Origin of the sequence: Novosphingobium chloroacetimidivorans, assembly GCF_014204535.1 — a bacterium.
Taxonomy (GTDB): Bacteria; Pseudomonadota; Alphaproteobacteria; order Sphingomonadales; family Sphingomonadaceae; genus Novosphingobium; species Novosphingobium chloroacetimidivorans.
Map to the genome: position 1 here is coordinate 114,775 of NZ_JACHLR010000010.1, position 55,822 is coordinate 170,596.

At 64.7% G+C, this 55,822-nt stretch carries 60 protein-coding genes and 1 pseudogene (2 of these 61 running past the window's edge); 35 read left to right on the top strand and 26 right to left on the bottom strand.

What is annotated here, in order from left to right; all coding sequences use genetic code 11:
- Positions 1-234: pseudogene (locus HNO88_RS12705) on the top strand (IS110 family RNA-guided transposase); it begins 785 nt to the left of the window's first position.
- 277 nt (positions 235-511) lie between these two features.
- On the opposite strand, the gene HNO88_RS12710 reads toward HNO88_RS12705, so the two are convergent.
- Positions 512-841 carry a hypothetical protein gene (locus HNO88_RS12710; RefSeq protein ID WP_184245772.1) on the bottom strand — a complete coding sequence of 110 codons (330 nt, stop codon included), beginning with the start codon at positions 839-841 and terminating at the stop codon, positions 512-514.
- 71 nt (positions 842-912) lie between these two features.
- Positions 913-1,854, bottom strand: coding sequence for a hypothetical protein (locus HNO88_RS12715; RefSeq protein WP_184245775.1), 942 nt, complete (start codon positions 1,852-1,854; stop codon positions 913-915).
- 469 nt (positions 1,855-2,323) lie between these two features.
- Between HNO88_RS12715 and HNO88_RS22330 the strand changes: the two genes are divergently transcribed.
- Together HNO88_RS22330 and HNO88_RS22335 are read left to right on the top strand one after the other, a co-directional pair.
- Complete coding sequence (locus HNO88_RS22330) at positions 2,324-2,527, top strand: site-specific integrase (RefSeq protein ID WP_246381692.1); 204 nt, start codon at positions 2,324-2,326, stop codon at positions 2,525-2,527.
- 64 nt (positions 2,528-2,591) lie between these two features.
- A complete protein-coding gene (locus tag HNO88_RS22335) occupies positions 2,592-2,816 on the top strand; it encodes a site-specific integrase (protein WP_246381695.1) in 225 nt (74 codons plus the stop codon).
- 4 nt (positions 2,817-2,820) lie between these two features.
- Here HNO88_RS22335 and HNO88_RS12725 read toward each other — a convergent pair whose 3' ends face one another.
- Positions 2,821-3,276, bottom strand: a complete 456-nt coding sequence (locus tag HNO88_RS12725) for a carboxymuconolactone decarboxylase family protein (protein WP_184245778.1) — start codon at positions 3,274-3,276, stop codon at positions 2,821-2,823.
- A gap of 208 nt (positions 3,277-3,484) precedes the next feature.
- Here HNO88_RS12725 and HNO88_RS12730 point away from each other — a divergent pair, with 208 nt between their 5' ends.
- Entirely contained in the window at positions 3,485-4,438 is a 954-nt protein-coding gene (locus tag HNO88_RS12730) for a sigma-70 family RNA polymerase sigma factor (protein ID WP_246381697.1), read from the top strand.
- Between the two features lie 229 nt (positions 4,439-4,667).
- Positions 4,668-5,111: a GNAT family N-acetyltransferase gene (locus tag HNO88_RS12735; protein WP_221419997.1), complete on the top strand. Its 444-nt coding sequence runs from the start codon at positions 4,668-4,670 to the stop codon at positions 5,109-5,111.
- Between the two features lie 287 nt (positions 5,112-5,398).
- Here HNO88_RS12735 and HNO88_RS12740 read toward each other — a convergent pair whose 3' ends face one another.
- Positions 5,399-5,827, bottom strand: coding sequence for a DoxX family protein (locus HNO88_RS12740; protein ID WP_184245784.1), 429 nt, complete (start codon positions 5,825-5,827; stop codon positions 5,399-5,401).
- A 205-nt stretch (positions 5,828-6,032) separates the two neighbouring features.
- On the opposite strand from HNO88_RS12740, the gene HNO88_RS12745 reads away from it, so the two are divergent.
- On the top strand, positions 6,033-6,665 hold the full coding sequence (locus tag HNO88_RS12745; protein WP_184245787.1) for a response regulator transcription factor: 633 nt from the start codon (positions 6,033-6,035) through the stop codon (positions 6,663-6,665).
- On the opposite strand, the gene HNO88_RS12750 is transcribed toward HNO88_RS12745, so the two are convergent.
- Positions 6,662-9,754: a sensor histidine kinase gene (locus HNO88_RS12750; protein WP_221419998.1), complete on the bottom strand. Its 3,093-nt coding sequence runs from the start codon at positions 9,752-9,754 to the stop codon at positions 6,662-6,664. The genes HNO88_RS12745 and HNO88_RS12750 overlap by 4 nt on opposite strands.
- Positions 9,755-10,161: 407 nt before the next feature.
- Here HNO88_RS12750 and HNO88_RS12755 point away from each other — a divergent pair, with 407 nt between their 5' ends.
- Complete coding sequence (locus HNO88_RS12755) at positions 10,162-10,614, top strand: hypothetical protein (protein ID WP_221419999.1); 453 nt, start codon at positions 10,162-10,164, stop codon at positions 10,612-10,614.
- Between the two features lie 17 nt (positions 10,615-10,631).
- Here HNO88_RS12755 and HNO88_RS12760 read toward each other — a convergent pair whose 3' ends face one another.
- The gene (locus tag HNO88_RS12760) at positions 10,632-11,027 is read right to left on the bottom strand and encodes a RidA family protein (protein WP_184245793.1); all 396 of its coding nucleotides are present in this window, start codon (positions 11,025-11,027) and stop codon (positions 10,632-10,634) included.
- Between the two features lie 327 nt (positions 11,028-11,354).
- On the opposite strand from HNO88_RS12760, the gene HNO88_RS12765 reads away from it, so the two are divergent.
- Positions 11,355-12,560, top strand: a complete 1,206-nt coding sequence (locus HNO88_RS12765) for a carboxylesterase family protein (protein ID WP_184245796.1) — start codon at positions 11,355-11,357, stop codon at positions 12,558-12,560.
- 71 nt (positions 12,561-12,631) lie between these two features.
- Here the strand turns inward: HNO88_RS12765 and HNO88_RS12770 are convergent, their stop codons facing one another.
- Positions 12,632-14,371, bottom strand: coding sequence for a winged helix-turn-helix domain-containing protein (locus HNO88_RS12770; RefSeq protein ID WP_184245799.1), 1,740 nt, complete (start codon positions 14,369-14,371; stop codon positions 12,632-12,634).
- Between the two features lie 206 nt (positions 14,372-14,577).
- Between HNO88_RS12770 and HNO88_RS12775 the strand changes: the two genes are divergently transcribed.
- The 3 genes from HNO88_RS12775 to HNO88_RS12785 all read left to right on the top strand — a co-directional run bounded on the left by HNO88_RS12775 (position 14,578) and on the right by HNO88_RS12785 (position 18,207).
- Positions 14,578-16,128, top strand: a complete 1,551-nt coding sequence (locus tag HNO88_RS12775) for a PAS domain-containing sensor histidine kinase (RefSeq protein ID WP_184245802.1) — start codon at positions 14,578-14,580, stop codon at positions 16,126-16,128.
- A gap of 117 nt (positions 16,129-16,245) precedes the next feature.
- Positions 16,246-17,520, top strand: coding sequence for an 8-oxoguanine DNA glycosylase OGG fold protein (locus tag HNO88_RS12780; RefSeq protein ID WP_184245805.1), 1,275 nt, complete (start codon positions 16,246-16,248; stop codon positions 17,518-17,520).
- 177 nt (positions 17,521-17,697) lie between these two features.
- Entirely contained in the window at positions 17,698-18,207 is a 510-nt protein-coding gene (locus HNO88_RS12785) for a hypothetical protein (RefSeq protein ID WP_184245808.1), read from the top strand.
- Positions 18,208-18,313: 106 nt separating this feature from the next.
- On the opposite strand, the gene HNO88_RS12790 is transcribed toward HNO88_RS12785, so the two are convergent.
- Positions 18,314-19,276 carry an oxidoreductase gene (locus HNO88_RS12790; RefSeq protein ID WP_184245811.1) on the bottom strand — a complete coding sequence of 321 codons (963 nt, stop codon included), beginning with the start codon at positions 19,274-19,276 and terminating at the stop codon, positions 18,314-18,316.
- A gap of 59 nt (positions 19,277-19,335) precedes the next feature.
- On the opposite strand from HNO88_RS12790, the gene HNO88_RS12795 reads away from it, so the two are divergent.
- Entirely contained in the window at positions 19,336-20,307 is a 972-nt protein-coding gene (locus HNO88_RS12795) for an AraC family transcriptional regulator (RefSeq protein ID WP_312857072.1), read from the top strand.
- On the opposite strand, the gene HNO88_RS12800 is transcribed toward HNO88_RS12795, so the two are convergent.
- The 6 genes from HNO88_RS12800 to HNO88_RS12825 form a co-directional block, all read right to left on the bottom strand.
- Entirely contained in the window at positions 20,201-21,361 is a 1,161-nt protein-coding gene (locus HNO88_RS12800; RefSeq protein ID WP_246381700.1) for an alpha/beta fold hydrolase, read from the bottom strand. The two genes, HNO88_RS12795 and HNO88_RS12800, sit on opposite strands and share 107 nt — an antisense overlap.
- Complete coding sequence (locus HNO88_RS12805) at positions 21,361-22,203, bottom strand: SDR family oxidoreductase (protein ID WP_221420000.1); 843 nt, start codon at positions 22,201-22,203, stop codon at positions 21,361-21,363. Before HNO88_RS12805 ends, HNO88_RS12800 begins: the two co-directional genes overlap by 1 nt.
- A 22-nt stretch (positions 22,204-22,225) precedes the next feature.
- Positions 22,226-22,648: an organic hydroperoxide resistance protein gene (locus HNO88_RS12810; RefSeq protein WP_184245820.1), complete on the bottom strand. Its 423-nt coding sequence runs from the start codon at positions 22,646-22,648 to the stop codon at positions 22,226-22,228.
- A gap of 148 nt (positions 22,649-22,796) precedes the next feature.
- Positions 22,797-24,890 (bottom strand): TonB-dependent receptor, encoded by a 2,094-nt coding sequence (locus HNO88_RS12815; protein WP_312857073.1) that lies wholly within the window; start codon positions 24,888-24,890, stop codon positions 22,797-22,799.
- A 162-nt stretch (positions 24,891-25,052) separates the two neighbouring features.
- On the bottom strand, positions 25,053-25,199 hold the full coding sequence (locus HNO88_RS12820) for a hypothetical protein (protein ID WP_246381703.1): 147 nt from the start codon (positions 25,197-25,199) through the stop codon (positions 25,053-25,055).
- Between the two features lie 41 nt (positions 25,200-25,240).
- Positions 25,241-26,443 (bottom strand): PepSY-associated TM helix domain-containing protein, encoded by a 1,203-nt coding sequence (locus HNO88_RS12825; protein ID WP_246381705.1) that lies wholly within the window; start codon positions 26,441-26,443, stop codon positions 25,241-25,243.
- 295 nt (positions 26,444-26,738) lie between these two features.
- Here HNO88_RS12825 and HNO88_RS12830 point away from each other — a divergent pair, with 295 nt between their 5' ends.
- The 6 genes from HNO88_RS12830 to HNO88_RS12855 all read left to right on the top strand — a co-directional run bounded on the left by HNO88_RS12830 (position 26,739) and on the right by HNO88_RS12855 (position 31,152).
- Positions 26,739-27,500, top strand: a complete 762-nt coding sequence (locus HNO88_RS12830; RefSeq protein WP_184245829.1) for an SDR family oxidoreductase — start codon at positions 26,739-26,741, stop codon at positions 27,498-27,500.
- A 46-nt stretch (positions 27,501-27,546) separates the two neighbouring features.
- Positions 27,547-27,975 carry a cupin domain-containing protein gene (locus HNO88_RS12835; protein ID WP_184245832.1) on the top strand — a complete coding sequence of 143 codons (429 nt, stop codon included), beginning with the start codon at positions 27,547-27,549 and terminating at the stop codon, positions 27,973-27,975.
- Positions 27,976-28,045: 70 nt separating this feature from the next.
- Positions 28,046-28,717: a sensor histidine kinase gene (locus HNO88_RS12840; protein WP_184245835.1), complete on the top strand. Its 672-nt coding sequence runs from the start codon at positions 28,046-28,048 to the stop codon at positions 28,715-28,717.
- Positions 28,718-28,882: 165 nt separating this feature from the next.
- The gene (locus tag HNO88_RS12845; protein WP_184245838.1) at positions 28,883-29,788 is read left to right on the top strand and encodes a sensor histidine kinase; all 906 of its coding nucleotides are present in this window, start codon (positions 28,883-28,885) and stop codon (positions 29,786-29,788) included.
- Positions 29,772-30,224 carry a DUF6438 domain-containing protein gene (locus HNO88_RS12850; protein WP_184245841.1) on the top strand — a complete coding sequence of 151 codons (453 nt, stop codon included), beginning with the start codon at positions 29,772-29,774 and terminating at the stop codon, positions 30,222-30,224. The genes HNO88_RS12845 and HNO88_RS12850 overlap by 17 nt, the downstream gene beginning before the upstream one ends.
- 4 nt (positions 30,225-30,228) lie before the next feature.
- Positions 30,229-31,152, top strand: a complete 924-nt coding sequence (locus tag HNO88_RS12855) for a LysR family transcriptional regulator (protein WP_184245880.1) — start codon at positions 30,229-30,231, stop codon at positions 31,150-31,152.
- 9 nt (positions 31,153-31,161) lie between these two features.
- On the opposite strand, the gene HNO88_RS12860 is transcribed toward HNO88_RS12855, so the two are convergent.
- From HNO88_RS12860 to HNO88_RS12875, 4 genes are all read right to left on the bottom strand, one after another.
- The gene (locus tag HNO88_RS12860) at positions 31,162-31,581 is read right to left on the bottom strand and encodes an Ohr family peroxiredoxin (RefSeq protein WP_184245883.1); all 420 of its coding nucleotides are present in this window, start codon (positions 31,579-31,581) and stop codon (positions 31,162-31,164) included.
- Between the two features lie 140 nt (positions 31,582-31,721).
- A complete protein-coding gene (locus tag HNO88_RS12865; protein ID WP_184245886.1) occupies positions 31,722-33,125 on the bottom strand; it encodes an efflux transporter outer membrane subunit in 1,404 nt (467 codons plus the stop codon).
- Positions 33,122-34,300 carry an HlyD family secretion protein gene (locus tag HNO88_RS12870; protein WP_184245889.1) on the bottom strand — a complete coding sequence of 393 codons (1,179 nt, stop codon included), beginning with the start codon at positions 34,298-34,300 and terminating at the stop codon, positions 33,122-33,124. Before HNO88_RS12870 ends, HNO88_RS12865 begins: the two co-directional genes overlap by 4 nt.
- Positions 34,297-35,928: an MFS transporter gene (locus HNO88_RS12875; protein WP_184245892.1), complete on the bottom strand. Its 1,632-nt coding sequence runs from the start codon at positions 35,926-35,928 to the stop codon at positions 34,297-34,299. The genes HNO88_RS12870 and HNO88_RS12875 overlap by 4 nt, the downstream gene beginning before the upstream one ends.
- Before the next feature lie 201 nt (positions 35,929-36,129).
- On the opposite strand from HNO88_RS12875, the gene HNO88_RS12880 reads away from it, so the two are divergent.
- Positions 36,130-36,753 carry a response regulator transcription factor gene (locus tag HNO88_RS12880; RefSeq protein WP_312857074.1) on the top strand — a complete coding sequence of 208 codons (624 nt, stop codon included), beginning with the start codon at positions 36,130-36,132 and terminating at the stop codon, positions 36,751-36,753.
- On the opposite strand, the gene HNO88_RS12885 is transcribed toward HNO88_RS12880, so the two are convergent.
- Both HNO88_RS12885 and HNO88_RS12890 read right to left on the bottom strand, forming a co-directional pair.
- Positions 36,750-37,166: a response regulator gene (locus tag HNO88_RS12885; RefSeq protein ID WP_221420002.1), complete on the bottom strand. Its 417-nt coding sequence runs from the start codon at positions 37,164-37,166 to the stop codon at positions 36,750-36,752. The genes HNO88_RS12880 and HNO88_RS12885 overlap by 4 nt on opposite strands.
- A gap of 45 nt (positions 37,167-37,211) precedes the next feature.
- A complete protein-coding gene (locus tag HNO88_RS12890) occupies positions 37,212-37,898 on the bottom strand; it encodes a response regulator transcription factor (RefSeq protein WP_246381707.1) in 687 nt (228 codons plus the stop codon).
- Between the two features lie 163 nt (positions 37,899-38,061).
- Between HNO88_RS12890 and HNO88_RS12895 the strand changes: the two genes are divergently transcribed.
- The 4 genes from HNO88_RS12895 to HNO88_RS12910 all read left to right on the top strand — a co-directional run bounded on the left by HNO88_RS12895 (position 38,062) and on the right by HNO88_RS12910 (position 41,518).
- Positions 38,062-38,874 carry an alpha/beta hydrolase family protein gene (locus HNO88_RS12895; RefSeq protein WP_184245904.1) on the top strand — a complete coding sequence of 271 codons (813 nt, stop codon included), beginning with the start codon at positions 38,062-38,064 and terminating at the stop codon, positions 38,872-38,874.
- Positions 38,875-38,961: 87 nt separating this feature from the next.
- Complete coding sequence (locus tag HNO88_RS12900) at positions 38,962-39,312, top strand: hypothetical protein (protein ID WP_184245906.1); 351 nt, start codon at positions 38,962-38,964, stop codon at positions 39,310-39,312.
- Positions 39,313-39,472: 160 nt separating this feature from the next.
- Positions 39,473-40,033 (top strand): hypothetical protein, encoded by a 561-nt coding sequence (locus HNO88_RS12905; RefSeq protein ID WP_184245909.1) that lies wholly within the window; start codon positions 39,473-39,475, stop codon positions 40,031-40,033.
- A gap of 3 nt (positions 40,034-40,036) precedes the next feature.
- Positions 40,037-41,518 carry a mechanosensitive ion channel family protein gene (locus HNO88_RS12910; protein WP_184245912.1) on the top strand — a complete coding sequence of 494 codons (1,482 nt, stop codon included), beginning with the start codon at positions 40,037-40,039 and terminating at the stop codon, positions 41,516-41,518.
- Between the two features lie 247 nt (positions 41,519-41,765).
- Here the strand turns inward: HNO88_RS12910 and hmpA are convergent, their stop codons facing one another.
- Positions 41,766-42,980 (bottom strand): NO-inducible flavohemoprotein, encoded by a 1,215-nt coding sequence (hmpA, locus tag HNO88_RS12915; RefSeq protein WP_184245915.1) that lies wholly within the window; start codon positions 42,978-42,980, stop codon positions 41,766-41,768.
- Between the two features lie 84 nt (positions 42,981-43,064).
- Positions 43,065-43,508 carry a group III truncated hemoglobin gene (locus tag HNO88_RS12920; protein WP_184245918.1) on the bottom strand — a complete coding sequence of 148 codons (444 nt, stop codon included), beginning with the start codon at positions 43,506-43,508 and terminating at the stop codon, positions 43,065-43,067.
- Positions 43,509-43,676: 168 nt separating this feature from the next.
- Between HNO88_RS12920 and HNO88_RS12925 the strand changes: the two genes are divergently transcribed.
- Together HNO88_RS12925 and HNO88_RS12930 are read left to right on the top strand one after the other, a co-directional pair.
- The gene (locus tag HNO88_RS12925) at positions 43,677-44,357 is read left to right on the top strand and encodes an alternative oxidase (protein WP_184245921.1); all 681 of its coding nucleotides are present in this window, start codon (positions 43,677-43,679) and stop codon (positions 44,355-44,357) included.
- Between the two features lie 99 nt (positions 44,358-44,456).
- A complete protein-coding gene (locus tag HNO88_RS12930) occupies positions 44,457-44,975 on the top strand; it encodes an Rrf2 family transcriptional regulator (RefSeq protein ID WP_184245924.1) in 519 nt (172 codons plus the stop codon).
- 36 nt (positions 44,976-45,011) lie between these two features.
- On the opposite strand, the gene HNO88_RS12935 is transcribed toward HNO88_RS12930, so the two are convergent.
- Both HNO88_RS12935 and HNO88_RS12940 read right to left on the bottom strand, forming a co-directional pair.
- The gene (locus HNO88_RS12935; RefSeq protein WP_246381709.1) at positions 45,012-45,332 is read right to left on the bottom strand and encodes a c-type cytochrome; all 321 of its coding nucleotides are present in this window, start codon (positions 45,330-45,332) and stop codon (positions 45,012-45,014) included.
- A 222-nt stretch (positions 45,333-45,554) separates the two neighbouring features.
- A complete protein-coding gene (locus tag HNO88_RS12940) occupies positions 45,555-45,884 on the bottom strand; it encodes a hypothetical protein (protein ID WP_184245930.1) in 330 nt (109 codons plus the stop codon).
- A 288-nt stretch (positions 45,885-46,172) separates the two neighbouring features.
- On the opposite strand from HNO88_RS12940, the gene HNO88_RS12945 reads away from it, so the two are divergent.
- From HNO88_RS12945 to HNO88_RS12970, 6 genes are all read left to right on the top strand, one after another.
- Positions 46,173-46,652, top strand: a complete 480-nt coding sequence (locus HNO88_RS12945) for a carboxymuconolactone decarboxylase family protein (protein ID WP_184245933.1) — start codon at positions 46,173-46,175, stop codon at positions 46,650-46,652.
- 99 nt (positions 46,653-46,751) lie between these two features.
- Positions 46,752-47,381, top strand: coding sequence for an FMN-dependent NADH-azoreductase (locus tag HNO88_RS12950; protein ID WP_184245936.1), 630 nt, complete (start codon positions 46,752-46,754; stop codon positions 47,379-47,381).
- 300 nt (positions 47,382-47,681) lie between these two features.
- Entirely contained in the window at positions 47,682-48,674 is a 993-nt protein-coding gene (locus HNO88_RS12955; protein ID WP_184246024.1) for a threonine ammonia-lyase, read from the top strand.
- 446 nt (positions 48,675-49,120) lie between these two features.
- On the top strand, positions 49,121-49,948 hold the full coding sequence (locus HNO88_RS12960) for an alpha/beta fold hydrolase (protein ID WP_221420003.1): 828 nt from the start codon (positions 49,121-49,123) through the stop codon (positions 49,946-49,948).
- Between the two features lie 439 nt (positions 49,949-50,387).
- On the top strand, positions 50,388-51,002 hold the full coding sequence (locus HNO88_RS12965) for an outer membrane protein (RefSeq protein WP_184245939.1): 615 nt from the start codon (positions 50,388-50,390) through the stop codon (positions 51,000-51,002).
- A gap of 183 nt (positions 51,003-51,185) precedes the next feature.
- Positions 51,186-51,638, top strand: a complete 453-nt coding sequence (locus HNO88_RS12970) for a hypothetical protein (protein WP_184245942.1) — start codon at positions 51,186-51,188, stop codon at positions 51,636-51,638.
- On the opposite strand, the gene HNO88_RS12975 is transcribed toward HNO88_RS12970, so the two are convergent.
- Positions 51,635-52,072 carry a GNAT family N-acetyltransferase gene (locus HNO88_RS12975; protein WP_184245945.1) on the bottom strand — a complete coding sequence of 146 codons (438 nt, stop codon included), beginning with the start codon at positions 52,070-52,072 and terminating at the stop codon, positions 51,635-51,637. The genes HNO88_RS12970 and HNO88_RS12975 overlap by 4 nt on opposite strands.
- 311 nt (positions 52,073-52,383) lie before the next feature.
- Here HNO88_RS12975 and HNO88_RS12980 point away from each other — a divergent pair, with 311 nt between their 5' ends.
- The 4 genes from HNO88_RS12980 to HNO88_RS12995 all read left to right on the top strand — a co-directional run bounded on the left by HNO88_RS12980 (position 52,384) and on the right by HNO88_RS12995 (position 55,009).
- On the top strand, positions 52,384-52,839 hold the full coding sequence (locus tag HNO88_RS12980; RefSeq protein WP_184245948.1) for a hypothetical protein: 456 nt from the start codon (positions 52,384-52,386) through the stop codon (positions 52,837-52,839).
- Positions 52,840-52,863: 24 nt separating this feature from the next.
- Positions 52,864-53,442 carry a hypothetical protein gene (locus tag HNO88_RS12985; RefSeq protein WP_184245951.1) on the top strand — a complete coding sequence of 193 codons (579 nt, stop codon included), beginning with the start codon at positions 52,864-52,866 and terminating at the stop codon, positions 53,440-53,442.
- Positions 53,443-53,823: 381 nt separating this feature from the next.
- The gene (locus HNO88_RS12990) at positions 53,824-54,267 is read left to right on the top strand and encodes a carboxymuconolactone decarboxylase family protein (protein WP_184245954.1); all 444 of its coding nucleotides are present in this window, start codon (positions 53,824-53,826) and stop codon (positions 54,265-54,267) included.
- A gap of 109 nt (positions 54,268-54,376) precedes the next feature.
- Positions 54,377-55,009, top strand: a complete 633-nt coding sequence (locus HNO88_RS12995; RefSeq protein WP_184245957.1) for a hypothetical protein — start codon at positions 54,377-54,379, stop codon at positions 55,007-55,009.
- Positions 55,010-55,015: 6 nt separating this feature from the next.
- Here HNO88_RS12995 and HNO88_RS13000 read toward each other — a convergent pair whose 3' ends face one another.
- Positions 55,016-55,822, bottom strand: partial view of an SDR family oxidoreductase gene (locus HNO88_RS13000; RefSeq protein WP_184245960.1) — the 3' portion only. 63 nt of this gene lie beyond the right edge of the window; only the last 807 of its 870 coding nucleotides appear in the window; its start codon lies beyond the right edge, outside the window — the gene reads right to left on this strand; the stop codon is at positions 55,016-55,018.

Sequence of the window (55,822 nt, forward strand, 5' to 3'; positions counted from 1 at the left end):
CGGCTTGGCGGCATCAGCAAGCAGGGTGACGAATACCTTCGCAAACTGCTGGTCGTCGGTGCGACTGCGGTGATGCGCATGGCGCGCAAGGATGCCGCCCGCCAGCCTTGGCTAGCACAGCTGCTCGAGCGCAAGCCGGTGAAGATCGCAACCATGGGGCTTGCGAACAAGACAGCGCGGATCGCCTGGGCAGTGATGGCGCGCAAAGAGGTCTACGCGGCCGCCGCCGCGTGACTGCTGTCCTCGTCGCGCGCTGACGCGGTCGACGGGATGGTGTAAGGGCAGCTGAGTGGTGATGACAAACCGGTCAGACCGGGGATCGAACAAACCTAGCGGAGCAAAGCGCTTCGAGCGCGATGACGTGATTAGGGATCCGATCCGCGGACTTCATCAGGGCCAGCAGCTATGTGGTGCTGCGCAAGTAGGCCGAACACATGGATGCACCCGACCGGTGCTCATCGCTATACGAAAGCTCTTGCGCCGCAGGGGTCGTCCACACATCACGACGTCTTTATTCCTCCTCTTCGTCCGTGCCCGGATCCACGCGCGTGCGTAGTTCGTCAACATCCAGCGTGCGCCAGTCAGGGATGACCTCGCCAATCTTGGCGGCCGCGATGCCCTCCAGACTTTCCTGGGAGATCACGACATAGCCGCCGCGATTGAGGGGGAGGATGACCGCTACGCCCTCCATCCATTCGGCGATGTTGCGGATCAATGCCGCCTTGATGACGTCGCGGCCGGAAATGAGCTGCAGCGACTTCCGGCTCAGGCGAAACCGCGCCTTGCCGCCTTCCTTCAGCATCGCCATCAGCAGGTAGGCAACGTGCTCATAACTTTTCATTTGGTATCCCATATCCTGTTATGGGATACCAAATACCTAGACATAGAATTCTGTCCAGCGGTTTCTGCGGCTCAGCGTTCGCGGACGGGCCGGCTTTTCCGCGCCCGCTCCTGTCGTCGTTGCTGACGCTCGAGATGTCCCTTGTAGCCCGTCGCAAGTCGCATCACCTCCTCAACGCCGAACCCTAGGTCTCGGCCAATCAGGAAGCTCTTGGCATATTCTGCGATGATGGCCTGGGTCGGGCGAAGCGTCCGCTTCACGACCTGACGAGTGTAGCCGAGTTGCGCTGCGGTCGGCTGGGAAATTCCGTGTGCGGCGAGTGCGAGGGAGACATTGCGCTCACGCCATCGCTTTAGTCCCTTGCCCATCGCAAAGGTCGCCCAAAACTGCGCCAGACTCTGCACCACGAGCGCTTTGCAATTATAGAGGGTGAGATGTGGCCGCAAATGCGTTTCGAACGCATTGGTGATGTGTTGCGTTTTGAAAAGCGCCGCATAGAAGTCTGGCAAGTAGCGCTCTAGGACGCCGACCTCAATCTTCCGCTCGGGTGCAATCGTCAGAAAATAGGGCGAGGGCTTTTTCAGATCGAGGGTCAACGACAGATGAAGTCCGAAACAGACCCCGAAGATGCAGCAGAGATTGTTTCCGGTCGCAACATTGATTGCGCGGAGCGCGTCGGCGAGATCCTCCCAGCCGACATTTTCCGCGCTCGGCGCCAGCCGCAGGCCTTCAGCCTCCGAACCATGACAATCGAAATGCAGTATCGGGCGAAGTCCCGTTGCGCAGCGTTCGGCGATGGTCGTGAGGGTGCCAAGCATTTCCGCGCGGTCTGAAACGACAATTTCTTCGAAGGCGAAGGGATTGCCGATTGTGGCGATTGCCAGGTCGTGGACCATCCGCTCCGAGGGTCCAAGTTCGTTTTCCGGTACCGAACGCAGCCAGATCACCGTGTTCACCTGGATCGGGTCGATGATCTCCAAGCCGTGCGAGCGGCCGCCGTTTGTCGTCGTCATCCGCGCACCGAAGCGAAAATGATGTGGGAGATCATTTGGCGACTATCCTCCTTGCATCGCAGACGTCTATTGGCGCGAACTTCACTGCGAACATAGCAGCTGGATACCGTGTTCCCGAAGAGCATTCCAGTCGGATGCCGATCCGCGCTAACGCAGTTCGCCGTCAGGCGAGCCGGACGGTCGCCTCGCCTTCGCTGATGCGCTACATCTGCGGCTCTCACCGTTGGAAATGGCTGGTTCCGGCGTGCGCGGATATTCCCGCTACCTCATCGGGATGGCGCATGTTGGTCGACAGCTGCTGCTCCCAATCCCAGGGCCGTCGCCTTTCCCGGTCCCCTCACCTGTCCGATCTTTGAGGATCTCGTCCGGATTCTAGGGCAGCGGAATACAACGCCCGTTCTGTCCGGTCATCAGGAGAACCGACAGCAGCGTTACCGGCGAGGACCTGCACGCGCACCGCGACCGCGCGATGCGCGCGATCGGGATGGCCGGCGCGTTCAGGCGCTCGGAATTGGCGGCGATCACGGTCGGCCGCGTTTCCAAGGACAGCCGCGGGCTACTGGTGCCGATCGGGTCATCGAAGACCGACCAGGAAGGCAAGGCCCATACCGTCGCGATGCTCGACGGCCGTCGCCTTGAGCCAGTGCGCCACTACCAAGCTGGCTTGAGTTAGCGGGGATCAGCGAGGGGCCGGTGTTCCGCAAGCTGACCCCGCAGGCGGGCTCACCGACAAGGCGATGAGCCCGCAGGGTGTAGCGCTGGTAGCGGAGGCGGCGGCGCTGGCGGCAGGCTACTCGCCAGAGCTGTTCTCCGGCGACAGCCTGCGCGCCGAGTTCCTTACCGAAGCTGAGCGCCAGAACGCAAACCTGTTCAAGATGGAAGAGCATAGCCATCACCCGTCGCTCGCTTTCGCGAGCACGCCGGCAAGGCCTTTCTATGACTTACGGCGATTCCGCTTCTAAACTCCTACGGCTTCGCCTTGACCGGCAGACGGAACGGCGCGCCCAAGCGGTTGAACGCGTTCATCGCAGCGATCGCGATCGTGAGGTCGACGAGGTCCTTTGGCTCGAACGCTGCGGCGGCAGCGGCGTAGGCTTCGTCCGAAGCGTGAGTCTCACTGAGGAGCGTGACCTCCTCAGCCCAAGCAAGCGCAACGCGATACTGCTCGGGGAACAGGTGCGGCACCTCGGCCCAGACCGGGAGCAGCGCAACCTTGTCGGCCGCCATCGTCATGAGCAAGTCCCGTGTGTGAAGGTCGATGCAGTGCGCACAGCCGTTGATCTGCGACACACGGAGGAAGACGAGGTGGATCAGTTCGGCCGGCAGGTTCGTGCCCGTGGTCACATAGTGGTGGACGCCGAAGAGCGCCTTGGCGCCCTGCGGCGCCACTTCATGCCAGGCCAGTCGTGCATTCGCGGTCATAAATCGAGGTCCTTCGTCAGCAGCGTCTTTGATCGACGCCTGACGAATTGACGAGACAGAGGGGGCAAGTGTGACACGGGAGCAGAAGAATGTTCGGCGCGCTCGTTCGATCTGAAGGCCGCAACGACTATCTCGTCGCACGAGATCAGATGAAGGGAGTATTCGGGTGCCGGTTGGCCCGCGCGACGGCGTCGAAGAGAAGAGGATGATGAGGGACGATCAACGCGCTGCCGCGTTCGAGGCCGAGCGCGCTCGGATGCTGCGTTTCGCATACCGTATGCTCGGCTCGGTCAGCGACGCCGAGGATATCGTGCAGGACGCCTGGCTGAGGTGGGACGGTGCCGAAGGCTCGGTCGATTTTCCGGTGACCTACCTGACCCGCATCGTGGCCCGCCTTTGCATCGATCGGCAGAAATCGGCGCGTGCGCGTCGGGAAACCTATGTCGGGCCATGGCTACCCGATCCGCTGTTGGGCTCCGTCGAACCGGACGAGATGATCGCCGACGACGTGACGGTCGCCCTGATGCTGGCCATGGAACGGCTCACCCCGCTGGAGCGGGCGGCGTTCCTCCTCCATGACGTGTTCGAGGTGGCGCTGCCGGACGTGGCCGCCGCGCTTGATCGGGAGCCAGCGACGGTCCGCCAGCTCGCATCCCGCGCGAGAAAGCACGTGCATTCGGCGAATAAGCGCTTCATCGTCGAGAAGGCGGAGGCCGACCGGCTCGCCCGAGCCTTTTTCAAGGCCGCGAACGACGGCGACATAGACCAGCTCTCGCTCATGCTCGCCCAGGACGTCGAGATACATTCGGACGGAGGGGGCAAGGTGATCGCCTTCCTCCATGTGGTACGAGGCCTCGAGCGGGTCCTGCGGCTCTTTGCCGGACTGCGCCTAAAGGGCGAAGCGCCACCGACGCTGATCAGAACCGCGCTGATAAATGGTCTGCCCGGCTTCGTAAGCGTGGATCGCGCCAGCTTGGTGCAGACAACGGCTCTCGACGTGCGCGACGGAAAGATCATTGCCATCTACATCGTCCGAAATCCTGACAAACTCGGCCACGTCTCGAAGGCGTGCCTTACGTCTAACCTATCTGCTGGAACGGAAGGAAGGATCGATCCTTCGACAATCACCCAATCGACCACCGCTGAGGGAACCTGTGATTAGCTACCGGAGACGGAGCCGAACAGCACCGCTCCCGTCCAGGAGGTTCGCGAGCCGGTCGACTCACGGGAGGCGCGGAACGCTAATCGACGGAACTCGCTACTGTAGCCTTCTCCCGAAAGGGATCGTTGCCCACGACAGCTGGCGTTCAATCGCCGAATCTGATTATCGGCGACCAGCTGTTATCGTTCCTCTTGCCGCCACCGGTGAAGCACCTTAGGAGTTACTGTCGTTGATCATTCGCCAAGCTACTGTCGCTGATCTGAACACACTAGTGCCGCTGTTCGACGCCTACCGCCAATTCTACGGGCGACCGTCCGATCAGAGGGGTGCTCGATCGTTCCTCAGTGATCGCTTCGAACATCGGCAGTCGATTATCCTTGTTGCTTGCGATGGCTGCGAAGTCGTTGGGTTCACGCAGCTATTTCCGTCGTTCTCGTCGGTAAGACTGGCTCGCACTTTCGTCCTGAACGATCTCTATGTCCTTCCTAGCGCTCGCGGCACTGGAGCCGGTCGAGCTTTGCTGGATGGAGCATGTGAGTATGGCCGGAGCGCGGGGGCGGCGCGGCTCTCACTTTCGACTTCTGTATCCAACACGACTGCTCAATCTCTTTACGAGCAAGCCGGATGGACTCGAGAAATCGACTTCTACACCTATGGCATTCCGTTAACCTGACACAGACGCGCTTTCCCCATTCGAGTTTGGAACCGCGACGATAGCGGAAGCGTGGCTCTAGCGTGTGTCTTGCCGCGTTCGGTCCGCAACGATCGCGCCATTTTCGTCAGACACCACCTTTTCGATGGTGTTGCCGACCGCGCCAAACGCGACAGCATGGATTGGTCCGCTTGGATGTCAGAATTTTATACGTCAGCCAACCGTCCACCTCATGGGTCTACGGCCTGGCTGACGCCGAAGATCGGACGATTATCTCGAACGGCATCGTTGTCGAAGCGCGACGCTCCCTAGCTGCGATCAATGCTCCAGCGCCCTCCGCCTAATGCCACGACCTGCAGCAGTCCACCTGTGATCGCCACGTTCTTGAAGAAGAACAGGAACTGGGTCTGGTCCTGGAGGTCGCGATGGAAGACGATGGCGGTCACCAACGTGAATGCAGCGATCACGGCGGCGACCACCCTCGTCTTGTAGCCGACAACGAGCAGCGCCCCGCCTATCAGCTCGACGAGTATAGCTAGCCCAAGAGCCGCCGCCGGGAACGGCAGGCCGACGGACCCGATGTAGCGGAGGAACGTCGTCGGATCGGTCAGCTTGGCTATCCCGCTAAGCAGGAACAGCGGCGCGATCGCGATGCGGCCAAGGACGGCACACACATCCGCCAGCGCGGCCCCTCGAGGGTCGATGCGTCTCGCGCGTTCGGTGAGACTTGGGTTCATCGGGCTCCTTTCCAGCCAGCGGCGGCAGGCGTTGCTTTCGTCAGCGCCTAGAGCTTGATCCTGTCGCGGCGACCCTCTGGTTCAGTCCCCGACTACGGCATGGAAATACCCAAGTGGGTGGTTCACGGAAATATAATCCGGTCGCCTTGCGAGCACTTAGCCGTTAAACGGTCCATAGCCCAAGAGAGGAGATCAGACGGGTTAAATGGTTGCGGTGACTCCCAAGATACGTGTTCTCGTCGTCGATGATCATCCGCTGCTTCGGGACGGCATATCCGCGCTCGTTAACGGTCGGGATGACGTCGAACTGTGTGGTGAAGCGTCGAGCGGCACCGAGGCGCTGGATCGCCAGCGCGAACTTCGACCAGACGTCACGCTGATGGATTTACAGATGCCCGGCATGAACGGGTTCGACGCCGTCGTTGCAATTCGAGCCGAGTTCCCGGAAGCGCGTGTGATCGTGCTCACGAACTACCAAGGGGACGTGCCGGCGCGCGCGCTGCTGAAAGCCGGCGCCAGCGGCTATCTTCTCAAAAGCGGCGCCAGGACCCAGCTCCTCGACGCTATCAGGCGCGTCCACTCCGGAGCTACGTACGTCCAGAGCGAGATTCTCAAGGACTTCGAGCAACATCCGGTGAGCGAGCATCTGAGCGGTCGCGAGATCGCCATCATGCGGATGGTTTCGCAGGGGCTCACCAACAAGGAGATCGCGAAGGGGATCGGCGTCTCCACGGAGACCGTGAAGCTCGCGCTCAAGAACGTGTTCTTCAAGCTGGACGCGACCGACCGGACCCAGGCGGCGATCACGGCGACCCGCCGCGGCTTCCTCGACCTCTAGTTCTCGCTGCGAGGCCAGACTCCGGAAAGCCAGGAATGGCGTCGGACGAGCCGGTCGTAGGCCACCCCGCTCGGCACATCTAGGACGACCTCGGTGCCTCCGCCCTCCGGACTGCGAACGTCCAGCCTTCCGCCGATCACGCGGGCCCGCTCGCGCATCCCGACGAGGCCGAAGTGGCCTTCCCTGCCCCCAATGCCGAGCATCTCGTGGGGAATGCCCCGGCCATTGTCCTGCACGCGCAGCCGGAAGGTCCGACGGCCGTAGCTGGCCACCAGCTCGACCTCCTTCGCACCGGCGTGGCGGCCGATGTTGAAGAGCGCTTCTCCCACGATCGCCGTGATCTCCTTTAGGGCGAGGGGGTGCATCGTCTCGGGCGTGCCAAGCTCGATGATCTGGACATCGATCGCATCGTCGAGGAGCGCCTCGTCGACTACGTCGAGCAGCGTCCGACGCAACTCAATTGGGCCATCGCCCACCCTGAGGTCGCGCACGCTCTCACGGCCTTTCGACACGAGCTCGTCCGCCCGGTCGAGCGTCTGCTCGAGCGCCTTGCGCTCCTCGCTGCCCGCCGCCAACCGATTGGCCACCGCCTGGACGCGGAACGCGAACCCCTGAACGCCCTGCAGAAGCGTGTCGTGCAGATCCCGTGCTATGGTCTCCCGCTCCAGAAGGCGCTGCTCCAGCCTCGCACGCATCTGCGATGCGACTTGCGCGGCGCGAAGCCGCAGCAGGAGCCAGACGATTAGGACGGCGGCGATCGCGAGAAGCACGAAGAACCAGATGGACTGCACGAACGTGGGGACCACCTTGATGGTGACCGAGGCGCCATCGGCACTCTCGACGCCATCCTCGTTCGCTGCAACGACCCTGAAGACGTAAGTGCCGGGCCTCAGGTTGGTGTAGAACGCCTCGCGACGATGACCGCTGGGCGTCCAGCGCTCGTCCTGACCCTCCATGCGATATCGTGCGGCGGTCCTGTCGGGGTTGGACAGGCTGAGCACAGCGAAGTCGATCTCGATGTCGGACTGTCCGGGCTCGAGGCGAATGTGCCTGGGATTATGGTAGATTTTCTGACCAGCGCGAACCGCGCGGATCGACAGCTTGGGCGGAAACGGGTTCCGGGTAAGCCTGGCCGGATCGATCCAGGCGGAGCCAGCCTGCGTCGCGATCCAGATGCGGCCGTCCCCGCCCTGGACGATCGCATGGCGGCTGTGATCGTGCGGCATGCTGCCGAGACCGGAATCCTCATTGAGCAGCTCCACCGCGGGCCTGCGCCCGGGCGTCTGAAAGGCGGCGTTGGCTTCCGACGCGCCGATTCTGACGATGCCCTCACTGCCGGCGAACCAGTGATCGCCGTCCTTCGTCACTACGATCCCGTTGACGTTCACCAGACCCGGCACGCGATCCTTGCCGAGCCACTGCCACTTGCCGCCGACCAGGCGCGCGACGCCCAGCAGTCCGCCGACATACAGGCCTGCCTCGGACACGCCTGAGGGCGGAACGTAGAGCGTGACCGGCTCCGGATCGTGGATGCCAAATGGGATCGGCAGCTCGCCAAGATTGGGAGGAGACGCGTAGCGCAGCGTCCGGTAGCTCCACTGAGCCAGCACACGACCTGTTACATCGGCGACCATCGACCGCGGTCGAAAGTCGGGTCCCGTGTTGCCGAACATGCGTTCCCACCGGTTACGGCGAAGACGGAAGAGGCCGCCCCGCGCGGCACTGATCCAGTAGTTACCATTCGCGTCGAAGGCGCAGTCGTATAGCGTGATGTGGGTCGGCACTTCGGGCTTTCGGCCGACGACCCTTCCGCCGCGCCAGACCACCACCTCGTTGTTCAGCGTGATCCAGATGCCGCCGCCGGGCGCTTCGCACATCGTGCTCGGCAGGATCCCCGCGTTCAAAATCGGCTCGGGTCGCCGGCCTGGCGCGACGCGGTAGATGATCTTCGCCTGGGCTATGAACACGCTGCCGTCTCGCGCAGCGAGAAGCAAATCGCCGAACACGTGCGTGTCGTCCAATCGAGGCTCTGTCACCACCGACGCTGCGCGAAACCGGTCCACCCCCTTTTCGGTCCCTACCCAGATGTTGCCCTCAAGGTCCTGAAAAGCCTTCTGAGTGATGTTCGACGTCAGGCCGTTCTGCGTCGTGAACCGCTCTATTGCGGCTCGCGCACCAGCCTGCGACGCCGCACCGCGCGGATCCGGATGCGCAATGCGCTGAACGCCGCGATACTCCGTCGTCATCCAGAAGTTGCCGGCTCTGTCGAACATTGTGAAGCCCCGGATCTGGGGCTTGTCGGTCGCATAGGGGACGCGCAGGCGCGGTGGCCGCCCGTTTCCGTCCGGGCCCGTGATAGGATGCGTCCCGAGTTGATCGCTGAGCCAGATCCGCCCGGCCGGATCGATGGAGAGGCGCGAGATCGTCGCATTCCGGCTTGCGAATCGAACGAAGCGATCATGCGCCTTGTCGAGCCGAAGGATCATCTCGGCATGGGTAAGCCAGACGACACCATTCGCCGAAACGACCATGTCGAAGGGGTTGCCCGTCGGAATGCCGTGAAAGCGGCCATACACCTGCCACCGACCGGCCTTGAACCGGAGCAGCGGCTCGTCCTCAGCGTCGCTCAGAGCCCAGATGGAGCCGTCCGGACCCTCCCGCATGATCGACACGCGATGCGTCGCCGGCGACGGCGGGAGCAGCTCGAGACGGCCCCCGCGGTAAACCGCAAATCGGTGAGAATCCGAAAAGTTTGTCCATATGTCGCCAGCGCGCGTTACCAGGACGACCGTCGGCGCCCCGTGCGCCGCCCCGCCCGGCACCGCGACCCGCTCGAAGCGGACGCCGTCGAAGCGGTAGAGTCCCTGCCCGGTCGCCAGCCAGAGGAAGCCGTCGCGGCCCTGCGTCACCGAGAAGATCTGCTTCGGCGCGTCCCGCTCCCGACCCCATTTCTGGTGGGTGTAGGCCGCGAAGGCGTAGGAGGTCGGCTCGATCTCCGTCGCCACCTGCGCGAAAGTCGCAGGCGCGAACGAAAGCAGCAGCGGCGCAAACCGCCTCAGCAGCCTCCCGAAGGTCACCGATCCGAACAAACGCCCACCCTTTCGCGGCGTCGCCGTTCCGGCGACTCTTCCAACCAATCCGTATGTCCCGAGCCTACGGCCCGCCCCAGTTGATGTAGGTCGATAGCGTCCAGCCGCCAAACGCCCTCGAGCGAGGCGACATGCGCACATTTGAACACGCGATCCCACACCTTCATCGCGCCGTGGGATCAGCGTTCAGATACGGTCCGCCGCCGCCAACCCTTCCGGCGATCCTAACCCAACGGTGATCTCGCGATAGCCATTCCGACGGCTAGGCTGTGCCCCGTCTGCCGGCGAAGCTACCGCCGAGGCACGCCTACCGTGCGCCTCGAGCATCACCTAGCGGTTCGTATGATCGACCCGAGGCATTGGATCGCTCAACCCCGAGGTATACGCTTCCGAATGGGCATGGAAAGATGGTTGAACTCGCTGGGAAGACACCTGCCAGAGGGAGCGGTGGCTCGCACAGGACAATCCCGATCCTGGCGTCGATCCTCGGCCTCGGCGCGATCGCCAACGGCCTCTTCATGCTCGTCGATCCCGTGAACTGGTATTTCGCCGTCCCCGGCGTCACGAACACCGGCCCCTTCAACCAGCACTTCATACGCGACATCGGCATGATCTACGCCTTTGTGGGGCTCTGCTACATCGCTGGCGCAAGGGTGAAGAGTAATCGCACGTTACTCTGGAGCGTCGGCACTGTGTGGTTGGCCGGGCACGCCCTATTCCACATTTGGGAGGTCTCGGTCGGCATCTGCGGGCCACGCCAGCTCCTGATCGACTTCCCCGACGTCCTCCTGCCGCCCTTCATCGGCGCGGCGATGAGCGCTTGGGCGCACGCGATCCGGCACCGCCCCGCGACGATGTGACCGGACGCTGGCGGAGCTCAGCTTGCGCCGCGCACGCCGATCGCATCGATCTCGACGAGATATCCATGGTGCAGTTCCGGAACCGGCACGACGGTGCGGGCGGGCTTAACGCCATCGAACATCGACGCGTAGATCTGGTTGAACTCGGGCCACTTGTCGGCACCCACGATGTAGGCGGTGACGCGAAGGATGCCCTCTGGGCCGCAGCCAGCTGCGCGCAGAACGGCAAGAACGTTCTCGATCGCCTGCCGCGCCTGCTCCTCGAACGACGCATCGAAGGAGTGGGTGCCGTCTGGGCGAACGCCGAGCTGACCGGAGGCGAAGACGAGGCCGTTCCATGCCGTCGCCTGCGAATAGTGGCCCGCGGGCGAAGGTGCGGCCTCGGTCGTAATGCGAGTAATCGGATCAGACATTCGCTAGACTTCCTTCCAAGTAGCCGTCGCCATCAACAGGACGCTTATCTGCCAGTCTCGGCTCCCGACAGCATTCGGAAGTCCAGGTGGCGCCGCGGATGGCGCAGCGTCAGCCGACGACCAATGGCGGCATCCGACAGGACCCCGAAGCCACAGGATCGATCCGTTCCCCTCGACTACCGTATGATCGGCCCTCGCGGATGAACTCGTTGTAGGCGGAACCGGCGCACCTAAGATCGCGGCAGAAGAACCCTCGGCCAAGGTATGGATCGCTCGTCGATTGAGCCTTGGCGCTCCAGGCCACGCACTTCGCAGAGAATGGAAACGATGAGCTCCGAACCGACAGTCTACCGCGGCATCCGCTATGCTCGCAGCGTCCGCTTCGAAGCGCCTGAGCCAGTGCGCTATGTGGAGGTCGCGCCTGGCGGTCCACGCGGCCCGATCTGTCCGCAGCTTCCTTCGCGACTCGCGCGGATCAATGGTGATCAGGCATCATTGAAGCAGGATGAAAGCTGTCAGGTTCTCACGGTCTTCACGACCGGATTGAATGGTCGGCGGCCGGTTATCGTCTGGCTGCATGGCGGCGCATACGTGACTGGCGGCGGCGAGCTGCCTTGGTATGACGGTTGCGCGCTCGTCGCCGAACACGACATCGTCTTCGTATCCGTAACCTATCGTCTCGGAGCATTCGGCTACCTGCGGCTGCCCGGCGCAATCGGACCGAGCAACGGCCTGGCGGATCAGATCGAGGCGCTGAGATGGGTGCGGGCGAACATAGATCGGTTCGGTGGGGATCCTGACAGCGTCACCGTCGCCGGCCAGTCGGCCGGTGCGCACTCGGTGCAGGCCATGATCAACTGGGGACACGGTGGGACAGACTTCCATCGAGCGATCGCCCACAGCTGTCCCGCTTCGCCCCTGCGCGATCCCAGCGATGCGGAGTCGACCTACGACAATTTCGTCGCGGCGCTCGCCGACGACCCGCGGACAGCCTCGGTTGACCGTATGCTCGCTGCCCAGGCGTCGGTCCTCATGCGGGCAGGTGGCGGCCTTCCCTTCGCGCCCGTCGCGCCGGAACGATTTTTGGCGGGAGGCCGCTTCGATATCCTGACGTCCTGGACGGCCCAAGACGGCGGCGTCTTCATCCTCGGGGATCGGTCGCCGGATTGGCTCGACACCGACGAAGGCCGACTGGCAAGCGAAGCAGCGACCAAGGAAATCTTTCAGGCGGGAAGCGCCGGGCTGGCCAAAGCCGCCGAAGCCTCCGGCGGAGATGCCGAACTCGTTCGCATCGAATGGGGCTCCGGCCGACCTCCCTGGCGCTCATGCCACTGCGTCGAACTGCCTCTACTGTTGGGGACGAGCGACGCGTGGTCTTCCGCTCCGGACATCAGGGACGTCTCACCGGATGAGCTAAAGCATGAGGGGGCCAGGATGCGACGCCTCTGGGCTGCCGTCGCTAAGCGTCAAAAGGGCCCGACCTGGCTCAGCGGCGAGGCGGCCTCGTCGGTTACTTCCGTGGAGCGGTCATAGCGCGCGAGATTTGAGCGCACTGGTATTCGCTCGGGCTTAGCTAACCGGCTTCTCAGGTGTTAGCGGACGAGTCATGGCGGAAGACCAGCGCTTCTTAGACCGTCGACGAACACCTCCAGGTCCGCGCGATGACGGAGGTGGACCCACGACTTGACCCCGTCGGCTCGGAGTTCCGGGCTATGCCGCCGGAGCAGGTGCATCGCGCGGGCAGCCTCCGTGAGGCGACCGCCCTGCGCATGGCTCGCCGCCAGCAGACCGAATGTGCGGGGGTTGCGCGGAGCGAGCGCAAAGGCAGCCTCAGCGTGAGATAGCGCGGCATCCGCTCGCCCGTCCAAGAGATTGGCGAGCGTCGTGAGGATCTCGATATCGGCGCGCTCGCGCTCGTCGGGGCTCGACCGGGCAGCGTGACCGATGCGTCTCATGGCCTCTTCGCGCCGACCGGCCGAGAGCAACTGGCCACCGCTGAGATACCAGCCAAAGGCCGACTGAGGGTCTGCCCTGAGCGCCTTGTCCATGTAAGCGGTGCAGATATGAAGGTCCTCGCCGAAATGACCGAGAGCGTAGCTCCCACGGATCATGGCGATGGGATCGTCGTCGCTCATGCGAACCGCAATATCGGCGATGCGCGCGCCTTCCGCGCTCTCGCGCTCAACGTCTTCCATCCATAGACCGTGCTTCCTCAACACGTAGGACCAAGCCAGGGCGCCGTAAGACGGGCCGAACTCGGGATCGAGCGCTATTCCTTCGTGGAAGTGCGACACCGCCCGTTCTACATCAGCCCGCCCTCCCCGGCTCATCAGGGCCTGACCGAGAAGAAAATGGTCATAGGCGCCGAGTGCAGCATCCGCCTTGCGCCGCACTCTCTCCGTTTCCGCCCGCTCCAGCTCCCTGCCTATCGCGATGCGCACGCGCGACGAGACGGTTTCCTCGATGCCAAGCGGATCGTCCCGAAACGACATGAAGCTGTCCGCCCAGACATGCCGGCCGGTTGCCGCTTCGAGCAGCCGAACCGAGATGCGAAACCTGTCCCCCGAACTGCGGAGGCTGGCGGCGAGAACGTAGTGCACTCCGGCAGCGCGATCCCCAGGGTCGTCGCCAAAGCCCAGCGCCGCGACGTCGAGCATCGGCATCCGCGTGAGTGCGACAAGCAGTTCCTCGCGGATACCTTCTGCTACCTGTCTCTGAAACCAGTCGGACGTGTCAGTCGCGAACGGCAGGACGCCAATCGACGGTAGCTCGCTAAGCATTGCCATCCGCGTCAGCATAGCTGAAGAGCGCGGTAGCTCGATCAGTTCACGAGCCTCGCCCGCAGTGACGTCCGCGACGAACCGGAACCCCTTCCGCGCGATCGTGCGCACGACGCGCTGTTGGACGCCGTCGTCGCCGAGCACCCGGCGAACAGCGTTGATATGGCTTCCGAGCGTCGATTCGGAGACGAACCGGCCCTCCCAAACTGTGGCGAGCAGGTCGTCCTTCGTGACGACACGATCGCGATGCTGTACGAGGTGGCACAGCAGATCGAAGACCTTCGGCGGCAGCGCCACCTCGGCACCCAGGCGCCGCAGCTCCCGCAGCGAGGTGTCCAAGGTGAAGTCCTCAAACCGCAACTGCATTCGGGTGGTTTCTCCGGGGCCTAACCGGCCGCAATGCTGGGTTGTCGTGTCGATGGGACAAGGCGCGACCAAGCACCATAACCCATTCCTACCTCCGTTCCCTATACCCGTTTGGGTATTCCCATCGGGATGTTCCGCGACAATGGAAACACAAGGGGGAGACAAGGACTTGAGGTCCGACGGCAGGTAGAACTGCACAGCACATCCTAGTCGGCCGCCGAGGGGTTCCAGACATGTCTAACCGGCGCGCGATACCTGAAGGCGGACCGATCACTCTGCCAAGCCTCCCCGCACATCCTCCACCGGCGGCCGCGACGGCAGATCCCTACCTCGATCTCATCGAGGACCTCACCCCATCGCTCCTCATCAGGGGCATCAGGGGCACGGGCCCCGACCACTCCTGGATGATCGAGCACGCCAACGCTCGAGCGCTCGAGCTGTTCGGCGTCTTCGACCCGAGCGATCTCTCGGAAGAGTCGTTGAGCCAGATCGTTTCCGGCGAGGACTTCCATGCCCTCTGGGCGCTCCTCGCTGCCGCAGCGACCGGCGCCCGCCCGCAGCTAATCAACATCTCCGCCCGGACGCTTTCCGGCGACCACGTCCCGGTGAGGGTCGGAGCACGCCTGGTCGCGCCCGGATCGATCCGGCTCGTCTTCGCCGCGATCGAGGCGTTCGACCAGACCGCCTCCCGCCTGCGCGCGAGCGAGCGGCGCTACCGCCAGCTCTTCCATGCAATGCCAATCGCGCTCCTACGCATCGACTCTCGGGGCAGCCTGGCGATGTTCGAGGAGCCGCGCCGCCAAGGCTTCGAGGACCTCGACGCATATCTGCGGGCGAACCCGGCTGCCTTCGAGCGCGCACTCGACACCATATGCGTCGCGGAGGCCAACGAGCATGCCGAGACGATGTTCGGCGACGGGACGCCGCGCTCGATGCTGAGGTCGGTGCGGGTGTTCTGGCAGGCCCGCCCGGACACCTTCCGGCGGATCCTCCGGGCGCGATACGCCGGCCATCGAAACGTGATCGAGGAGACGGTCGTGTGCGGCGTCGCCGGCCAGCGGGTGCCAGTGCTGTTCTCCATGGCCTTCCCCACCGACGACGCGCGGGTGGGGAACAGCCTCATCGGCATGATCGACATGAGCGGCCAGATGCGGGCCGAGGCGGAGCTGCGGCGCACGCAGGCCCGGTTCGCGAACGCCGCGCGCACGTCCGTCACGAACGAGCTCGCCGCCTCGATCGCACACGAGGTCAGCCAGCCGCTGTCGTCAATCGCCACCAACGGCGGGACGGCGCTACGCTGGCTATCAAAGTCGCCACCGGACCTGACGCGGGCCGTCAGCCGTCTCCAGCGCATCCTCGACGATGCGGAGCGGGCGAACGGCGTCATCAGCCGCATGCGCGACATGTCGTCGGGCGTCATGGTCGAACGGTCAAACGTGGACCTCAACGCCGTCGTGCGGGAGGCCCTTCTCATCCTCAACGACGAGATACACTCCAAGGCGGTGGAAGTGCGTCTGCACCTGGACGAGGGGCTGCCCACGCTGTCGGGCGACCATGTCCAGCTCACGCAGGTGATGGTGAACCTCGTCATCAACGCGATGCAAGCGATGGAGAAGTCCGGCTCCGTCAGGCCCACGATCGATATCATCACGCGCCTCCTCGACGACGGATGGTTGGCGCTCGAGGTGAAGGACAGCGGTCCGGGCATCGGCGCGGCCCACCTGACGCGCATCTTCGACAGCTTCTTCACGACCAAGAGCGCCGGGCTCGGGATTGGTCTGGCCGTGTCGCGCTCCATCGTCGAGGCCCACGACGGCTCGCTCTTGGCATCAAATGGCGGCCTCGGCGGAGCGGTCTTCACCGTCCGCCTGCCCACGATCGTCCTTGCCGCCGAGAAGATCGCGGCGCTGCCGGGAGACGTTGGTCAGGTCTTCCTCGCCCAGACACGCGGCTGAGCAGCCGCCGCCTGCTCGCAGTTGGACGGTCCTCAGCCAACTGTTAAGCGCGTCCGGTCAACAGGACGGGACTGATCACTGGTCAGTAGAAAGATGCCGGATTCAACGAAGTCGAAGATGCAGGACCATACCGAAGAGCGGGTAGCGTCCGCGGACAGTGCGGCGCCGCGCCTCGTTCGGAATGAGAACGAGCGTGACCACCTCGCAGCCATCGAGGATATCATGCACGGTGCGACAAGGATTTCCTTCGCCGTAGCCTTCCTGAAATCGAAGGGTCTCGGCCGGGTCATCGGCACACTCACGGCTCGCCTCGAGAACGCAGCGGACGTCGAGGCGTTCGTTGGAAGCGACTTCTGCCTGACTGAGCCAGGTGCGCTGAAGGACTTACTCGATCTTTCGAGGCGATACCCGCAATTGGAGGTGTTCGTCGCCAAGGCCGATGCGCGCTCCACGTTCCATCCAAAGATCTTTCTCGGTGTCGGCGCGACGGGCGCACAACTCATGGTGGGATCCGCCAATCTCACTGGCGGAGCCGTAACCCAAAACGAAGAGGTGTCAGTCATCTTGGGGCTGGAGGAAAAGTCTCCGCTCTTGGCCGAGATGCGGAGCGTGTTCTCCGAATATCGCACGAATCCCAGGTTCGAAGAGCTCGACGAAGTCGTGCTCGAGATCTATCGCGCCCGGTTCAAGGTGGCGGAGGAAGCGAAACGGCGGCTCGAGACGGAACTTGCCGCAGGCGACGCCTCGGCGTTCGATCTCGACAAGCTGTCATTGTTACACGCCGAATTCCGCCGCGACAAAGCCGAGATGAAGGCGTTGAGGAAACGCCGCCGCGACAGGAAGCTGGCGATGACGGTGCAGCGTCAGATCGCCGGCATGTCCCGAACCAAAAGCCTGGCTCGTCGCGATCGCGACGAGTTTGCAAACCTGTTCCGCGACCTCATCACGTCAGGCGACGGGCACCGGCACCTCTGGCATTCCGGCGACATCCACCGCCGCGGCCAGGAAGCGATCACCCAACCGCGCGAGACCATCGCCTTGTTCGCGGCGGCCGAGGCAGCCTCTCAGAAACCGCCGGAGGAAGGATACGCCGAAATCCGCCGTCTCGGCGGGGAGATCAGCGGCGTGGGCATCAACATGGTGTCGGAAATACTCTGCACCTTCGCGCCGAAGAGATACGCCGTCTACAACGGCAACACCGCCGCCGCCCTTCGCGCGCTCGGCGCATCTCCTCCTAAATCGGTCACACTGTTCTCAGCGGAGTCCTACGCCCGCGTGTGCGGTGTCATAGAGGCGGTTCGCCGACGCATCGGCGGGGAGGATCTCTCGGATGCCGACGCATTCCTCAACTGGATCTACCAGACGAAGGTGAAACCCGACACCAAGAGATAGCATGCGCGCCGCGCCACCGGGGGGGCCATCTCGATATATCGGCAGCGGCCGATGGCGGGTCACACGCTTCGCCGATGTCGGCGGGACGCCTTGCCCGACGTGATTGCCCACCTATCTCCTCAGTGCGGCTTCGAGCCGTGTCCGACTTCATAGGCCTTGAGCCAAGGAGCGAAACTAGTGAGCATATTCGGTTTTGGTGCCAGCTACGGCGGCACCGAGGACGTCACGTCCTATTTTCTCAATCTCGGCGTCGCCTGCAGCGGCTGGCAGCCAAGTACCTCCCCGAGCGCTTCCGCGTCCCCGTATGATGGGGACGCACCCTTCATCGAGGCGACGCTCCGGTCCGTCCAGATCGGCGACATCGCGTTCATCAAGTCGTTCTCGCCGGGAGCCGGCCTGCGCATCAAGGGCGTCGGCCTCGTCACCGATGCCCGACTTCATGAGATCGACAACGCCGCGGGCTATCCGATCAGCTCGATCTGGCCGGGCCAGACCAGGCTCGGCACCGGTGTGAAGGTCCGTTGGACCTGGCCAGACGTTCAGGACGGAACGCTGTTCTGGCACCTGCCGCAGCTGAGCGACCGGGGCACCAACATGCGAACAGGCACAATCTACGAAGAGCGGGGCCCCGAGGTCGCGTCCGTCGTTCTCGACCTTCTGCTGGATCCTCAGAAGCGCCAACGCTGACCTTGGCGACCGCCAGCGTCCGCACGTCGGACGCGGCGCTGGCGGTCGCTTAAATAGGCTCGCTCGGGCCGGGATCTGACCCGGCCCTACGACGAGGATCTGCTTCTCAGATGGTGATGCCGGTCCATTTCTCGGAAAGCGACCACAGCCGCTCGGCCGCTTCATCATCAGCGGCCCAGGGCGCCACACCCTTGCGGCCCACCTCACTTTCGTTGATGCCGGCGATGTCGCAATCCTCGCAGTAGACGCCGCCTAAACCAGCGAGCGCCGGGTTGGTGGCGCACCACAGACTAGTCGCCGCACCCTGTTCAACGTTCTTCATACCCGCTTCCGGATCGATCTTCGGCCTGCCTTCGGCATCGAAGGCGTCGAAACCTTCCAGTTCCTCCTCCGAGAGGTGGCGCGCTAGGTCGGTGATGATCTGTCCCGGATGAAGAGAGAAGGCCCGCACGCCGTGCCCCGCCCCGCGACGGTCGAGGCCGCGCGCGAATAGCGCGTTGGCGGTCTTCGACTGCCCATAAGCCTGCCACTTGTCGTATTCGCGATCCCGGAAGTCGATGTCCTCGAAGTGCACCGGAGAGATCTGATGCCCGCGGGACGACACGGCCACGACGCGCGCGCCCTCCGCGCGCAGGGCCGGCCACAAGGCGCAGACCAGGCGATAGTGGCCGAGATGGTTGGTCGCGAACTGCCCCTCGTGACCGTCGGCATCCCGGAACAGCGAAGTGGCCATGACGCCCGCGCTGTTGATCAGGATCGGAAGCGGACGCCCGCTGTCAAGGAACCGCCGTGCGAAGTCGGCCACCGAGCGCGAGTCGGTGAGATCCATCGCGGCGAGCTCGACGCCGGAGCGGCCATCGATGGCAGTCGCGGCCTTGTCCATGTCACGCGCCGGCACGACGACGGCAGCACCGGCATCCGCCAGCGCGAACGCCGTGACAAGGCCGATGCCGGAATATCCGCCCGTGACGATGGCGGTAGTGCCGGTGAGATCGATGCCCTTCATGACATCGGCTGCGGTCGAAGCGGGCCCGAAGCCCGAGCGGATTGGAGTCTGAGGAGTTGTCATGCCGCTATTCTCCGCCATACCGTTCGGACGGAACATCATCCATAGTCGGAAATTCTGTCGTGATAATCCAGAATGCACCTGTCGATCCGCTTTCGGACCTCCTTGCCATGGTGCACGCGAAGCCGGCCTGCTCCGTCAGGCTCGAGGCCGGCGGCGCGTGGTCGCTGCGGTTCAGGCCGCAGAGCTGTAAGTTCAACGTGGTACGCAAGGGCGAGTGCTGGCTTGTGGTCGGCGACGACCGGCGGAGTCTACGTGCCGGTGACTGCGTCGTTATCAAGGACTGTGCGGAGTTCGTCCTGACCAGCGATCCCACGCTCAAGCCGGTCGACGCGGCGCTGGCGTTCGGCGACGACGCGCTGGCCGGAAGGTATGGCGTGGGGCGCGACGTCGAGCTGCTGGGCGGAAGCGTGACCTTCGGTCCGGAAGGTGCAACGCAGGTCCTCGACCTTCTGCCGTCGACCCTGGTAATAGAAGGCGCAGCGACGGCGGCGGCACCCCTGGGCTGGCTGCTCGGGCAGCTCGACAGCGAATGGAAGGGCGGCAAGGCCGGATCCCGCGCAGCCTGCGATGACATCCTCCGCCTGATGTTTGTCCATGCGCTTCGCGCCCACTTAGAGACTTTAGGTGAGAACGCCCCCGGCTGGATCGGCGGCCTCTCCGATCCGCCACTCGCTGCAGCGATCCGGGCGATCCACGCCGACCCCGTCCGCATTTGGCGGCTCAAAGATCTGGCCGACATCGCTGGGCAGTCGCGCTCGACCTTCGCAGCCCGGTTCCGCGAACGGGTAGCCGCGACGCCGATCGAATACGCCACGGGCTGGCGGCTCACCATTGCCGCCTCGCGGCTCAGGGCGGGGCGCGAGTCCGCCTCATCGATCGCAGGCTCGCTCGGCTTTTTGTCGGACAGCGCATTCGGAGCGGCGTTCAAACGAAAGTTCGGCCTCTCCCCGGGACAATACAGGGCCGCGGCCGGGCCCCGCGCGACGTCGGAAGCCGTTTCGCCCGCAGCCCCCGAGATGGTTCCGGCCTGATGCATCTCAGGCTCCTGAAGCGACCGACCGGATAGCCTCGGCGAACTCCCTCGGCGCCTCCTGCGGGAGATTGTGCCCGATCCCCCCCGCGGATCAGCCGATGCTCGTATCGCGAGGTGAACCTGGCGCGATATGATGCTGGCTCCGGATGCGGCGCGCCGTTAGCATCCCCTTCCATCGTGATGGTCGGCACGGCTATTGGCGGCGACGCGGCAAGTCGATCCTCGATCGCCTGCAGCTTCGGCTCGCCGTCCACGATTCCGAGCCGCCAACGGTAGTTGTGGATCACGATGGCGGTGTGATCCGGGTTGTCGAACGAGGTCGCCGACCGCGCGAAGGTGTTCTCGTCGAACGACCAGCGCGGCGACGCCAAGCGCCAAATTTGCTTGTTGAACGCTCTGCAGTTTGCGGCGTAGCCGGCACGACCGCGCTCAGTCGCAAAGTAGAATTGATACCACCATGCCAGTTCCGCCTTTGGCGGTAGTGGCGCCTGCCCCGCCTGCTGGCTGCCGATCAGATAGCCGCTCACGGATACGAGGCCCACACATCGCTCAGGCCAAAGCGCCGCGACTATGCAAGCCGAACGAGCACCCCAGTCGAACCCACTGATCGTGGCCCGCTCGATCTTGAGGACGTCCATCAGAGCGATGACGTCCGTCGCGAGTATCGCCTGCTGGGCGTTGCGAGCGGTCTCTGCGGATAAGAAGCGGGTCGTGCCGAAGCCGCGGACGTGAGGGACGATGACCCTCAACCCTTGGGCGGCCAGTATCGGCGCAACCTCCGCGAAGCTGTGGATGTCGTATGGCCAGCCATGGATCAGAAGCACCGGTCTCCCGTTCGCCGGCCCGTATTCGACATAGCCGATCGAAAGCGTCCCTGCGTGGACCTGCCTGACGGGCGGGAGCGGCGTGTGAGACGCCGCCACGGTGGCGGCGCGAGCGGCAACCGGCAGCGATGCCAGAGTGATCCCCGCTCCTATGATCACATCGCGACGCACCAATTCACGAGTGTTGGCGCCTTTGCCGTTTGAAACATCTTCAACGGTCCGCGACATCAAACCAGATCCGGCAACTTGGAGAGCGCGTCGAACTCGGCTCGCATGAATATCTCGTACCTCTCGTCGTCGAACGTATGCCGAGCCGAGACCATGTGGGCCACGCCTGGCCCTGCGAAGTAACGGAGGCGAGACGTCCCGTCGGTGGCCGCGTCGAAGACGATGTCGGCTATCTCGATCGGGGTCGAGCGCGGCCAGGCGAGTTGCGACATGACGTGGTCGTTGTGCGCGACGAAGGCGGCATAGTCATCGTGCGCCGGGTTCGCCCGTCGCGTATCCATGATCTTGCCGAGGAAGGGCGTCTCCACGCCCCCCGGTTCAACCAGCTTCACCGCCACTCCCTGGGAGGCGAGCTCGAACCAGACAGATTCGCTGAAACCCTCCAGCGCGAACTTGGTCGTGAGATAGACGGACATGGCCGGCATACCGACGATACCACCCGCCGAACTGATGTTCACGAACACGCCCGACTGCCGCTCGCGGAAGTGGGGGAGCATTGCGCGCATCACGTTCATCACGCCTAAGACGTTGACCTCGAAGCTGGCGCGGATCTTCTCGGTCGATACTGCCTCGAAGACGCCAAACTCGCCGAAGCCGGCATTGTTGACGACGACGTCGATGCCACCGAACTCTTCGATCGCCGCCTCGATCGCGCTCGCGATCTGGTCTGGCTGGGTGACGTCCATCGCGACGCCCTGCACCCCCGGCATCAGATCCTCTGGCGGAATGGAATCCGGCCTGCGCGTCGTCGCGACCACGTTCCAGCCCGCGCCGGCGAACCGAAGCACGGTCTCCCGGCCAATGCCGGTCGCAGCTCCGGTGATCAGGACCGTCCGGGACAATGTCTTCTCCGATGGCATGCGTTCAGGCGACCTCGATCGCCACTTCGATGTTCCCGCGCGTCGCGTGCGAGTAGGGACAGACCTTGTCTGCAGCCGCCACCAGAGCCTCGGCGGCATCCTTTCCGATGCCGGGCAATGAGATGGCCAGCTTGACGCGAAGTCCGAAGCCCTCGTGTTCGCGTGGACCTATCCCGACCGTAGCGGTCACGGATGCGTCCGCCGGAACCTTCGACAGACCATCGCGCGTCGAGACCAAGCGCATTGCGCCGAGGAAGCAGGCCGAATAGCCGGAGGCGAAGAGCTGCTCCGGGTTGTTCCCGTCACCATTCCCGCCGAGTTCCCTGGGCGTCGCGAGCTTCACCTCGAAGCTACCATCGGAAGTCCGCGCGCGCCCATCCCGCCCTCCGGTGGCAGTCGCGGTCGCTTCGTAGAGGATCTTGGTCATGGGGCGCTCCGGCGATGTGACATCGGATGGATACCCGAAGCGACATCGCCGGCTCACCACGCATATGGCGCGGTGCGATCATCCGTAGGTCTAGGTCGCCTAGCGGAATTCGGGTCGGAAGGAGCCAAGCGCCCTTCGAGCCTGAACGTTACAGATCGATGGATGCCGAGAGCTTGTAGGTGCGCGGAGCGCCCTGCAGGAGGTCCGGACGAGAGCTGTCGAACGCCGTCGCCCAATAGCGCTTGTTGGCGACGTTATCGACGCTGAAGCGAAGCGTCAGCGGGTTGTCGCCGATCAGCGCGACATAGCGCGCACCAAGGTCTAACCGGGTCCAGCTCGGCAAATGGAGGGTATTCGCATTGTTCGCCTGCTGCTCACCGGTATGAACGACACGTCCGGTCAGCGTCAGCGCGGGGATGAAGGGCAGATCCCATTCGACGTTGCCGTTCACCAGATAGTCGGGAACGCCGGCGACCTTGTTGCCCTCGTTCAAGCCATTCGTCTGGCGGCGCAGCTCGGAGTCGATGACGGAGCCGCCGGTGATGATGCGGAGACCTTCGATCGGCTCAGCCTGGATGCTCAGCTCGATGCCACGATTGCGCTGCAGGCCGGACGCCACGAAGCGCGCGGAGTTGGCCGGCGGTGCCGGCACCAGCTCCAGGATCTGAGTTGCGCGGTCGGTCGTGAAGAACGAAAGACTCGCCGTCACCTTGCTGAGCGTCAGCTTTCCACCAACTTCATACTGGGTCGACTTGTAGGGCGGCAGGACCTCGCCGACGTTGATGATGTTGAAGCCGCCGCTCACGGCAGGTGCCTGCGCGCCCTGCACCAGCGCCTCGATGCGGTTTGCGTAGAGCGACACGCCGTCAACGGGCTTCACGACGAGACCGACCACCGGCGTGATCGCATCCTTGCGATACTCCGCCGAGAGCCCGCCCGCAGGAATGTTGCGAGCGGGGATGGCGGAGGCGGCGTATGTCTTGACATGGATCTGCTGGAGCCTGAGACCGGCAGTCAGCAGGATGCGATCGTCCAGGATGCCAATGGTGTCGGACGCGAACGTGCTCAGCAACCGGGTGCGGGAGATCGGAAACGGATCGGCCATATTGCCGCCCCGCGAGGTAATTGTGCTGGGCCGGGGCACGACGACGGGATTGTAGATTTTGTTGGTGCCCGACGAGATCGCGTAGAACTCGAAGGCGTTGCGGTTCACGAGCCAGTTCATGGACCCGCCGAAGTTGAATTCGTGGGTGATCCCGCCCGACGCCAGCTTCACGCGGATGCCGGCCTGCGCGGCCTCGTTGTTGTCGGTCCGTGGGATGCGCGATCCGGAGACCGACGCCGCACCGGTGGTCGCGTTGAGAAGCGAGAGGGTGCTGTAAAACCCATCCTCCGAGCCGTCGCGCGCACCCAAGGCCGCATAGACCATCGCATTGTCGGACAGGTCGTGTTCGGCGCGGAACTGGCCGTAGATGTCGCGCAGGTTGGTGAAGTAGTAGGGCTGGCCGTAGTTGGTCTTCGCGTCGGGCACGCGCGGGATGACGGTGATCGCCGCCGGCAGGGTCAGCTTCGGGCGGAGCTGGTTCACCCGGACCTTCTGATAGGCGAGATCGAGCGACAGGCGCAGCGGGCCACTATCATAGTCGATCGCCCCGCCCAGCAGATAGGCGCTTCGGAACTCGTCATCGATGCCGACGTCACCGCGACGGGCCGCGCCGTTGATCCGCACGCCCCACTCCCCACCGGAGCCGAAGCGCCGGGCGAAGTCGAAGCTGCCTCCGAAATGTTCGCTCGAGGTGTAGTTCGCAGTGAGGCGGGTCAGGGGCTTGGCGCCCGCGCGCTTCGGAATGAGATTGACGCTGCCGCCTATGCCCGTGCCGCCCGGTGCGGCGCCGTTGAGGAACGCGCTCGAGCCGTTGAGCACCTGGACGCTCTCATAGAGCTCCGGCGCGATCAGTTGACGCGGCGTGATGCCATAGAGCCCGTCGAAGCCGATGTCGTCGCCGGCGAGCGCGAAGCCGCGGATCACGAACTGCTCGGCGGCGTTGCCGAAGCCATAGCTGGTGCGGACCGAGGGGTCATTCTCCAACACCTGCCCCAGCGTCTGCGGCTGCTGGTTGAGGATGAGCGCGGAGTTGTAGCTCTTCACGGCAAAGGGCACGTCCTCGGCGGGCTTATCGCCGAGGACGCCGATCCGGCCCTCGTGCGAGACGCCCGTCTGGTTCGCTTTCTGCGCGGTCACGATGATGTCTTCGCCGCTCTCCTTGGCGGCTGTCTCCTGAGCATGCGCCGGAGATACCGCAACAAGCGCAAGGGCGCTGATCGCCAGACATGAGGCCACACTCGATCGAAGGTTGGTCACGGCTATCCCTATTCAATTCGCGGTCTTCCCGCGCAGGTTCGGTCAGGAGCGGCGGGCTCTCATGGCCCAGGCCACGGTCGAGACCGGCACCGCCAGTCCGACCCACGAGAGTGCGTCTCGCCAGCCATCGCCGGCGAGGGCGACTACCAGTGCGACAGAGCTCAGCACCCCGATGAAAAGCGGCACCATGAAGATCGCCGTCACGCTCTGGCTTGTAGCTTTCCGGCGCTTCATCCCCCTGGAACCGCGACGCCGCCCGTCTCCACCTCACGCACATGCGCCGCCGGAGATGCCCGCCGCTTTCCGAGCCAGAGGTAGAGACCGCTCACCAGGATCACGATCGTGAAGAGGTCGAGCACCGCCCAGAGTATCTTGAGCGGAACACCGCCATAGTCCCCGAAGTGGAGGGGCCGGGAGAGCGAGAGTGACTTGTTATACCACGGCATCGTGCGCGCCGTCGTGAACGCGCCCGTCTCCGCGTCGATCAGCGCCGGCGTCAGCAGGCGCTCCGTCAGCGGCGTGTCACCCTGGAAGAACACGGCATAGTGCTGCTTCGAGCTGAAGTTGCCCCCCGGGAAGCCGATGAACTGCGGGTTGTTTCCCGGAATGGCCTTGCGCGCTTCGGCCAGGGCCTTGTCGAGGGAGACGTAGCGCAACGGCGGCACCGCCGCCTTCCCCGCATATTCGCGCGTCATCGAGGTCAGCTCGTTGCGCTGCCACAGCTTGTTGATCGGCTTCTCCAGCGTGTTGATGATGCCCGTCACGCTGACGACCGTCATCCAGGCCAACGCCACGACCCCGAGCAGGTTGTGGTAGTCGAGCCACTTCAGCCGGGTGCTCCGGGAGGTCCGGAGCGTGCCGAACGGCAGCTTGCGCATGAACGGGGCGTAGAGCACCACACCGGACACCAGCGCGGCGGTGAAAAGCGCCCCCATCGCTCCGAGGAAAAGCATCCCCGGCAGCCCGAGAAACATGTCCGTATGGAGCTTGAGCAGAAAGGCCATCACACCCCGCCCCTCCTCCTTGCCAAGCAGCCTGCCGGTAGACCTGTCGAACACCTGGATCGTCATTTCCGAGCCCGGCGAGTTCGGTCGGGGTCCCGTAGTGATCGTCATCGACGGCTGGTCGTTGTCGAAGGCCATGAACAGCGGGACCTCTCCGGGCCTGGCCGCGAGCGCCTTCGCCATCATCTGATCCAGCGGCACCAGACCCGGCGCATCGCTGGAGGACCCCACACCCGGCATGCCGAAGTGCACGGTTCCCACGCCGAGGCGATCGATCTCATCGTGGAAGATCAGCGGCAGCCCGGTGACGCACAGCATCAGCAGGAACACCGTGCAGACTAGGCCGGTCCACTTGTGGACCAGATACCAGACCCGGATCGAAGAACTTGTCATGAGAAGGAGATGCCATAGGTTGCAAATGCGTCGCATTCTCACGCTAGTATCTTGATGCGGAATGTCAACGTGATCGACGGGAGGTCAATGGACTGAAATACCCAGTTGGGTATTCAAAGCGGTGACCCCGAGCGGCCGCACTAGTGCGGGCTGTGTGGTGGCATATCGCCGAGCCAGCCCGGTCAGCTGAGAGCATCGACGAGGCGGTAGCGCAAGACGCGGGCTGCGGCCTCGACCTTCGTATGGTCGGAACGGGACCTAGCTATAATCCAAGCGGCCCGGCCCGGCCGTTACTGAGAACGCCACGCAGTCAGAAACTGAGAGGCACGTCATGCGGGTAGTCGTCATCGGAGGCACGGGCCAGATCGGTTCGAAGGTCGTCGCCAAGCTGAAGGATCTGGGCCACAACGCCGTCGCCGCGGCACCGGACACAGGCGTCGACATCATCTCCGGCAACGGGCTTGACGACACCCTGCAGGGTGCCGACGTCGTCGTCGACGTCACCAACAAGATCACCATGGATCGCGAGGCATCCATCGGCTTCTTCGAGACCGCGGCGCGCAACATAATGGCTGCGGAGATCGCCGCGGGGGTCCGCCACCACGTCGCATTGTCGGTCCTTCGCAGCGACCGTCTCATCGACAGCGGCTACATCGCCGGCAAGGTCGCTCAGGAGGTGCACATCCTCCAAGGTCCTATCCCATTCACCCTCGTGAGGGCGGCGCAGTTCTTCGAACTCATCCCGATGATGGTGGAGATGGGCGCCGTCGACGGCGTGGCCCGTCTGGCCGACGTGCAGTTCCAACCGATCGCGGCCGAGGACGTCGCCGAGACGCTAGTCGAGCGCGTCCTCGCCGAACCGACGAACGGCCCATACGAGATCGCAGGGCCCCAGGTCTTCCGCATCAACGAACTCGCCGAAAGCTACGTCCGGGAAACCGGCGGCACCGTGAAGATCGAGGCCGATCCGAACGGCACCTACTTCGGCGCCCCGTTGGCCGACGACACCCTGCTTCCGGGTCCGGACGTCCACATCCAGGCAATCACCTTCGAGGACTGGCTGGCAGGCAAGCGGATGCCCGCCGCCGCCTGAGCGCGTCCGGCTCCCCCACCCTTCGTTCAAAAGAGAGGAAACATAGATGCGCTTCACCCTCGCGGCACTGCTCGCGGCCGCACTCATCGCCCCGAACGCGGCGAACGCACAGACCGCCAAGGCGGCCCCTGTGCTCACCTCGATCAAGCCCGAGTTCGCCCACCAGATCACCAACATCCCCGGCAAGTCGGTGAAGACGGTGCTCGTTACCTACGCCCCGGGCGACAAGTCGCCCGCGCACACTCATGCGAAGTCGGCCTTCATCGTCGCCTACGTCCTCGAGGGCGCGATCATCAGCGGCGTGAACGGCGGCGCACCGCAGACCTTCAAGGCCGGCGAATACTGGACGGAGAGCCCCGGCGACAAGCACGGCGTCAGCGCGAACGCAAGCAAGACCAAGCCCGCGAAGCTGCTCGCCATCTTCGTCGTGGACGACAATGACGGGCCGCTGACCGTGCCCGACGAGCACCACTGAGACCCACACCGCCGGCCACCATCCAAGCGCGGCCCCGGGCAAACATTCAACACCTCGGGGAGACGACGTGATGACCGGGACCACGATGGCGTTCGCGACATCGCCGCACGAGGCGGCGGAGATGAACCACCGGATCGCGAACAACCTCGCACTGCTGGCCTCGCTCATCGAGATCGACAGCCGCGAGATCGCCGATCCGGGCGCCATCGTCGTTCTCGAGGCCGCACGGCGCCGCATCCATGCTATCGCGAACGTGCACCGCCGCCTCTACAAGGTCGAGGCGATCGACCGCCTCGACCTCTGCGACTTCATCGAGGATCTCTCGCGCGATCTCAGGAGCGTCTGCGAGAACGCCGGGCGGGAGCGCCGCCTCTACTTCGAGGGCACCAGCGTCTTCGTCGCGCCTGAGGAGGCGGTCGCGATCGGCATCCTCGTCGCCGAACTCGTCAGCAACGCCTGCAAGCACGCCTATCCGGCGTCGGACGCAGGCGACGTCCGCATCCGCCTCGACGGATCTGGCGAGGGTGGCTGGTGCCTCACGGTCGAGGACGAGGGTCGCGGCTATTCGCCCGGACCATCGGGTCCGGGTTCGGGGCTCGGCTCGCGCATCATTGATGCCAGCGTCGGTCGCCTCGGTGCGACCTGCATCTGGGAGGACGCGATGCCCGGCACGCGCTTCGTGATGCACTGCGGCCCGACGCTCGAGGCACGGCTTAGCGCCGCCCCGCAGCCGATCCTTTAGAAGGGACCGACAGAGGCGACGCTCTACCTTCGTATAGTGGGATCCCACCGTCTCGGCGATGCCTGCGGGGCCCCGGAACCGCTAGCCTCGCATTAGACGAGAAGCGGCCAAGGTCCTGGGAACGGATCGGCGAACCGCACGTCGCGCAGCTGCCGGAGGAAACCCATGCATACCACCGCGCTCCCACCGATCGATCCCATGTCGCAGATGGAGTCCGACCACAGGATCGCGAACAACCTAGGACTGCTTGCGGCGCTTCTGGAACTCGACGGCGGAACGGCTGAGGATGCCGGAGCCTCGGGTATGGCCGAGCTGCTCTACACGGCGCGCCGACGGATATACGCCGTCGCGAACATCCACCGTCGGCTCTACCAGACAGATCGAGTGGGCTGGATCGACTTGGCGCGCTACCTCAATGACCTCGGCGAAGATCTCCGCACGGTGTGCCAGGATACGGGACGCAGGCGACATCTCTCCATCAGCACCGAGACACGCTACGTCTCAGCCGAACATGCCATCAGTGTGGGCATCCTCGTGGCCGAACTGGTCGGAAACGCCTGCAAGCATGCCTATCCTGACGACGAGGCAGGCGAAGTTCGAATCGCCCTCGAGAACCGGGCGTTGGGCTGGCAGCTTACAGTGGAGGATGACGGCGCGGGGTTCGCACATTCGCCGGTGCGGTCCGCCGCTCGCCTGGGAGCTCACCTGATCGACGCCTCGGCGACACGTCTAGGCGCACTCTACGCATGGCAGGATTCTATGCCGGGTACACGCTTCACCCTCTGGAAGGATGAGGCCATCGTCAGTCGCCGTTCACGCGCGACGGCCGACGATGCGTCCTGTCGCGCTCTCGCGGCGATTGATCGGTTAGGGGGCGAACATGAATTCGCGAGGAGCCTGAGCGGCGTGAAGTCAACACAATCCGCTTCGGCGACGATACAAATCGCTGGTGCTAACCACGAAGTGACCACGGGAGAACATATTGATGCAAATGCTGCGAGCAACCGCGGTCGCGGCCGGTCTCTTAGCGCTGACCGCGTGCGCCACCGACGGAGTGAGATCCGTAACTGATGCACCTTCCCCCAATGGGGACATCATCAGCATCGCCGTGGGCCCATGCTTCGGCTTCTGTCCGGTCTACCTGAGCGAGATCAGCCCGAGCGGCACCGTTGTCTTCGTGGGGGAACGCCACACCGCAGTGATCGGCGAGCGGCGGCGCGAAGCCGGTGCCGCCGCGTATCGCGCCCTTTCGGCGGATCTCGCAGCCTATCGCCCGGCAGATGGCGCCACGCAACGAGTGGAGTGCGATGCCGCGATCAGCGACACCAGCACCTACACCATCACGTGGCGAGCGACTGATGGCCGAGAAGCGGTCGCCACGCATCAAAGCCGTTGCTCGGGTGGACCCGGGCAGAAGCTCGACGAGGTGCTGAAGTCCGTTCCCGATCGCCTGGGGATCGCCTCATGGGCGAAGCAGATCACGCGTCCCAGCGCCTCAAGAGGCTGACGCGTTGCCACACATCCCGGATTTTGAGGCGTGGGCGATCTTCGCCAGGGTGGCCGAGCTAGGTTCGTTCAGTCACGCGGCAGAGGATCTCGGTCTGGCGAGCACGACGGTGTCGAAGGCCATCACCCGGCTTGAGCAGCGCATGCAGACAACGCTGTTCCACCGCACGACGCGCAAACTGTCCTTGACGGAGACAGGCCGCCTGACCGTTGAGCGCGCGGCGCGCATCCTCGCCGACGGTCGCGCGATCGAGGCGGACATCGTCGAAGAGGCCGCAGTCCCGCGCGGCAAAGTCCGAGTGGCATGCGGAACCGCGTTCGGACTCGCGACCATCGTCCCAATCATACCGCAGTTCCTCAAGGACTATCCGGATATCGAGCTCGACCTCGCACTGACGGAGGACGACGTGGACCTCATCGGATCGGGCTTCGACATCAGCATCCGCCTCGGCCAGCCACCCGACAGCTCGCTGCGCACCGTGAAGCTGATGTCGTTCGTCCGGCCGCTCGTCGCCGCGCCGTCTCTGATCGAACGATACGGCATGCCGGAGCATCCAAGCGACCTGACGCGCTATCCGGCGATCATCCCGACGAACGTGCCCTGGGGTCTGGAGTGGGAGTTCGAGCATCCCGAGCACGAGCCAGTCTCGGTCAGGATGTCGGGTCGCTACCACATCAACCATGCGGGCGCGGTCGTGCCGGCCGCCCTCGCGGGGACGGGCGTGGCGCTCCTGCCGGACTTCTTCATACTTGAGGAGCTTGCCGTTGGGACGCTCGTCCCATTACTCACCGAGTGGGCCGCCGCTCCCAAGGGCGCATACATGGTCACGCCGCCAGGCGTGGCGCGCCCTGCGCGAGTCCGTGTCCTCATCGAATGGCTTAGGAACCACTACGCGGAGGAGCGCGCCAGAAGGGCGAGCGCCGGTTAGCGTCGACGCTCAATCGACGTTCACCGTCGCCGAGACATGATCGCACGTCGCACGCGCGATCGGGCAGATGCGCATGGCCTCATCGACGATCCGCGTCGCCTCGCCCGCGTCAATGCATGGGATGTCCGCCGACAGCGCGACGTTGAGGTTCAGCGTCTCGCCGCCATCACTATCGACCGCGATGGTGGCGGTGACGTTGCTGTCGGGGGGGACCTTGATGCCGCGCGCCTCGGCGACCTGACGGATCGCGCCAAGAAGCGAAGCGGCGTGGGCGGCGGCGAAGAGCTGCTCCGGGTTGGTGCCGGGACCGTCGTCACCACCAAGGGCGGCCGGCGTAGAAAGCTCGACCTTCAACCGACCATCGCTGCTGGAGGCGAAACCCGACCGGCCACCAAGGGCGGTGGCTGCTGCACTGTATGACTGGCTCATGTTCGTGTTCCTGATTGGGGTGCGACCGCCCGATCAGGGGGGAGGCTTTGAGCGGCCGCATGTCCGATCTAGGGCATCCCACGGCACTCAATAACGAGCAATGTGCCACAACATTGATGCCGTAGGCGGTGCAATATGCCTCAGCGCATCACGCCTCCGCCGAGACTGCGGACGAGCGCCACGTCGAGGACGAAATTACGCGACCGGAGTGCGGCGGCGACACGGCGGCGAAGCAGGAGACGTTCCTCCACAATCAGGACGGATTGGTAGTCGGCCGCGCCTTCGGCGTAGCGGAGCTGCGCCAGTCGATAGGCGCGTTCGGTTGCCGTCAGGGCGGCATCCGCGCCTGCGACCTCGTCGGCGAGCTGCCTGCTGCTGACGGTGACGTCGGCGACCTCGCGCAGCGCCTGCGTCAGGGTCTCGTCGTACGTCGCCACGGACAAGTCGTAGTCCGCACGTGCACCCCGGTAGTTCGCGCGGCGGCGGCCGCCGTCGAAGATCGGCAGGCTGATCGCCGGTCCAGCGGTGCCGATGTCGCTGCCGCTGTTCAGCAAGTTGCCAATGCCGAGCGACTGGAAACCGATCAGCCCTAGCAGATTCACGTTAGGATAGAACTGCGCCCTTGCGACCTTGATCCGCTTGGCGGACGCCTCCACCCGCGATCGAGCGGCGACGATGTCAGGACGCCGCCCGAGCAGATCGGCCGAGAGGTTCGCCGGAAGGCCGAATGCCTTCAGGGCGGGCGTCACGGGGCGCTCGATCGAGATTCCGCGGTCTGGGCCCGCGCCAAGGAGCGCCGCCAGACGGTTGCGCACGAGGCCGATGGCTTCATCGGCCTGCGCCAGGTCGGAACGCGCGGCCGGCGGGCCCGCCTCGGCCTGCGCCAGATCGGCGTCGGAATCGAAGCCGTGCTGCACCCGGGCGCGGACGAGTTCGAGCGACTTCTCCCGCACCCGGAGCGTCTCCTCCAGCACGTCCCGGTCCTTGTAGAGACGGACGAGGTCGGCATAGGTCGCAGCGATGGAAGCAGACACGACGAGCCGCGCGGCGGCAGCGTCCGCGCGCGCAGCCTCCGCATCCGAGGTCGCGGCTGCGAGGGCGGCCCGGTTCTTGCCCCAGAAGTCCAGCTCCCAGCTGAAACCGAGGCTCACGCGACCGTTGTCGTTATAGCCCCGGCGCTCCGGCGTGACTGGTATCCCGTCGTTGGTGCTGGGCTTGCTCACGGTGAGCGAGCCATCGGCCGAGACCGAGGGAAGGAGCGCCGCGTTCGCGGCTCCCACCAGCGCTTGCGCACGGCGCAGCCGTGCCGAGGCCTGGGCCATCGTCGGGGCCTTCGCGAGCCCCTCCTCGATCAGCGAACTCAGCTGGGCGTCACCATAGGCCGTCCACCAGTCGTCGGCGGGCCAGGCCACGCCGGCCCCGGCGAACGTCTCGGCGCTGCGGTAGGTCGCGGGTGCCTTCACCTCGGGCGCGGGCCCAAGATGCGGCGGCGTGACGCAGCCCGCGAGCAGGCCTGCAATGCTCAAGGCGGTCAGCGACCTCATGACGGCCTCCCGCAATGGAAGGAACCGCCCACCAGCCACGATATCAGGCCACCATGCGACCGCCCGTCGACGTGCGAGCCGATCTCGATGCGGGGCGTCGCCGACATGCCGGTCGCCAACCTGTCGAGACCTGGCTGCTTTGGATCGATCAGGATGCGAACCGTGAACCGGCGGACGATCTTCGTGAAATTGCCGGTCGCATTGTCGGGCGGGATGACCGCGAACTCCGAACCACTGGCGCCGAAGGTGCCCTCGACGACGCCACAGAACTTCACGTCCGGGACGGCGTCGATGCCGACCTGAACCCGGTCGCCCGGCCGGATGCGCGCGAGTTGCGTCTCACGCAGGTTTGCCTCGATCCACAGCCCCGTGGTCGGCGTGATCGCAAGAAGACGCGTGCCGGTGTTGACGTATTCGCCCAGCCGCACGTTGCGCGCGGCCACCCGGCCCTCGCGCGGCGCGGCGATCGCAGTCCGGCCGAGGTCGGCGCGGGCGCGCATGAGCTTCGCCTCGGCGCTCTGCAGCTGGGCCTGCGCCGTGAGGCGCTGAGCGCCGAGCACGCCGAGCTGCTTGCGGGCGACGTCGGCCTGGGCGGCGGTCTGGGTAACGGCCGACCGGGACCGCACATTCTCCGCCTCCGCCGCCTCGAACAGCTGGCGACTGACCGCCCCCTGCCCGACCAGGGCGTCCGACCGCTCGAAGTCCGCACCGCTACGCACCGCACTTGCCTTCGCAGACGTCACGCTCGCGTCGGCCGCCCGGATCTGGGAATCCTGAAGCCGCTGCTGCGCGGCTATCTGACCGAGCGACGCCTTGGCCTGCGCGATCGCAGCCTCGGTGTCGGCGACCGCCGAGCTGTAGTCGGTCGGATCGATCCGGATCAGGACTTGGCCCGGCGAGACCTTCGCGTTGTTCTCCGTCAGGACGGCCGTCACGTATCCCGGCACCTTGGGGGACACGAACGTGACGTCACCCTTCACATAGGCGTTGTCGGTCGAGACGAAGGCGACGCTTGCGGGGCCGTAGGCATACAGGCCCGCCACCGCGAGGATGGCTGCACCGCCAAGGAGCACGGCCGCGCCGACGCGCCTGCCCGCGCTCCAAGTCTTAGGCGGCGGTGCGGCGGGGGTGCTGCCCTCCACCGCTTCCGGGCTTGAAACTGCGGTCGTGCTCATGCGGTCTTCCCCTTCGTTTCTATCTTCCTGGAAGCAGCCGGCTCCTCAGCCGGCACAGCGGGCAGCGCCCAGACGAGAATTGCGCCCAGGCCGAGCGCTATCGCGGAGACGAAGAAGGCGTCGGAAAAGGCGAGCGTGAACGCCTGTCCGCCAGACGTCCTCGCGAGGGCCGTCAGGGCAGCCGCCTGGGCGCCGTCCGCATCACCGCCGAACCGTGCGAAGGCGCCGGCCGTCTGGGCAAGCCGCTGCGCGGTTTCCGGTGACGTTGCGCCGATCGCCTCGACGAGGTTCGCGGAATGGAATTTCTCGCGCTCGACCACGAGGTGCGAGAGGATGCCGAGACCGGATACGATGCCGAAAACGCGGGTCAGGTTGAAGATCATGCCGACGGTCGGGCCGTCCTGCATCGTCACCTGATAGGTGGCGAATCTCAGCACGGCGACACTGAAGAAGCCCATCCCGAACCCGGCGACGGCCGCGCCCACGCGCAACTGGTCGGCCGCCCAATCCGGGGTCAGCGGGACGCACAGCGCGGCCGCCGCTGCAAAGCTGCCCAGCCCGGCCGAGAGCAGCCAGCGACTGTCGAGGCGACGCCCCCAAAAATACGAGATCACCAGAGCGATCGCCGTGCTCGGCATCATGGCGGAGAGCACCGCCCCGGTATCGATCGAGCGGTATCCTTGCAGTCGGCCCAGGTATGACGGCACGACATAGACGGCGAACATCTGCCCGAAGCGAAAGAACACGGAGAGGACGATCCCCCAAGTGAACGTCGCCCGGCGGAACACCGACAGCAGCAGCAGCGGCTTCTCGGTCCTCAGCATGCCGACGACGGCGAGGCCCGCCATGACGCCGCCGCCGAGCAGCAGCGCTGGCACCCACCAGGCCTCCAGCCAGAAGTGGCGCTCGCCTTCGGATGCGGCGATGACGATCAACGCGAGGCCGAGGGAGAGCAGCGTGAAGTGCGGCCAGTCGGCACCCTTCAAGACCTCGATCCGCCCCTTCTCCTGCGTCATCACCCGACGCGCGAGGAACCAGTACGGAAGTGCCATTATGGCTTGGGCCCAGAAGAGGCTTCGCCAGCCGAACCCCTCGACGAGCGTCCCGCCGACCGTCGCCGCCAATCCGAAGAACAGGGAGGTCGACGTCGCGAAGAGCGTCATGCCCTCGAAGCGCCCCTGTCCCGGCATCAGCGTCGTCATCACGAGCAGCATGAACATCAACGGCATCGCTCCGCCGAACACGCCGTGCAGCGTGCGCGCGAAGAGCATGATCGGAAGGTTCGGTGCCATCGCGCACAGCGCGGAGGTGATAACGAAGCCGGCGCCCATCACCGCCATCGCTTGTCCCCGTCCAACCCCGAAGGCCAGCGCCGGGGTTGCGAGGATGCCGCCGATCGCACCGACGTTCTGAAAGGTGTTTACGAGGGCGGCGCTGTCGGCCGCCACATGCAACCCGCCCGAGATATCCGCGACGGAGTAGACCGCGACCAGCGGGAAGAGCGAACCGAGCACGCCACCGTAGCCCGCCACGGCCAGCGCCGCATAAGGTGGTTTCTGTTCTGGGGCAGAGGGCAACGGCGTCTCCCACGTGAGCGTTCTTGACAGCCCGAGAATAGCCTCGACCAATTGCTTCGATTATCGGCCGGATCGGCAGGTCATTGATGCCCAGGAGCGAGGAATGCCTCGCCTTTCGTATGATGGCGTCCCATGCCGGACCACGTTACAACGCGTTGGATAATGCCGGTCCCTGGCCCGGCTCGTTCGCCGTCAGCACCGGAGGGGACGATGGAAGCACAGTCGCCAAGCATCGAGCCGGTCGTCCACATCGTGGACGACGACGACAGCATCCGTGATGCGCTCGAAGATCTCTTCCTCTCGGTGGGGCTGCAGGCTCGCAGCTATGCGACTGCGATCGCCTTCCTCGATCAGGCGGACCCCCTGGCCAGCGGATGTCTACTGAGCGACGTGCGGCTACCTCAGCTCGGCGGATTGGAACTCCAAGAACGGCTCGCCTCGCACGGATTCCTCCTACCCGTCGTCTTCATGAGCGGCTTCGCGGACATTCCCATGGCGGTCCGCGGTCTAAAGGCCGGTGCGCGCGACTTCCTCCTCAAGCCGCTCCGGGACCAGGACGTGCTCGACGCGGTGAACGCCGCGATCGAGCTCGACCGGCACTCGCGACTCGTCGCGATCGAGGGCGGAAAGGCTCGCCTGCGGTTCGCCTCACTCACGACCCGAGAGAAGCAGGTCGCGTCCCTGATCCTGTCCGGTCGCAAGAACCGCCAAGTGGCCGATGATATTGGGTTAAGCGAGATCACGGTTAAGATCCACCGCAGCAACGCGATGCGCAAGCTCGGGGCCCACAACGTGCAGGATCTCGTGCGGATGGATCGGCTTCTCTGCTTCGCGATCAGCGACACCGTCGTCACCGCCGTCGCCCCGGACGCCTAGGGGCGCGTTCCGGCACCTCGAAGAGCGCGTTCAACCTCGACATGAAGCTGGTCCGCATCCAACGGCTTGCGGAGGAACGCGACGGCTCCCACGCGGGACGCCCGACTACGCACATGCTCGTCACTCATCGAGCTGACCAGGATCACCGGCATGTCCGGCGCAAGTATTGCGGTTCGCCTTCCTAATTCCAGCCCGTCCATGCCCGGCATGCGAATGTCCGATATGAGGCAGTCGAACGACCTCTGAGCCAATGCGTCCAGAAAGGCCTCTGCGGACGAGAACCGGTCGCTATCGAAGTCCAGCACCTCGAGCAGCTCCGCGATAGCATCGCACATGCCGGCGTCGTCATCGACGACCGCAATCAGGTGGCTACGCTGCAAAGAGTGTTCCTCAAAGAACGGGAACCGGGACAACGCTCAATCCACGATTTCCGGCCGTCTCGTAAGGCATACAGAGGTCTAGGCCACATCGCCCTGCCGGGTCGAAGCCGGAACATGATCCCACATCCGGACCAGTTCAGCGACGGATCCAACCCCCATCTTCTTCATCACGTTCCCACGATGCAGCTTGATCGTCACCTCAGTGACGCCGAGCTCGTAGGCGATCTGCTTGTTCAGCAATCCGCCGACCAAGAGTTCTAGCACTTGGGCCTCGCGCGGAGACAGGCTGTTGAACTTCTCGAGGCTCTCCCGAGCAACGCGGTCAACAGCGCGACGAGCACGATCGGCTTCAATGGCGGCAATCGCCGCGTCCAGCAGATCCTGATCCCGAACCGGCTTCGTCTTGAAGTCGAAGGCTCCCGCCTTGATCGCCCGGATGCTCATGGGCACATCGCCATGGCCGGTGACGAAGATGATGGGCATCAGATGCCCGTTCCCGGCGAGTTGGGCCTGCAGATCTAGCCCACTGGGCCCCGGCATGCGGACATCCAGGATGAAACATCCCGGACGGTCGGGAAGCTGGCTCTCGAGCAGGGAGCGCGCATTGGCGAAGATCATCGTCTCAATCCCGACGGACTCGAAGAGCTCCATCATGGCGTCGCGATGATCAGCGCTATCGTCGGCGATGACGATGAGCGGTTCGTCGACATCGACGGCCGGCAATCTGGGCGCGATGCCTGTCGCGGGCGAACTTTCCTCGATCAATGCCTTAGACCTCCAGTCCGAGGTTCTACCAGAGCATGCAAGTGCCACCAAGGAGGAAGGCCCCAACATAGCCCTTCGTATGACGGCTGCGCGACCCTCTCATGCGAGGGAGCCGAGCCGCGCATGCGGTATCGTCAGGATGATCAAAGCCAAGAGCGGGAAGATGTCGCACATCCCCTTCACATTCCGCGGGTCCGAAGAGGGCGAGCTGGTCGGACGCATCGAACTACCCGCCGTGCCTCCGCGTGCATGGGCGGTGTTCGCCCACTGCTTCGCCTGTGGCGGGGAAAGCCTGGCGGCGGTCTGGATCTCGCGCGCACTCGCAGACCACGGCATCGGCGTCCTGCGCTACGACTTTGCCGGGATCGGCCGCAGCGGCGGAACGGTCTTCGCAGGCGTGACGGCGGACGTGCGCGACCTGGCCGCGGCGGTCGCGGCGATGAACGATGCCGGCATGCCGGTATCGCTCCTCATCGGTCACAGCCTCGGCGGCATCGCCGCAGTCGAGACCGCGGTCGCCTCCGAAGGGATCCGCGCCGTCGTCACGATCGGCACGCCGTCGTCGGCCGACCACCTTGCCGGAATCGGCACCCGGCACGATCGGTTTGAAGCTGGCGGCGTCGTGACAGTCGGCGGTCGCTCGATCGAGGTCGCTCCCGGCTTCGTCGACGATCTGGCGCTCCATCCGCTCGCCCCTTCGCTCAGCACGTCTCGGGTCCCGATCCTCATCCTCCATGCGCCAACGGATGAGGTCGTCGGGATCGAACACGCATCGCGCATCTACGCGGCGGCCCGCCACCCTAAGAGCTTCGTCTGCCTGAGCGGGGCCGATCATCTCCTGACCCGCCGGGAGGACGCCTCCTACGCGGCTTCGGTAATCAGCGCCTGGGTCGCGCCATATGTCGCCGGCAGCCTGGACGCCGATCCAGGGAAGACCGATCAATACCCGCGCAGCGCCGACGCGCTCACCGATTAGCGCCTAGCCGGCATCAATCAGGTGCAGCCGACCCCGATAATCGGTCCAGCCGCAGAACTCTAAACCATGTCTGGAAGGGAGCGACACATGGTAGAGATCGACATCCATCTAAACAGCCGGGAGTGGGCCGAGGTCGCGCGGGCGTTCCAAGAATCCAATCTGCGCGCGCCGTCCCGCGCACCACAGCCCGGTTCGGCCGCAGCCATCCTTTCGCGCATCGAGGCCTTTATCCTCGGCCCGAAGCCCGCGCAGGAGGCCGACACCCCCCGCCGGCAGGTGCTGAGGGACTTCGTCGCCGCTACCGCCGCCCGCCGCCGGGCGGCGGAGGAGTTCGTCCCCGCCCTGCTCTCCTTCGGTCTGAACCGCGTTCAGGTCGAGGCCCTCGCGATGCTGACCGTCCCCGGCCGCTCCTCACGGTCGATGGCGACGGGGCACTGATGCGACGGGCCGGACCTATCCCGATGGATGAGGCCGTCTGCAACCTCGTCTGATGGCGTCTGAATGGAAAGCCGGGAAGAAACCGACGTCCAGCCGTGTCGCGGTGTCACACCGAACAACGCCGCGTCGTCATCATCCCGAGACAAAGAGGACGATAGCCATGCGTTACCTGGGTGAGACCCTTGCGAAGCACACCGCGACACCCATCGACCCCGACAATCGGGAGCGCGACTTCGTGCGCGCGGTCCCCCAGCTCCGGCGGTTCGCCAACCGCCTGCTCCCGGACGTGCTCGAGGTGGAGTCGGTCATTTCAGAGGTCCGCGACGCGTGGATCGCCACCGAAGGATACTTCGACGCACCGATACGCCATCTGCTGCGCCTGGTCGCGCAAGGCTGCATCGAGCGCCAGCGGGCGATCACCCGCTCGATGCCCGAGCCGACGGATGAGGAGCGCGCGGTGCTCGCGATTGCCGACATCGCCGAGGTCTCCCTCCTCATCGCGGTCAACCGGCTGCCCAGGCGCGCGCGCGAGGCTTACGTCGCGTCGGTGCTCGGCCGGACTGTCGGGACCGAGCCGGAAGACGCCACGCTGCTGGCGTGCGCCAGGGACGAGATCCGCGCCGACCGTCCATACCTGAGCGAACTGACAGTCTCGAGCTACGTCCCCGTGGTCCGCGACGTTGACCGTGGCTCGCTCGGCGGCGATGCACGGGCCGAATAGGACGTGAGCCCTTCCAGCATCCTCCTTTTCATCGGCGTCGCCATCGGCATCGCCGCGATGCTCGCCGCGTGCGTCCGACGCGGCGGCTTGAGGTGGCGAATCGGCGCGGCCGGCGCGCTCCTCACCGCCCTGAGCATCGCATTCCTGCTGACCGGAGGGACACCGCTCCTGCCCCCGGGCGGCCGCGTCACGAGCCATGGAGCGCTGGACCAGCTGATCGCCGGCCTGTGGTGGCTGCTGGCCGCGAGCGGACTGTCGTTCGTCGTCCAATACACGCTGGGTCACGACGGCAGGTCCCGGCAGAGCCGGCTGATGTCGGACCTGCTCTCGGCCGGCACCTATCTCGGCGCGCTGCTGGCCGTCATGAGTTTCGTCCTGAAGCTGCCGCTCTCCGGTCTGGTCGCCACCTCGGGCATCGTCGCCGTCGTCCTGGGCCTCGCCCTCCAAAGCACGCTCGCGGACCTCTTCTCCGGCATCGCGGTGGGCGTCGAGCAGCCCTTCCGGCTCGGAGACAGTATCAGCCTGGGCGACGGTATCGAGGGCAGCGTATCACAGATCAATTGGCGCTCGATCCGCATCTCCACCGACGACGATGATGTCGCCATCGTGCCGAACAGCGCTGTAGCCAAGGCGAGGATCGTCAACCGGAGTTTTCCGACATCGCGGAGGGGTGCCGGCTTCGAAATCACCACCGGCGTGTCGGCCGATCCCGAACGGGTCCGAGACCTGATCGCACAGGCTCTCCTCCTGACGCCGGCCGTCCTAGAGAGGCCCGCCCCCTCGATCAACCTCGTCCGGCTCGGCATGAAGACGAGCACGCAGAAGGTGCACTTCTTCGTGGATAGCCCGAAGCAGCTCGGACAGGCAAAGAGCGTCGCCCTGCGTCACGTGCGAACGCTGCTCCTGCAGGCGGGGCTGCTGGAACTTCCCGGAAATGCGCATCCGACGGATCAGGCCAATCCGCTATCCTCGATGCAGCTTTTCGAGAGCCTCACCGCCGAGCAGCTCGACTGTCTCAGCGGGACCTTCACCGCACGGGAAATGGCGGTCGGAGATGCGCTCTTCCAGCAAGGCGACTTCGATACCAACCTCTACATCGTGGCCGACGGCGTTCTCGAGGTGAGTCGCAGGGGCGACGACGGTGCGCTCGAGATCGGCGGCAGGATCGGCCCCGGCGACTACATCGGCGAGATCGGGCTGGTGACCGGCGCGAGCAAGGAGGTGTCCGCCGTCGCGAAGACGCGGACTGTCGTGCAGATCCTCACCAAGGAGACGCTGGAGCCGCTCCTGAAGTCCTCGCCGGCGCTGGCGCAGGCGTTCGAAGCATCGGTGAAGCGCGGCTACGTCCTGCTCGAGCGCGGCCGGATCGTCCGGCCAGCGGCGGATGCACGCGGAATCACGGACTTCCTCCCGCGTTTGCGGGCGTTCTTCCACCCCGCCACCGTGGCCGCCGCCGGAGTCGAGCGACAGATCCCCGACCGCTAGCGCCAGGACGACAATGTTATGTCGTCGCCACCCTAAGCATCTCGCCGGTCCTGCGGACCAGAAAGGGGTCTGCGCCGACGACGTCCAACCGCTCGCCCCTCGAAAGCCTCCACTCGCGACGCCCCAGTACCCTTCTCGGCCGCGGGGCGTGAAGCGATGGTCGACGAGCCGGAACTCGATCGCAGTCAGGCAACTGCCGTCGTCGCCGCCGGCGCGCACGCGATCAAGCTCCTCCTCGCCGGTCACTTCATGCCGCCATCAGCTCGTCCGCAGGACCGAAGAACTCGAAGTGGATCCGGTCGGAAGCGACGCCGGCGAGCGACAGCCCGGCGACGAAGGTCCGCAGAAACGGCTTCGGTCCGCACAGGAAGATGTCGGCCTCCGTCAGCGGCGTGTTCTCCGACAGCCATTCCACGGGGATGAAGCCCTCGCCCTGGTGGGTGCGGCCGAGTTCGTCGACCGGCAGCGGATCGCTGTAGAATGTCGACACCCTCAGGTTCTGGCAGCTGGCTGCAAGATCGCGGACGTGAGCGTCCATCGCGTGCGTCTCACTGCTGATCGTGCCGTGGATGTAGTGCGCCTCCAGATACGGGTGGTCGCGCGCGATCGCCTCCGCCATGCTCACCATCGGTGTAAGACCGACACCACCCGAGAGCAGGATGACCGGCCGCTGAGGCGTCTCGGCGAGGTAGAAGTCTCCCGCCGGTGGCGTGGTCTCCAGAACGTCGCCGACTTGCACGTGGTCGTGGAGGAAGCGCGAACCGCCCTGCCCGTTCGCTTCGCGCTTCACCGATATGCGGTAGAACTCCCCGTTGGGACCACAGGAGATCGAGTAGTTCCTCTTGAGGTCTGGAGCCCCCACCGGCTTCAGGCGAAACGTCAGATACTGGCCAGGCTTGTGGCGGAGGATTGGCCCGCCGTCCTCGGGTCGCAGGATGAACGAGGTGACGACGCTGCTCTCGCGGATCCTCTCCGTCACGACGAACCGGCGCCAGCCGTTCCAGCCACCCTCCGAGCGCATGATCTCATCGCGCAAGACGACTTCGCGCGCCTTCAGGATATTGGCGAGGAACCAGTAGGCCTCCCCCCATGCCGCGAGGACCTCGTCGGTCGCCGCATCACCCAGCACTTCCTTGATCGCCGCCAGAAGGGCGTTTGCCACGAAGGGATAGTGCTCGGGCAGGATGTGGTAGCCGACGTGCTTGTAGGCGATGCGCTCAACGACGGGCACTAGCGCACCCAGGTTCTCGATGTTCTGCGCATATGCTACGATGGCGGCCGCGAGCGCATGGACCTGCGCCCCGCTCTCGCCCTGATTGGCGTGGTTGAAGAGCGCCTTGATGTGCTCGTCCTGGAAAAGCCGCGCATACATCGCGGTCGTGATCGCGGTGCCATGCTCCGCGAGGGCGGGCACGGTGGCCTTCACAATGGCGATGGTCGCGGGCGTCAGTGGTTCGGACATGGCAGTGCTCCTGTGGGTGGGCCGGCACGGCTCCCGGCCGGCGGCGAAGTCGAGGTTCTCCGGCATTTCGCGCCGGGATGGAGATCAGACGGAGGGATAGGTTCGCGTGCTCGAGGTCGATGCCGCACCGGCTGTGCGCGGCGGAGGCATCGCGCCCGGTGAGCGGTATTTGATCGCGAGCTGGAAACTCTCGGCGATCCGTGCGGCCTTGGCCTGCACGGCCGCCGCGACCGGAGCGGGAAGGAGCTCATCCGAGGTCTCGCGCCACAGCTCGAGCCACCTGTCGAAACGCTCCCGTGTCATCTCGTCGGCATGCATGAGGTGCAGCGCCAGGGGGCTTCCCTTGTAGCGGCCCGTCGTGAGCATGATCGATGACCAGAAGTCGGCAAGCCGCGCATGGTGGTCGCCCCAGTCGTGAACGTGGGCGCCGAAGACCGGAGCGAGCAGCGGATCGCTCCTCACCCTCTCGTAGAAGGCCTCGACGAGGGGCCGGATCGTGGCCTCCTGGATGAGTGACGGATGCTCCATCGAACGACTCCGATAAGGTGCAATGCAGATGCACCTATTCTCTCCGTCCAAAGGTGTATGTCAACCGCACCTTTTACATTGCCGTCTGAGATCGAAAGGGGTATTCGTTCTGCACCTTTCGCGACTCGCCCTCATGACGGGCCGCCCAGCATGAGGGAGGACGTTGAAATGTATGAGAAGATCACGGTAGCCATCGAGCACCGGGAACCCGAGAACATGGGTGATCGGGTCGCCTGGGCGTTCACCAAGACGCTCCGCTTCTGCGCGGACCTTATTTTCCAGCAGCGGCACACCCACCGCGCCATCGTGATCGAGACGGTCGCCGCCGTGCCTGGAATGGTCGGCGCCACGCTCACCCACCTGAAGTGCCTGCGGCGCATGGTCGATGACAACGGCTGGATCCGCACGCTCATGGAGGAGGCCGAGAACGAGCGCATGCACCTGATGACCTTCATCAAGGTCGCACGGCCCAACATGCTCGAGCGACTGCTGATCCTGCTCGTGCAGTGGGGCTTCTACTGCGCGTTCTTCGGCATCTATCTGGTCGCCCCGCGCATCGCGCATCGCGTCGTTGGCTACTTCGAGGAGGAGGCGGTGATCAGCTACACACACTTCCTGCAGGCCATCGACGCCGGTGCCATCGCCGATCGGCCCGCGCCCGCGCTGGCGATCCACTACTGGAAGCTGCCCGAGGACGCGACGCTGCGCGACGTCGTGCGCGTCGTCAGGGCCGACGAGGCGCATCACCGCGACGTGAACCACGGGTTCGCGGACGAGCTGGCGGGCGAGGCCCCACAGGAAGCGGCGCCCTATCCCGAGCATGCGGAAGAGCTGAAGGTTGCAGCGTAGCACCTCCATCCACCAACCATTGAGCGATGCGGCCCGGTTCACGCCTGGCCGCCTTGCGCGTCTTGTTCTCGCGCCCTCGTCGCCACATGGAGCTGTCCGATGCAGCTGACCCGCTACACCGACTACGCCATGCGTGTGCTTCTGCACGTCGGCGCGCGCGATGAAGGCGACCTCTCGTCGATACAGGAGATCGCCGACGTCTACGGGATCTCGAAGGATCATCTGAAGAAGGTCGTGCAGGATCTCGCCGCAGCGGGCTTCATCGTCACTGTCCGCGGCAGGACCGGAGGCCTGAAGCTGGGCCGTCCCGCAACCGAGATCACTATCGGACAGATCGTCCGGCACACCGAGACGGGCTTCGACCTCGTCGACTGCAGCTCCTGCCTGATCGCGCCCGCCTGCACCCTCCCCCGCATCCTCGCGGAGGCCACCCGGGCTTTCCTCGACGTGCTGGATCGCTACACGCTCGCGGACATCCTCCAGCGGCGGGCGGACCTGCGGGGCCTCTTCGGTCGCGCCGCCCCCCTCGCCGACATCATCAACGCGGTCGCGGAGGACGAAGGCGCCTGCGTTAAGCGCGAAGGTGGCACCAAGCGAAAGACCGGCAGCCGGAAGTGAGGTCCGCCGCGCAAGCGGACGCCGGTGTAACGCGGCTCAGTCGGTCTGCCTTCTCAGATAGGCGATGATGTCCGCGCGATCGAGAGGATCAGGGACCCCGACGAATAGCATGCTCGTGCCCGGCACGACCTTGCGCGGATCCGCGATCCACGCGTCGAGCATCGCCGAGTCCCACCGCCCGCCGGCTCCGATCAAAGCGGCAGTGTAGCCGAAACGTCGACTGTTCGTGCCCATCTGCCGCCCGAAGACGCCATGCAGGTTGGGTCCCCCGGCGTCGGGAGCGCCATTCGCCACCCGGTGGCATGCGGCGCAGACCCCGAACTTTCGGGCTCCGGCGTCCGCGTCCGCCACCCGCATCAGTGCCTCCAGGGTCGGGTTGGGTCCCGCCGCACGGAGACGCTCCTCTCGCCGGTCACCTTCGCAGGATGCCAGGGTGAGCAGTATCAGCGACGCTGCGAACGTGGTGCGACCTGGGCGCAAGGCGGGAACTCCGGAGAAGGAGAAACGCTAGCCGATGCACAAGGTCGAGCCCATCCGACCGATTGTTCAATCGACAGAACCTAGCGGCACCGTTCCAGATCAGGCCATGCGCGAGAAGCCGCCTTCAGCCCTGTCGCGCGTGGTGGTGCGCTTGACGGCCTCGGCGATCTCCGCGTCGATCGACTTGCGGGCGGAGGCATCGAGCGCAGCATAGCCCTTCGCGTCGATCCCGTGCCGCTTCAGCACCGCGTCGCGCGCGCGCTCGGCAGGCGTCTTCGCGGCCTCGGCCATCAGATCGTCGATCGCGCGGGTCAGGTCCGAGGCTCCACCGGCCTCGCCAGCCCCGCCGGCAGGCCTGTTACGAGCGGGGCCGGTGTAACCGGCCGGATACGCGAAGTTCCTCAGTCCCCCGCCGATCGAAATGGTCATGTCGTCGCTCCTCCTCGCCGGCAGAGCTAGCCTTCCATGGTTAATCAACCTCTACCCCGCCGATGAATACATAGATCTCGAAAATCATGACTCGCAACGACTTGCGATGGAGCGGTAGAAATCCATGCGTCACAGCAGTTTACGCAAGCTCCGCCGTTGCTGCCCAACGATCACTGGCGAATTCGATTACGCCCTTCCGGGCATCAATAAGGTGACATTCACCTACCTAATCGTATGAATTACCGCACCGTATCTCCTCGATATCGAAAGACACGAAGGAGATCGGAAATGACCCAGCGAATCGACCACCTCAAGCTCGTCCCAACGCTGACCCAGAAGCTCACCGAGTTGACCTTCGCGGTGCAGAAGGGCGGCGTAGACCACACCATCCTCAGCCTCATCGAGATCCGCGCCTCGCAGCTCAACGGATGCGCATTCTGCCTCGACATGCACATCAAGCAGGCGAAGATCCACGGCGAGCGCGAGCTTCGGCTCCACCATGTGGCGATCTGGCGGGAATCCAACCTCTTCAACGATCGCGAGCGCGCGGCGCTCGAGTGGACCGAAGCACTGACCAAGCTGTCGCCTCTCGGAGTCCCGGACGGTATCTACGACGCAGTCCGCGCCCAGTTCTCCGAGGAGGAGACCGTTCACCTGACCTACATGGTCATGGTCATCAACGCCTGGAACCGCGCGTCGATCGCCTTCCAGTCGGTTCCGGGGTCGCAAGACAAGGCCTTCGGCCTCGACAAGGCCAACCTGTCCTGATCGCCATCAACGCCTGACCGGTCCGACCGCCCGTGCAATCCCCCCTTCGCGGGCGGTCGACGCCACAGAGACATCGACTTCGAAGTGGAACACCACCCCATGGCATCCATACTCCTCATCACGGCGAGCCCCTACGGCGGCGCTTCGCGCGGAGCGATCCTTGCGATGCAGGCAGTCGAGAACCTGCAGAGGAACCACCCGTCATTGAACCTCGTCGTGCGGGACCTGTCGGCGCTCGCGACCGCGACGATCCATTCGAGCTACGCGGAGGCCGTCGTCGGTGGGCTGGCCCACGACGCGGAGGCATTCGTCCTGTCCGAAGAGCTGATCCGCGAACTCGAGGACGCCACATTCGTCGTGATCGCGACCCCGATGCACAACTACACCGTGCCTGCCTCGCTCAAGATGTGGATCGACTTCGTCCTGCGTTACGGGCGCAGCTTCGCCCCGATCGACGGCGTCAAGACCGGCTTCCTCAAGAACCGTCCGACCCTCGTCGTCGTCACCGCGGGCGGGATCGTGAACGGTGACGGCAGAGCCCAGCCCGACTATCTCACCGGATACCTCGGCGACGTCCTGTCGACCGTCGGCATCCATGACCTCAGGTTCGTCTACCTCGACGGCCTCGCCAGTCCGGTCCGGGCCGAGCAGGTGGCAGCGGACGGCGCCCAGACGATCCAACAGGACGAAGTTTTCGGGCTTGGTGCGCCTGCGGGCGAGTTCGCCTGATATCGTTCAGGGAGCACTATACCCTTGTATGACGGGCGCTGGCAGCTGGTCTGATGTCGCGGCCATCGCCCCCGGTGCAAATTCAGATCGCTCGGACCCCCCCCCACTCCGAGCACGCCGTGCTGCCATTGCCCCCCGGCAGGCACGGTCATGGGCGGGCTGGCTCGCCGAGCTGGCCCGCCCTCATTCATAAAGTGGTTTGAGGCGATGGCGCATTCTCGGGTGGAAACGCTTCGAATTGCCACAAGATTGAGTGGCGGTGGCACTGATCCAAGAGCCGCTTCAAGGAACACCTGGCGGATGACCTCTACGACACAGCTCGCGATCAACATCGAGGACGTCCAGCGGGCTGCCGCACGGGTAGCAGACGCTGCGGTCAGGACGCCGCTCCTGGAGTTCGCACCGCTCAACGAGCGGGCCGGGCGTCGCGTGCTCGTAAAGTTTGAGGGAGCTCAGCATACGGGGTCCTTCAAGTTCAGGGGTGCCTACAATCGCCTCTCCCAGCTGACCGACGCCCAGCGAAGCGCAGGCGTGGTCGCCTGGTCGTCTGGCAACCACGCTCAGGGCGTCGCCGCGGCCGCCTGTCTCCTGGACCTGCCCGCCACGATCGTGATGCCGGCGGATGCTCCACGCATGAAGCTCGAAAACACCCGGTCGCTCGGTGCCGAGATCGTGACCTACGACCGTTTCACGGAATCGAGAGAGGAGATCGCCCGCGCCTTGGCCGCCTCGCTTGGCGCAGTCCTGGTCCCCTCCTTCGATGATCCGCACGTAATCGCTGGGCAGGGGACCGCCGGGCTCGAAATCATGGAACAGGCCAGCGAACTCGGTGTCCGGATCCGACAGGTGCTCGTCTGTTGCGGCGGCGGGGGTCTAGTCGCCGGGATCGCCACCGCCATCAAGGCCACCGATCCGTCCATCGACATCCACAGCGTCGAACCGGAGGCGTTCGACGACACCGCCCGTTCACTGCGCAGCGGCAGGCGCGAGACCGTCGATCGGGGAGCACGGTCGATCTGCGACGCGCTGCTGGCTCCCAGCCCCGGCGAGCTCACCTTTCCGATAAACCAGCGGCTGCTGACCAGCGGACTTGTCGTCCGCGACGATCAGGTGCGGGACGCGATGCGCTTCGCGTTCGGGAGCATGAAGCTGGTCATCGAGCCAGGCGGCGCCGTTGCTCTGGCGGCGATCCTCGGCGGCATCGCCCCATCATGCGAAGAGGCCTCAGTCATCGTCGTTTCGGGCGCAAACGTCGACCCACAACTCTACGCGGACATCCTACACTCGTCCTGAGCGGCGATCGCCCGTGTGGAGCCCAACCGGCTGTCTAGCCGTTCGTATGATGCAGTCCCATCCTTCAGCCAGTCGAGGCGCCGCACCGAGCCACGTATCGGTTGGGTCGACCGAGTCGACCCCCGGCCAGCGCCGGTGGCGACCCGCTCCCTGACTTCGCCACACCGGAGGCTTAGACAGGCCGACCACCATCCGACATGGACCATGCGCGTCCGGCAGCGCGACTGGTCCGAGCGGAAGCCGCGAGACGGGCCTGCCCTCGCGTCGCCTGAGGCTCTGAAGGGGATACGACCATGATGCAAGAACAAGGGATCGAAGATCCGTCATCGTTTCAACCGAACCGTCGCGACGTTCTGGCCGGAATTACCGTGGCGAGCCTGATGCTGACCGTCTCCCCGCTCGCTGCGGCCGACCCCTCTCACACCCCAAAGGACGGAGATACTGCAATGGATACTTTCACCACTAAGGATGGCACGCGCATCTTCTTCAAGGATTGGGGCCCCAAGTCCGCACAGCCGATCGTCTTCCACCACGGCTGGCCGCTCAGCGCGGACGACTGGGACGCCCAGATGCTCTACTTCCTGCAGCAGGGCTTCCGGGTCATCGCCCACGACCGGCGCGGGCATGGCCGCTCAACCCAGACCGACACCGGGAACGACATGGACACCTATGTCGCGGACCTGCTGGAACTGACCGACCATCTCAACCTTCGGGACGCAGTCCACATCGGCCATTCGACCGGCGGCGGCGAGGCGGCACGCTACGCGGCACGCGCCAAGCCTGGCCGCGTTGCCAAGGCCGTCCTAGTCGGTGCCGTCCCGCCGATCATGCTCAAGACGGACAAGAACCCGGGGGGGCTGCCGATGTCGGTGTTCGACGGCTTCCGCGCGGGCTTCGCCAACCGTGCCCAGTTCTACCTCGATATCCCTATGGGCCCCTTCTGCGGCTTCAACCGTCCGGGCGCGAAGATGATCGAAGGCACCGTCCGCAACTGGTGGCGTCAGGGCATGATGGGCGGCGCCAAGGCGCAGTATGACTGCGTGAAGGCGTTCTCGGAAACCGACTTCACCGACGATCTCAAAGCCATCAACGTGCCGGTCCTGGTAATGCACGGAGACGACGACCAGGTGGTGCCGATCGCGGATGCGGCTCTGCTGTCGATCAAGCTCCTCAAGAAGGGAGAGCTCAAGGTCTACAAGGGATATCCGCACGGGATGCTGACCACGCACGCGGATGTGCTCAACCCCGACCTCCTCGCCTTCATCCGCAAGTAGGTCACGGTGAGACGCGGCAAGCCCAGCCTGCCGCGTCTCCCTCGTCATCAAGAGGCGCCTGTCCACCGAGATATCAGGTCGCATCTTCGAAGCCGGTATTTCATTGGCGAGTTTCCCCAGCCCTTCAGCCGACCGCCACTTCTCGATCCAGGTGCCGCCGCAAGCAAGACGATGGTTTGGCCATTCCTCGCACAACGGCATCAATGACATGGCATTGAGGCCGATAATACCATCCCGTGAAGCGGACTACCTACGGTTCGTCTAGCGACGCTCTCGTAGGACACAGAGACAAGGCCGAAGCAACTCGTCGGAGCAGCTAGCGATGCGGTTCCGAGAACGGTGGCCTTCACTCTCGTGATCCCCGGCGCGTCACGCCTGACGATAACCGCCGCCCGGCGCCGATGAACGGATCCGGCGGCATGAACGAAAGGTAAGTGCCATGAAGATCCTGATCGCCACCGCCTCGCTCGCCATCGCCGCCACGATCGCAGCCACTTCCCCCGCCGCCGCCCAGGAGGCTTTCCAAGGGCCCTATGCTGGCATCGAGGCCGGCTGGAACAAGAACAAGATTGATCGCGCCGAGACCGACATCGGTCGCGCGGACGTCCGGACCTCGCAGGACTCGGCGACTGCAGGTATCTTCGCCGGCTACAACCAGAAGGTCAGCGACCGGATCGTGCTCTCGGCCGAGGCAGGATTCAGCATGGGCTTCGACGACGCGGTGACCCGCACCACAGGCAGCACGCTCGCCAGCATCGACCCGGAATACAACTTCGATCTCGGTGTGCGCGCCGGCTATCTCGTCAATGACAAGACCCTAATCTACGCTCGCGGCGGCTACCAGAACCTGCGCGCCTCGGTTCGCATCAACGACGCCACCGCCTCGCGCTACAACAAGGACACCTTCGACGGCTGGTCGGTCGGTGGCGGCGTCGAGCGCATGCTGACGGAGCGCGTCTCGGCACGCCTCGAGTATCGCTACAGCGACCTCGGCGGCAGCGACACGAAGTTCGAGCGCCATCAGGTGCTGGCCGGCGTCGCATACCACTTCTGAGCGATCTGGGCGACGAGCGCCCGCCCCAAGGCTCCCCGGTCGCCGCGCCGGCCGGGGACCGCCTGTCAGAATGGAGACCCCGCCATGCACTACGCGTCTTCCCCCTTCGATCGTCGGGACGTCATTGACTTCGACCCTTTCCATCGATCCTCCGCCACTCGCGTCGAACCCGCATCGCTGACGGTGATCGAGCGCAGCGTGCTCAGCCTCTCGTTAGGGGACTCCGAGAAGACGATCGGTGAACCTCCAAGGTGGCGTCGGTTCACCTCAGGCCTCTTCGGAGAAAAGCTGCCCACCCGCCTCGCCAGCGAACCGCTCGAGGAGCTTCGGCGTTTCGCCATTCTCGCCAGGCTACATGGCCAGGTTGACGACGACACGCTCGATCGCTTCCTGGACGCCGGTTACACCGTCGAGCAGGCTGACCTGGTCACGCACTTCATCGGGCTCCACGCACCGGCGAAACGACCCATCGGCAGCGTGATGGTCGCCTGGCTCGCAATCGCGATCGCGGCGATCTTCGTCTATTTTTTTATAAGGAGTCTTGTCGAGGAACCCGCCATCAGCCTCATCATCACCGGCTTGGCCTTCGTTACCTTCGCCTCGCTCACGGCTCCTCACGAGCACCGGATACGCTAGCGAGAAAGCCGCTGGATGAGGTGGTAGGCAACCGTCTCGTAGCCGCAGCGGTGGTATACGCGCTGCGCACCGGTGTTGCTGAGCGCCGTGTCCAATGCGAGCACATCCTGGCCCGAGGCGACCGCAATCTCTCGAACAGCATCCAGCAAGCTCTCGGCATGACCCTGCCTGCGCGCATCCGGATCGACCACCACGTCGTCGACGTAGAGGAACCTTCCGAACACCAGGTTCTCCTGGAGGCGGAAACCGGCGAGCGCAACGACCGTGGTCCCGTCGAAGATCGCCAGAAGCCGGTATCCCTTCCCCATCTGCCGTCTGATCCTGTCCACGACGGCTACGTCGTCGGCCTCCAGGTGCGGCCTCAGGACACGCATGACCGGAACGCAGACGAGCAAGTCGTCCTCGACCGTCATCTCCCGGAGCGGGACGGACATGGCACCCACATCACTGTTCATTCGGTTTCTCGCTAATCGTTCACGATCGAGGATAGCGATGGATGCGATCGAACAGACGACCGGACCACACCACGACCCGTTGATCACCGTAGGCCGGGGGACCCGAGGCGGCGACCGGTTCAAGGGCAGACCGCCTCATACGAAGGGATAGGTCAGCCCCCGACTAGACGATCGTATGGACGAAGCTCGCCGCCTTCCGTGGCAATCGTTCAATCGCGCGACCGCCGGTCGTGCATGGAGCGATGGCGATGGGCCGTCCGCTGCCAAGCGCCATTAAAGGGTTCCGCTGGGTGAACGCCATCGACCACTCCATCCAAGGACGACGGCATCGCAACGCAGCCTGCCGGGCCCTCATTCCAACGTTAAGACTCGCCGTCCTCGCCCTGTTCTATCCCGCTTTCGTCGACGTCTTCCACTGGGCGGTCGGTATGCCGGGAACACCGCAGACGCCTGGCGGCATCGCGATCGCGACCTTGTCCATGCTGCTCATGTTCGCGGTGCCTTGCTACGGCTTCGCCCGCATCCTCGGCGCGCCTCAGGCTCCAAGCGTCAAGCCGGTACTCGAGGCCCGCGCCCGCAGGCTCGCCTACGCCACCGTCGCCGCGCCCGCCCTCTATTGCTTCGTGGGCGTCTGGCAGTTCCTGCTTTCCAGCCCCCTTTCCGACGCAGCGGCCTGGATCCTGATCTGGTGCCCCGCCATCCTCTATGTGGCACTGGCTCCGATCAGGTTCGCACCGTCCGGTTGAAGAAGCCCATCCACAAGTCTCCGCGTGACGCATGGCGGCACCGCACTGATCTTCGTCATCTATGTAGCCTTCCATCTTGTGAACCACGTGTTGGCATGGGAGGGACAGGCAGAACACGCCGCTGTCATCGAGATCGGCCGGAAGGTCTATCGCTCTCGCATCGGCGAACCGATCCTCGTCGCCGCGATGCTGTTCCAAATCGCCACCGGCCTGATGCTGTCTTGGCGGTGGAGCGCCAAACAGCTCGACTTTCACAAGACCTTCCAGGTCGCGTCGGGCTTTTTCCTGTCGATCTACATCCTCGGCCATATGAACTCGGTCTTCACGCTGGCACGCTGGTCCATGGGCATCCCGACCGGATGGGACTTCGCAACCGGGGCTCCCAACGGCCTCATCCACGATCCGTGGAGCGCGAGGCTGATTCCGCACTATGCCCGCGCGACCTTCCTCGTGGTCGGCCACCTCTTCTCCGGATTGCGCGTGGTCATGCTGGCACACGGAACGATCGAAGCGTCTGCGGATCGAGTGTGGGTCTCGGGAACCGTCTTCGCCGCGGTGCTGTCGGCATCGATCATGCTCGCGATGTGCGGCATGCGCGCCTAAGGAAGGTTCGATCGTCGAACGGACGTGGCCATCCTATACAATTAGATGCCCCCGATCCGCCTTGCGCGTGATGCCCTCGGCCCCGAACGGCCGATAGGAGGTGAGCGCGCGCCGATGGCCGCCCTCTCCCGGGTCGCGACGCGTGGCATCCTCTGCCCGCTGAACGGGCCGGTCCAAACTAACCCCTGTCTGGAGACCGGCCCGTTCCCTTTTCGGCGCCACCGCGCGTCACCGGAAACCTAGCGCTTGGTATAGTTTCGGCACGTCCTCCGTCCGGTCGTCTCGGGGAACCGAACGGTCCAAGAGCGCAAGAGGCCGCCGAAGCCGGGTTGATGTGAAAACCCCTCGGCATGACCACCATTCGCACGGAGGAAGATCCTTATGACTGCGCGCATTGCCAATCCATTCCATCACGCCGGTGCCAGCCTGAAGGGGGCAATGGCGTTGGAGAAGTCCTTTTCCGACTCCGGCATCGATCAGAAGCTGCTCGGGCTCGTCCGACTGAGGGCGTCCCAGATCAACGGCTGCGCCTACTGCATTAGTGAACATGTTCGCGATCTTCAGAAGGCGGGCGAACCCGAGATGCGCATCCACATGCTGGCCGGCTGGCGCGAAGCGACGGACTTCTCGCCCAAGGAGCGGGCAGCCCTGGCGTGGACCGAGACCCTGACGCTCGTCGCCGCGACGCATGCCCCGGACGACGTCTACGAAGGCTTCAAGGCGGAGTTCACCGAGGACGAACAGGTGATCATCACGCTCGTCATCGGGGCGATCAACATGTGGAATCGCCTGCAGATCGGGTTCCGAGTGCCTCCGGCAGCCTGATCCGCTAACTCCGCGATCCGCCGGTTGTCCACGGGCGGATCGAGGCCATTCTCGCGATCATCTGCTACGTGCTTTCACTTCTGATCCGCGTTCTGCCAGAACATGCCGTATGCAAATGCAAGAATGCTCAGGTGAGAGTGACGAATTGTCCTCAATTGAAGATGTCCGCGCTGTTTTGAAGACGAACGAGGCGCTGCTCATTCACTTCAACACGCCGATGTCTCGCCACGAATTCGGGTATCCGCAGGATCTCCATGACGCGCTCGCGAACCCGCAATGGGAGATGTGCTACTCGACGATACAAAGCGCCGGCCTCCGCCCTACCCAGACCGATCCGAAGACTGCCGCGGCCTGCGGATGCGTTGGTGTCGTCGTCAATCTGACTGAGGCGAAATCGCTGCTGCGCGTCCACAGCGGCGACGCCGGGAGCAATGATCGCGGTTGGGGAGCCGGAATGGGCTCGATGCCGAGCCGAGCGACTTGCGGTGATTCAATTGCCGGCCGCACGACTGGTTACAACGAATGGTATCTGTCGAACGCAACGCCGATCGGCATCTTTTCATTCCCGGAGCCGGCCATGTTCAACCCGGGCGTTGACGAAATCCACCGCGGCCTTGCCGCAGTGGTCGAGGAATTTTGCTGTCACAGGATCTTCACAGCTTCGACTGGCGAGTTCCACGAATTCGACCGAAACAGCGGCAACTGGAAGGTCTGCGGATACGGAGATATCATTCCGGAATGAGGCTGCTCAGGCCCGCGCAACGAACTCCCTCAGCCAATCCTCAAATCGTATTTCAGTCGTGACCGCAGGTTGCCGCGGGAACAGCCGCTCGGCTCCGATCTGCATGCCGTAGAAAAGCGCGTCATTCTCCACGACCACGCCTCGCGGGTCCACGTTTGCCGTCAGCATCCCCCGCATTAACGTCGCCAGATCGAGCGTCTCCGGACCGCCGACTTCGAACACGTCGTTCAGCGGCGTGCCCACGGCCGCTTCCGCGACGATCTCACCGACATCAGCTGCGGCCGCCGGTCGCAGTTCCAGCGGCGGGACGCGGATCGCCCCTTCAGCATCGGTCTCGGCATCGACGATGCGGTAGATCTGCTCGAACAACGTGGCCGTCCTGATGATCGTGAACGGGATACCGCAGGTGCGCACCAAGCTCTCCTGCGTGATCTTCGCCAGAAAGAAGTCCGAGAGGACGAGGCGGTCTGCACCGATCGCCGACAATATCACCACATGGCCGACCCCCGCCGTCCGTGCCGCGTCGCCGAGGCGACGCGCGGCGGTCGCATGGAAGTCCAAGAGGGTTACGCCCAGTTCGCCGCGAGACCGGGGGTCCGTGAGATCCAACGCTACCTGGGCGCCAGCGAGGGCCTCGGACAGACCCACTCCGGTCAGGACGTCGACCCCGCTTGATCGAGAGGCGACGATGGTCTCGATTCCACGGTTCCGGAGCGCAGCCGCTACCCTTGCACCCGCCAGACCGGTTCCGCCCAAAATCGTGATCTTCATCAGGCAATCATCCGTCCAAGTGAATGGCCAATCCGGGCGATA

Coding starts and splice junctions, on each gene's coding strand:
- HNO88_RS12960 (WP_221420003.1), top strand. CDS start 49,121: ATGGATACTTTCACCACTAAGGATGGCACGCGCATCTTCTTCAAGGAT.
- HNO88_RS12810 (WP_184245820.1), bottom strand. CDS start 22,648: ATGACCAAGATCCTCTACGAAGCGACCGCGACTGCCACCGGAGGGCGG.
- HNO88_RS12955 (WP_184246024.1), top strand. CDS start 47,682: ATGACCTCTACGACACAGCTCGCGATCAACATCGAGGACGTCCAGCGG.
- HNO88_RS12920 (WP_184245918.1), bottom strand. CDS start 43,508: ATGGAGCATCCGTCACTCATCCAGGAGGCCACGATCCGGCCCCTCGTC.
- HNO88_RS12990 (WP_184245954.1), top strand. CDS start 53,824: ATGACTGCGCGCATTGCCAATCCATTCCATCACGCCGGTGCCAGCCTG.
- HNO88_RS12870 (WP_184245889.1), bottom strand. CDS start 34,300: ATGAGCACGACCGCAGTTTCAAGCCCGGAAGCGGTGGAGGGCAGCACC.
- HNO88_RS12945 (WP_184245933.1), top strand. CDS start 46,173: ATGACCCAGCGAATCGACCACCTCAAGCTCGTCCCAACGCTGACCCAG.
- hmpA (WP_184245915.1), bottom strand. CDS start 42,980: ATGTCCGAACCACTGACGCCCGCGACCATCGCCATTGTGAAGGCCACC.
- HNO88_RS12725 (WP_184245778.1), bottom strand. CDS start 3,276: ATGACCGCGAATGCACGACTGGCCTGGCATGAAGTGGCGCCGCAGGGC.
- HNO88_RS12760 (WP_184245793.1), bottom strand. CDS start 11,027: ATGTCTGATCCGATTACTCGCATTACGACCGAGGCCGCACCTTCGCCC.
- HNO88_RS12845 (WP_184245838.1), top strand. CDS start 28,883: ATGCATACCACCGCGCTCCCACCGATCGATCCCATGTCGCAGATGGAG.
- HNO88_RS12715 (WP_184245775.1), bottom strand. CDS start 1,854: ATGACGACGACAAACGGCGGCCGCTCGCACGGCTTGGAGATCATCGAC.
- HNO88_RS12935 (WP_246381709.1), bottom strand. CDS start 45,332: ATGCGGGTGGCGGACGCGGACGCCGGAGCCCGAAAGTTCGGGGTCTGC.
- HNO88_RS12830 (WP_184245829.1), top strand. CDS start 26,739: ATGCGGGTAGTCGTCATCGGAGGCACGGGCCAGATCGGTTCGAAGGTC.
- HNO88_RS12775 (WP_184245802.1), top strand. CDS start 14,578: ATGATCGAGCACGCCAACGCTCGAGCGCTCGAGCTGTTCGGCGTCTTC.
- HNO88_RS12975 (WP_184245945.1), bottom strand. CDS start 52,072: ATGTCCGTCCCGCTCCGGGAGATGACGGTCGAGGACGACTTGCTCGTC.
- HNO88_RS12740 (WP_184245784.1), bottom strand. CDS start 5,827: ATGAACCCAAGTCTCACCGAACGCGCGAGACGCATCGACCCTCGAGGG.
- HNO88_RS12765 (WP_184245796.1), top strand. CDS start 11,355: ATGAGCTCCGAACCGACAGTCTACCGCGGCATCCGCTATGCTCGCAGC.
- HNO88_RS12865 (WP_184245886.1), bottom strand. CDS start 33,125: ATGAGGTCGCTGACCGCCTTGAGCATTGCAGGCCTGCTCGCGGGCTGC.
- HNO88_RS12755 (WP_221419999.1), top strand. CDS start 10,162: ATGGTTGAACTCGCTGGGAAGACACCTGCCAGAGGGAGCGGTGGCTCG.
- HNO88_RS12800 (WP_246381700.1), bottom strand. CDS start 21,361: ATGTCGCGGACCGTTGAAGATGTTTCAAACGGCAAAGGCGCCAACACT.
- HNO88_RS12790 (WP_184245811.1), bottom strand. CDS start 19,276: ATGACAACTCCTCAGACTCCAATCCGCTCGGGCTTCGGGCCCGCTTCG.
- HNO88_RS12710 (WP_184245772.1), bottom strand. CDS start 841: ATGAAAAGTTATGAGCACGTTGCCTACCTGCTGATGGCGATGCTGAAG.
- HNO88_RS12745 (WP_184245787.1), top strand. CDS start 6,033: ATGGTTGCGGTGACTCCCAAGATACGTGTTCTCGTCGTCGATGATCAT.
- HNO88_RS12965 (WP_184245939.1), top strand. CDS start 50,388: ATGAAGATCCTGATCGCCACCGCCTCGCTCGCCATCGCCGCCACGATC.
- HNO88_RS12895 (WP_184245904.1), top strand. CDS start 38,062: ATGTCGCACATCCCCTTCACATTCCGCGGGTCCGAAGAGGGCGAGCTG.
- HNO88_RS12995 (WP_184245957.1), top strand. CDS start 54,377: ATGCAAATGCAAGAATGCTCAGGTGAGAGTGACGAATTGTCCTCAATT.
- HNO88_RS22330 (WP_246381692.1), top strand. CDS start 2,324: ATGCGCGCGATCGGGATGGCCGGCGCGTTCAGGCGCTCGGAATTGGCG.
- HNO88_RS12820 (WP_246381703.1), bottom strand. CDS start 25,199: ATGGTGCCGCTTTTCATCGGGGTGCTGAGCTCTGTCGCACTGGTAGTC.
- HNO88_RS12840 (WP_184245835.1), top strand. CDS start 28,046: ATGACCGGGACCACGATGGCGTTCGCGACATCGCCGCACGAGGCGGCG.
- HNO88_RS12730 (WP_246381697.1), top strand. CDS start 3,485: ATGAGGGACGATCAACGCGCTGCCGCGTTCGAGGCCGAGCGCGCTCGG.
- HNO88_RS12930 (WP_184245924.1), top strand. CDS start 44,457: ATGCAGCTGACCCGCTACACCGACTACGCCATGCGTGTGCTTCTGCAC.
- HNO88_RS22335 (WP_246381695.1), top strand. CDS start 2,592: ATGAGCCCGCAGGGTGTAGCGCTGGTAGCGGAGGCGGCGGCGCTGGCG.
- HNO88_RS12780 (WP_184245805.1), top strand. CDS start 16,246: ATGCAGGACCATACCGAAGAGCGGGTAGCGTCCGCGGACAGTGCGGCG.
- HNO88_RS12940 (WP_184245930.1), bottom strand. CDS start 45,884: ATGACCATTTCGATCGGCGGGGGACTGAGGAACTTCGCGTATCCGGCC.
- HNO88_RS12825 (WP_246381705.1), bottom strand. CDS start 26,443: ATGCGACGCATTTGCAACCTATGGCATCTCCTTCTCATGACAAGTTCT.
- HNO88_RS12835 (WP_184245832.1), top strand. CDS start 27,547: ATGCGCTTCACCCTCGCGGCACTGCTCGCGGCCGCACTCATCGCCCCG.
- HNO88_RS12925 (WP_184245921.1), top strand. CDS start 43,677: ATGTATGAGAAGATCACGGTAGCCATCGAGCACCGGGAACCCGAGAAC.
- HNO88_RS12860 (WP_184245883.1), bottom strand. CDS start 31,581: ATGAGCCAGTCATACAGTGCAGCAGCCACCGCCCTTGGTGGCCGGTCG.
- HNO88_RS12905 (WP_184245909.1), top strand. CDS start 39,473: ATGCGTTACCTGGGTGAGACCCTTGCGAAGCACACCGCGACACCCATC.
- HNO88_RS12900 (WP_184245906.1), top strand. CDS start 38,962: ATGGTAGAGATCGACATCCATCTAAACAGCCGGGAGTGGGCCGAGGTC.
- HNO88_RS12950 (WP_184245936.1), top strand. CDS start 46,752: ATGGCATCCATACTCCTCATCACGGCGAGCCCCTACGGCGGCGCTTCG.